The sequence below is a fragment of the Streptomyces sp. NPDC028907 genome, assembly GCF_055564995.1.
This window is the reverse complement of record NZ_JBVHVE010000011.1, coordinates 56,399-114,069: the sequence shown is the minus strand read 5'-3', so window position 1 is coordinate 114,069 and position 57,671 is coordinate 56,399. Positions and strand designations below refer to the sequence as shown.

At 71.7% G+C, this 57,671-nt stretch carries 46 protein-coding genes and 1 pseudogene (2 of these 47 running past the window's edge); 31 read left to right on the top strand and 16 right to left on the bottom strand.

Translation table 11 applies throughout. From position 1 onward, the window contains the following. Positions 1 to 5,100, bottom strand: the 5' portion of a protein-coding gene (locus ACZ4UU_RS30550; protein ID WP_471906609.1) for a scabin-related ADP-ribosyltransferase. The gene continues 4,758 nt to the left of window position 1, outside the view; the window shows 5,100 of its 9,858 coding nt (coding positions 1–5,100); its start codon is at positions 5,098 to 5,100; its stop codon lies off the left edge, out of view. A gap of 262 nt (positions 5,101 to 5,362) precedes the next feature. On the opposite strand from ACZ4UU_RS30550, the gene ACZ4UU_RS30545 reads away from it, so the two are divergent. The 5 genes from ACZ4UU_RS30545 to ACZ4UU_RS30525 all read left to right on the top strand — a co-directional run bounded on the left by ACZ4UU_RS30545 (position 5,363) and on the right by ACZ4UU_RS30525 (position 14,852). Beyond that, positions 5,363 to 7,621, top strand: coding sequence for a hypothetical protein (locus tag ACZ4UU_RS30545; RefSeq protein ID WP_471906608.1), 2,259 nt, complete (start codon positions 5,363 to 5,365; stop codon positions 7,619 to 7,621). A gap of 175 nt (positions 7,622 to 7,796) precedes the next feature. Continuing rightward, positions 7,797 to 8,096 carry a hypothetical protein gene (locus tag ACZ4UU_RS30540; protein ID WP_471906607.1) on the top strand — a complete coding sequence of 100 codons (300 nt, stop codon included), beginning with the start codon at positions 7,797 to 7,799 and terminating at the stop codon, positions 8,094 to 8,096. 270 nt (positions 8,097 to 8,366) lie between these two features. After that, positions 8,367 to 8,936 carry a sigma-70 family RNA polymerase sigma factor gene (locus ACZ4UU_RS30535; RefSeq protein ID WP_471906606.1) on the top strand — a complete coding sequence of 190 codons (570 nt, stop codon included), beginning with the start codon at positions 8,367 to 8,369 and terminating at the stop codon, positions 8,934 to 8,936. After that, positions 8,933 to 10,201, top strand: coding sequence for a hypothetical protein (locus ACZ4UU_RS30530; protein WP_471906605.1), 1,269 nt, complete (start codon positions 8,933 to 8,935; stop codon positions 10,199 to 10,201). The genes ACZ4UU_RS30535 and ACZ4UU_RS30530 overlap by 4 nt, the downstream gene beginning before the upstream one ends. A 64-nt stretch (positions 10,202 to 10,265) precedes the next feature. Next, positions 10,266 to 14,852 (top strand): FtsK/SpoIIIE domain-containing protein, encoded by a 4,587-nt coding sequence (locus ACZ4UU_RS30525; RefSeq protein ID WP_471906604.1) that lies wholly within the window; start codon positions 10,266 to 10,268, stop codon positions 14,850 to 14,852. Here ACZ4UU_RS30525 and ACZ4UU_RS30520 read toward each other — a convergent pair. Beyond that, positions 14,818 to 16,770, bottom strand: coding sequence for a collagenase (locus ACZ4UU_RS30520; RefSeq protein ID WP_471906603.1), 1,953 nt, complete (start codon positions 16,768 to 16,770; stop codon positions 14,818 to 14,820). The genes ACZ4UU_RS30525 and ACZ4UU_RS30520 overlap by 35 nt on opposite strands. Positions 16,771 to 16,932: 162 nt before the next feature. After that, complete coding sequence (locus ACZ4UU_RS30515; protein ID WP_471906602.1) at positions 16,933 to 17,892, bottom strand: LysR family transcriptional regulator; 960 nt, start codon at positions 17,890 to 17,892, stop codon at positions 16,933 to 16,935. A 135-nt stretch (positions 17,893 to 18,027) separates the two neighbouring features. Here ACZ4UU_RS30515 and ACZ4UU_RS30510 point away from each other — a divergent pair, with 135 nt between their 5' ends. After that, entirely contained in the window at positions 18,028 to 19,473 is a 1,446-nt protein-coding gene (locus ACZ4UU_RS30510; protein WP_471906601.1) for a glyceraldehyde-3-phosphate dehydrogenase, read from the top strand. 75 nt (positions 19,474 to 19,548) lie between these two features. Here ACZ4UU_RS30510 and ACZ4UU_RS30505 read toward each other — a convergent pair whose 3' ends face one another. Both ACZ4UU_RS30505 and ACZ4UU_RS30500 read right to left on the bottom strand, forming a co-directional pair. Further along, positions 19,549 to 21,189 (bottom strand): thiamine pyrophosphate-binding protein, encoded by a 1,641-nt coding sequence (locus ACZ4UU_RS30505; RefSeq protein WP_471906600.1) that lies wholly within the window; start codon positions 21,187 to 21,189, stop codon positions 19,549 to 19,551. Next, positions 21,186 to 21,977: a cyclase family protein gene (locus ACZ4UU_RS30500; protein WP_471906599.1), complete on the bottom strand. Its 792-nt coding sequence runs from the start codon at positions 21,975 to 21,977 to the stop codon at positions 21,186 to 21,188. The genes ACZ4UU_RS30505 and ACZ4UU_RS30500 overlap by 4 nt, the downstream gene beginning before the upstream one ends. A gap of 168 nt (positions 21,978 to 22,145) precedes the next feature. Between ACZ4UU_RS30500 and ACZ4UU_RS30495 the strand changes: the two genes are divergently transcribed. The 18 genes and pseudogenes from ACZ4UU_RS30495 (at position 22,146) to hypE (ending at position 41,337) form a co-directional block, all read left to right on the top strand. Then, complete coding sequence (locus ACZ4UU_RS30495) at positions 22,146 to 23,282, top strand: GDSL-type esterase/lipase family protein (RefSeq protein ID WP_471906814.1); 1,137 nt, start codon at positions 22,146 to 22,148, stop codon at positions 23,280 to 23,282. Between the two features lie 35 nt (positions 23,283 to 23,317). Next, entirely contained in the window at positions 23,318 to 24,973 is a 1,656-nt protein-coding gene (locus ACZ4UU_RS30490) for a cellulase family glycosylhydrolase (RefSeq protein WP_471906598.1), read from the top strand. Between the two features lie 187 nt (positions 24,974 to 25,160). Beyond that, positions 25,161 to 26,204, top strand: a complete 1,044-nt coding sequence (locus tag ACZ4UU_RS30485; protein ID WP_471906597.1) for an ABC transporter substrate-binding protein — start codon at positions 25,161 to 25,163, stop codon at positions 26,202 to 26,204. Positions 26,205 to 26,263: 59 nt separating this feature from the next. Further along, positions 26,264 to 27,268: a FecCD family ABC transporter permease gene (locus ACZ4UU_RS30480; protein ID WP_471906596.1), complete on the top strand. Its 1,005-nt coding sequence runs from the start codon at positions 26,264 to 26,266 to the stop codon at positions 27,266 to 27,268. After that, positions 27,265 to 28,338: a FecCD family ABC transporter permease gene (locus tag ACZ4UU_RS30475; RefSeq protein ID WP_471906595.1), complete on the top strand. Its 1,074-nt coding sequence runs from the start codon at positions 27,265 to 27,267 to the stop codon at positions 28,336 to 28,338. Before ACZ4UU_RS30480 ends, ACZ4UU_RS30475 begins: the two co-directional genes overlap by 4 nt. A 75-nt stretch (positions 28,339 to 28,413) precedes the next feature. Continuing rightward, a complete protein-coding gene (locus ACZ4UU_RS30470; protein ID WP_471906594.1) occupies positions 28,414 to 28,713 on the top strand; it encodes a hypothetical protein in 300 nt (99 codons plus the stop codon). 50 nt (positions 28,714 to 28,763) lie between these two features. Next, positions 28,764 to 29,018 carry an EF-hand domain-containing protein gene (locus ACZ4UU_RS30465; protein WP_471906593.1) on the top strand — a complete coding sequence of 85 codons (255 nt, stop codon included), beginning with the start codon at positions 28,764 to 28,766 and terminating at the stop codon, positions 29,016 to 29,018. 191 nt (positions 29,019 to 29,209) lie between these two features. Further along, positions 29,210 to 30,568 (top strand): MFS transporter, encoded by a 1,359-nt coding sequence (locus ACZ4UU_RS30460; RefSeq protein ID WP_471906592.1) that lies wholly within the window; start codon positions 29,210 to 29,212, stop codon positions 30,566 to 30,568. Next, a complete protein-coding gene (locus ACZ4UU_RS30455) occupies positions 30,565 to 31,944 on the top strand; it encodes a hypothetical protein (protein WP_471906591.1) in 1,380 nt (459 codons plus the stop codon). Before ACZ4UU_RS30460 ends, ACZ4UU_RS30455 begins: the two co-directional genes overlap by 4 nt. A gap of 52 nt (positions 31,945 to 31,996) precedes the next feature. After that, complete coding sequence (locus tag ACZ4UU_RS30450) at positions 31,997 to 32,848, top strand: PaaX family transcriptional regulator (protein WP_471906813.1); 852 nt, start codon at positions 31,997 to 31,999, stop codon at positions 32,846 to 32,848. Positions 32,849 to 32,882: 34 nt separating this feature from the next. Beyond that, positions 32,883 to 33,125: pseudogene (locus ACZ4UU_RS30445) on the top strand (FAD-dependent monooxygenase); the annotation flags it as partial. Between the two features lie 297 nt (positions 33,126 to 33,422). Next, positions 33,423 to 35,165, top strand: a complete 1,743-nt coding sequence (locus ACZ4UU_RS30440) for an enoyl-CoA hydratase-related protein (RefSeq protein ID WP_471906812.1) — start codon at positions 33,423 to 33,425, stop codon at positions 35,163 to 35,165. Beyond that, positions 35,162 to 35,770: a hydrogenase maturation protease gene (locus tag ACZ4UU_RS30435; protein ID WP_471906811.1), complete on the top strand. Its 609-nt coding sequence runs from the start codon at positions 35,162 to 35,164 to the stop codon at positions 35,768 to 35,770. The genes ACZ4UU_RS30440 and ACZ4UU_RS30435 overlap by 4 nt, the downstream gene beginning before the upstream one ends. Positions 35,771 to 35,806: 36 nt before the next feature. Beyond that, complete coding sequence (gene hypB / locus ACZ4UU_RS30430; protein WP_471906590.1) at positions 35,807 to 36,520, top strand: hydrogenase nickel incorporation protein HypB; 714 nt, start codon at positions 35,807 to 35,809, stop codon at positions 36,518 to 36,520. After that, on the top strand, positions 36,517 to 38,850 hold the full coding sequence (gene hypF, locus ACZ4UU_RS30425) for a carbamoyltransferase HypF (RefSeq protein ID WP_471906589.1): 2,334 nt from the start codon (positions 36,517 to 36,519) through the stop codon (positions 38,848 to 38,850). The genes hypB and hypF overlap by 4 nt, the downstream gene beginning before the upstream one ends. 3 nt (positions 38,851 to 38,853) lie before the next feature. Continuing rightward, positions 38,854 to 39,135, top strand: coding sequence for a HypC/HybG/HupF family hydrogenase formation chaperone (locus ACZ4UU_RS30420; RefSeq protein ID WP_471906588.1), 282 nt, complete (start codon positions 38,854 to 38,856; stop codon positions 39,133 to 39,135). After that, complete coding sequence (gene hypD, locus ACZ4UU_RS30415) at positions 39,132 to 40,274, top strand: hydrogenase formation protein HypD (RefSeq protein ID WP_471906587.1); 1,143 nt, start codon at positions 39,132 to 39,134, stop codon at positions 40,272 to 40,274. The genes ACZ4UU_RS30420 and hypD overlap by 4 nt, the downstream gene beginning before the upstream one ends. Positions 40,275 to 40,287: 13 nt before the next feature. Beyond that, positions 40,288 to 41,337, top strand: a complete 1,050-nt coding sequence (gene hypE / locus ACZ4UU_RS30410; RefSeq protein ID WP_471906810.1) for a hydrogenase expression/formation protein HypE — start codon at positions 40,288 to 40,290, stop codon at positions 41,335 to 41,337. A gap of 88 nt (positions 41,338 to 41,425) precedes the next feature. On the opposite strand, the gene hypA is transcribed toward hypE, so the two are convergent. The 9 genes from hypA to ACZ4UU_RS30365 form a co-directional block, all read right to left on the bottom strand. Beyond that, positions 41,426 to 41,782, bottom strand: a complete 357-nt coding sequence (gene hypA / locus ACZ4UU_RS30405) for a hydrogenase maturation nickel metallochaperone HypA (RefSeq protein WP_471906586.1) — start codon at positions 41,780 to 41,782, stop codon at positions 41,426 to 41,428. Positions 41,783 to 41,789: 7 nt separating this feature from the next. Continuing rightward, entirely contained in the window at positions 41,790 to 41,987 is a 198-nt protein-coding gene (locus tag ACZ4UU_RS30400; protein WP_471906585.1) for a hypothetical protein, read from the bottom strand. 22 nt (positions 41,988 to 42,009) lie between these two features. Next, positions 42,010 to 42,216, bottom strand: coding sequence for a hypothetical protein (locus ACZ4UU_RS30395; RefSeq protein ID WP_471906584.1), 207 nt, complete (start codon positions 42,214 to 42,216; stop codon positions 42,010 to 42,012). A gap of 42 nt (positions 42,217 to 42,258) precedes the next feature. Beyond that, the gene (locus tag ACZ4UU_RS30390) at positions 42,259 to 42,849 is read right to left on the bottom strand and encodes a DUF5947 family protein (protein ID WP_471906583.1); all 591 of its coding nucleotides are present in this window, start codon (positions 42,847 to 42,849) and stop codon (positions 42,259 to 42,261) included. Next, positions 42,846 to 43,412 carry a NifU family protein gene (locus ACZ4UU_RS30385; RefSeq protein ID WP_471906582.1) on the bottom strand — a complete coding sequence of 189 codons (567 nt, stop codon included), beginning with the start codon at positions 43,410 to 43,412 and terminating at the stop codon, positions 42,846 to 42,848. Before ACZ4UU_RS30385 ends, ACZ4UU_RS30390 begins: the two co-directional genes overlap by 4 nt. Next, positions 43,405 to 45,198, bottom strand: a complete 1,794-nt coding sequence (locus ACZ4UU_RS30380; protein ID WP_471906581.1) for a nickel-dependent hydrogenase large subunit — start codon at positions 45,196 to 45,198, stop codon at positions 43,405 to 43,407. Before ACZ4UU_RS30380 ends, ACZ4UU_RS30385 begins: the two co-directional genes overlap by 8 nt. 49 nt (positions 45,199 to 45,247) lie before the next feature. Continuing rightward, complete coding sequence (locus ACZ4UU_RS30375) at positions 45,248 to 46,336, bottom strand: NADH-quinone oxidoreductase subunit B family protein (protein ID WP_471906580.1); 1,089 nt, start codon at positions 46,334 to 46,336, stop codon at positions 45,248 to 45,250. Continuing rightward, positions 46,333 to 47,793, bottom strand: coding sequence for a hypothetical protein (locus ACZ4UU_RS30370; protein ID WP_471906579.1), 1,461 nt, complete (start codon positions 47,791 to 47,793; stop codon positions 46,333 to 46,335). The genes ACZ4UU_RS30375 and ACZ4UU_RS30370 overlap by 4 nt, the downstream gene beginning before the upstream one ends. A gap of 185 nt (positions 47,794 to 47,978) precedes the next feature. Further along, on the bottom strand, positions 47,979 to 48,137 hold the full coding sequence (locus ACZ4UU_RS30365; protein ID WP_471906578.1) for a hypothetical protein: 159 nt from the start codon (positions 48,135 to 48,137) through the stop codon (positions 47,979 to 47,981). A gap of 10 nt (positions 48,138 to 48,147) precedes the next feature. Between ACZ4UU_RS30365 and ACZ4UU_RS30360 the strand changes: the two genes are divergently transcribed. Together ACZ4UU_RS30360 and ACZ4UU_RS30355 are read left to right on the top strand one after the other, a co-directional pair. Further along, positions 48,148 to 48,345, top strand: coding sequence for an aldehyde dehydrogenase family protein (locus ACZ4UU_RS30360; RefSeq protein ID WP_471906577.1), 198 nt, complete (start codon positions 48,148 to 48,150; stop codon positions 48,343 to 48,345). Further along, positions 48,299 to 48,829 carry an aldehyde dehydrogenase family protein gene (locus tag ACZ4UU_RS30355; RefSeq protein ID WP_471906576.1) on the top strand — a complete coding sequence of 177 codons (531 nt, stop codon included), beginning with the start codon at positions 48,299 to 48,301 and terminating at the stop codon, positions 48,827 to 48,829. The genes ACZ4UU_RS30360 and ACZ4UU_RS30355 overlap by 47 nt, the downstream gene beginning before the upstream one ends. On the opposite strand, the gene ACZ4UU_RS30350 is transcribed toward ACZ4UU_RS30355, so the two are convergent. Further along, entirely contained in the window at positions 48,753 to 50,396 is a 1,644-nt protein-coding gene (locus ACZ4UU_RS30350; protein WP_471906575.1) for a sigma-70 family RNA polymerase sigma factor, read from the bottom strand. The two genes, ACZ4UU_RS30355 and ACZ4UU_RS30350, sit on opposite strands and share 77 nt — an antisense overlap. A gap of 300 nt (positions 50,397 to 50,696) precedes the next feature. Then, entirely contained in the window at positions 50,697 to 53,822 is a 3,126-nt protein-coding gene (locus ACZ4UU_RS30345; protein ID WP_471906574.1) for a glycoside hydrolase, read from the bottom strand. A gap of 577 nt (positions 53,823 to 54,399) precedes the next feature. Between ACZ4UU_RS30345 and ACZ4UU_RS30340 the strand changes: the two genes are divergently transcribed. The 5 genes from ACZ4UU_RS30340 to ACZ4UU_RS30320 form a co-directional block, all read left to right on the top strand. Continuing rightward, entirely contained in the window at positions 54,400 to 55,053 is a 654-nt protein-coding gene (locus tag ACZ4UU_RS30340; protein WP_471906573.1) for a hypothetical protein, read from the top strand. Between the two features lie 128 nt (positions 55,054 to 55,181). Continuing rightward, complete coding sequence (locus ACZ4UU_RS30335) at positions 55,182 to 56,129, top strand: SMI1/KNR4 family protein (RefSeq protein WP_471906572.1); 948 nt, start codon at positions 55,182 to 55,184, stop codon at positions 56,127 to 56,129. Positions 56,130 to 56,166: 37 nt separating this feature from the next. Beyond that, positions 56,167 to 56,745, top strand: a complete 579-nt coding sequence (locus tag ACZ4UU_RS30330) for a DUF6333 family protein (RefSeq protein ID WP_471906571.1) — start codon at positions 56,167 to 56,169, stop codon at positions 56,743 to 56,745. Further along, positions 56,742 to 57,251 carry an NUDIX hydrolase gene (locus ACZ4UU_RS30325; protein WP_471906570.1) on the top strand — a complete coding sequence of 170 codons (510 nt, stop codon included), beginning with the start codon at positions 56,742 to 56,744 and terminating at the stop codon, positions 57,249 to 57,251. The genes ACZ4UU_RS30330 and ACZ4UU_RS30325 overlap by 4 nt, the downstream gene beginning before the upstream one ends. A gap of 68 nt (positions 57,252 to 57,319) precedes the next feature. Further along, positions 57,320 to 57,671, top strand: partial view of an NAD(P)/FAD-dependent oxidoreductase gene (locus ACZ4UU_RS30320; RefSeq protein ID WP_471906569.1) — the 5' end (the start) only. The gene runs 824 nt beyond the window's last position; 352 of the gene's 1,176 nt are visible here — the first part of the coding sequence; the start codon lies at positions 57,320 to 57,322; the stop codon falls past the right edge of the window.

Below are 57,671 nucleotides of genomic sequence, written 5' to 3'. Positions count from 1 at the left end.
GTCCGTGCCGAGGTTCAGGTCGGACAAGGAATGCGTGCCGCCCGACGCCTCGTCCAACGTGCGCTCGAAGATCCGGGCGAGGTCGTCGAGGTCGGACGCGCCGCCGAGGTCGTCCAGCCGGACGGGCGGCACGTCGGGCGCGCCCTCGGTGAAGCGCAGGAAGCCCGAGCCGTCCGGGTCGGGCACGTCGCGGAACACGAGGTCGAGGTCGGCGTCGTAGTGGAAGCGGCTGCCCGTTACGCCGTCGGTCAGGGTGAAGCCGCCGGGCAGCCGGTCCTGCAGGGTGCGGTCGATCGCGCTGAGCGAGAACGAGTCGGTGACGCCCCGGGGGCCGACCAACCCGACGACCCTGGCGGCCATGCCGTCCGTCATCGTCGTGGCCGTGGTCCTGAACCACAGTCCGGACGGCAGCCCCAGGCCGTTGTCGACGAGCGCCGTCTCACGGGCCAGGAACTCGCCCGCCGCGCTGAACTCCCAGCGGGTCGTCCCGGCCGGGTCCGTGACGCGGAACGCTCCACTGTCCAGCCGCTCCACGGTGAACCTCGGCTGCGGCCCGGCACCGTGGGGCGTCTGGGTGGCCTCGGTGATGTCCAGCCGGAAACCGCCGGGCGCGCCGTCGGCGAACCTGAACTCCAGCCCCGCCAGGTCGCCCACACCGGACAGCCGGACGTCGTGGAACGGGGTCAGGCGGGTGAGCGACAGATCGGTGGGCAGCGCGGTGTCCGCCGGCCGCGCCACGGCCGGGGCGTCGGCACCGCGCAGCTCGATCCGCTCGACCCCCTCGATGCGCGGCAGGTGGGTCGAGGCGCCGTTCAGGACGCTGTTCTCGGGGATGGAGTGGAGCGGGAACCGCTCGGACAGGGGGCCGCCGAGGTCGTCCAGAGCCGTCAGCGGGACCGTGTCCGTGCCGGGCACGGTCGTCCCGGCCGTGTCCAGCCGGATCGGCGGGGCGTCCGCGGGCAGGTCCACGAACGTGCCGGCCCGGTCGAAGACGAACCGGTTGCCGGTGGCCAGGTCGGTCACCGCGAAGCCGCCGGACGGCAGCCGCCCGCCCGCGTCGACCGGCAGCCGTACGACGGAGAAGGCGCCGTCGCCCAGCCCGGGCGCGGCCACCCGGAACGCGGGAACCACGTCGCCGCCCGGCCCCCGGGTGAACGTCGTGATGAGCCGTGCGTCGGTCAGCGCACCGCCGACGTGGCCGGAGAGCACCAGCTCCTCGGACAGCCGGGTGCCGTCCAGGTCGAACCGTGCGGTCCAGGCCCCGTCCGGCGTCCCCGCCCTCACCCCGGTGACCACGCCGAAGGCGCCCTTGACCGGGTCGACCACCACACCCGTACCGGCCGACGGCAGGCCGTCCGGGCCGACCACCCGGGGCAGCGCGCCCATCTCGGGCGTCGCGTCGAACCGCAGGAACGCGTCCCGGCCCGGGATGCGCATGTCGGCGAGGTCCAGGGCACGGTCGACGGTGTAGTGCAGGCGTACGTCCCCCAGCGCATCGGTGAGCGTGACTCCGCCTCCGGCACGCGGCGTGCTCTGCCACTCCACTCGTAGGCCGGTCCGGCCCGGGTCCGTCAGGCGCAGTTCGCTCAGGGGAGGCGGCGCGTCGAAGCGGCTCAGCTGGGAGGCGTCCGACAGATGGGCGAGGTCCAGGTCGTCGCCCAGGTCGCTCAGTCGGCCGGGGCTGTGTGCTCCGATGCTGCCCAGATCGTCCAGTTGACCGAGGTCGTCCAGCCGGGAGGTGCCGCCCAGGTCCAGCCGGTCCAGCAGCCGCAGCTGGTCGTCGAGGGACAGGCCCCGGAAGTCGTCGGCGCCGATGCTCGACGGTGCCTCGGCGTGCAGGCGCAGGTCGCCGGCGAGGTCGGGCAGGGGGTTGCGGCCCGCGAAGTTGGGGTTCGGGATCCACTCGACGATGTTGTGCTGGGCGTCCAGCCGGTACGCGCCGCGGATGAACTCGGGAGCGATGCCGCCGGGGAAGGCGATCTCGTGCTCGGACTCCCAGCCCGACGCCTTCCACGCCTCCGTGCCCTCGACCCGCTCGAAGGTCCGGCCGACGTCGATGCCGCCGGGGGCCTCGATCTCGTACTTGAAGATCCCGTCCCAGATCAGGTTCCGGTCGCTCGTGGTGCTGACGAACGCCGACGGCTGACCGGTCCTGACCATGACGTCCAGATTGGTCTCCAGGGGATCGCGCGGGACGATCCCCTCGCTGAAGATCTGGTCCAGGCTCCGCTTGCCGCCGATGCGCCACAGCGTCTCGTCGGTCGTGCGCCAGACCGGCGCCGGAGTGATCGCCGAGATGGCGACGGAGCGGTCGGCGGCGGCCGCGAGCCGGTCCGGCCCGGCGAGTTCGGCGGGGCGGCCGTCGGGGTCGAACCGGGTGACGACGCCGTCGAGGGTGGTGACGGTGAAGTGGCCGTCGACGAGTTGTACCTTGACGTCGGGAACGATCCCGGCGTCCGTCCTGAGCACCCACTCGACCGTCGGGCCGGGCTGCATCGTGATCCACTGGCCGGAGGGCCGCCCCAGGTCGTCGAGCAGACGCAGTTCGCCGGTGGGAAGGTGCGCTCCCGGGCCGTCCAGGCGGGCCATCATGACCGTGATGTCCTGGCGGACGGTGTTGAGGTTCATGCCGAGCCGGTCGAAGTCGAACCGCGCCTGGTTGAACTTCAACTCGGCGGCACTCAGGTCCAGTTCGGCTTCCGCGCGGCCCAGCGGCGACACCTCCGGGACGTCGGCGACGTGGGTGAGCTTCTGGCCGGCCGTGTCCAGGTCGAAGGCGGCGTTCTGTGCGCGGACCCACGCCTGGAAGCGGTCGGTCGCGGTCTTGCCGACGGCGCCGCCCGTGATGATCTCCCGCAGGGTGAGCGGCGGGAAGCCGGTCTGCGCGGCGACCGGCTTGGTGACGAGGTCGGTCTTCAGCGGCCCCATGCCCAGCAGTTCCCGTGCGCGGCCCATGTCGCCGGGTGCCTCGGGGAGCAACCGGGCCAGGTCGTCGAGCTTGAAGCCGAGGCGCGTCGGCGAGGCCGGTCCGGTGAACTTCCCCACCAGCGGGCCGGTGCCCAGTTCCTCGGGGTCCAGGACGCGGATGGTCACCTCGTCCTTCAGCCCGACGTGGACGTTCACCGGGTCGGTCTTGCCGATGCGTACGATCACGCCGTCCGGTGCGATGTCCACGAGGTCGATCTCACCGTCGAGGATCTTGCGCAGCTGTACCGTGGTCAGGCCGCCGAACCTGCCGTCGATGCTGAGGGGCGCCAGCTCCGCCAGTTCGTCGACGGGCTTCAGCAGACCGGCCTGGGTGCGGTCCAGGCCCACGAAGGCGTCCAGGTCCCGCAGCCGGGTGACCGCGTTCTGCGGCTGCTCCAGCAGGACGGAACGGCCGGGGACGGACCGCTGCCCCAACTCGTCCAGGTCGTCGAGGGTGTTGAGGACACTGCGGAACCGCGGGGGCAGCAGCCCGTCGGCGCCCAGGTCCGCCACATCGATGCCGCCGTTGCGGAGCAGGGGTCCGAAGCGGGAGCCGAGGCCGTCCAGGTCGTTCATGGCGACCGGTTCCACTAGGTCGTCGAGGGTGTTCGAAAAGCGGCTGGAGGGCAGGCCCGGAACGCGTGGCAGGGACGCGGCGCTCGTCGGGCCGGGCAGCGTGGCCGTCGGGGGCGTGAACTCGGTAAGTTCGTCGAGCGCGTCGTCCCAGGCCCTGGTGCCGGGGACGACCAGTTTGCCGGGTTCTCCGAGCGGCCTGGTGGCTTCGGGGGTGAACAGCCCTCTGCCGGTCCTCGCGGCCAGGTCGCCGGCGAGCGAGCCCGCGCCCCTGCCGAGCGTGCGGCCGACCGGGGGCGTCTTGAGCATGCCGCGCTCCAGGATGCCCATGCGCCAGGCGCCCCGGAAACCGAATCTGGCGAGCTCGGAGTAGCGCAGCGGCAGGATCGCGGACACCACGAAGTCGAAGGCCCGGCCGACGTTGGTGATCGCGTAGACACCCAGCCGGCGCGCCATGCCGCCGCCGACGAACCCGGTGGTCATGAAGAGGTCGCGGCGCAGCGCGAACCGCCCCCACCGCACGGCGCCCCGGACGAAACGGCCGGCGGACCGCGCCCCGTTCGCGAGCGCCCGGGGCATGCCGGCGAGGAAGCCGGGCAGCCGGGACATCCCGGTGAAGAGCATGCGGCCGCCCGCCTGCGACAGCCTGAGCAGCCCCTGACCGGTCAGGGTGGCCAGCGTCCGGGGCGCCATCAGCAGCCGGCCACCCTGGAGCAGCATGCGGCCGCCCGCGCCGAGGGCCCGGCCGGCACCCCGCAGCCCCAGGGTGAGACCGGACTTCATCAGCCGCATCAGTCCGCCGACCGTGGTGAGGCCCTTGGTCGAGGGGAACAGGATGCCGAGGAAGGCCAGGCCCAGCCCGAGGGCGTTCGTCTTTCCCTGGGCGTAGTCCACCAGCGCCTTGACGAAGAGGACGGCGCCGAGGCCGAACGCCAGCAGCCCCAGCGGGCCGCCCACGATGACCGCCACGACCGTGAGCACGATCGTGAGGATCTCCAGTGCCTTCCAGAACCCCTCGACGAACCTCTTCCAGAAGCTCTTCTTCGGCGGCTTGATGGGCCTCGACACCATCGAGGCCGCCTCCCGCAGGGCGTCCTCAAGGACCTTGGCCTCGCCGGTGATGAAGTCGACCTCGGCCTCGACGTCGTTCTTCGCGGCGGTGAGTTCCGCCGGGGGCGGGGCGTCCTTGCCGACGAGGCCGGCCGGGGGGATCGCCACGGCGCCGCCTCGTTCCGCGGCGCTGTCGGCCCGGCCCCTGGCCTCCCGCAGGGCGTTCGCGTACCGCGCGGTGGCCGAGGACGCGAGGTCGAAGGAGCGGACGACGTTCTCCGTGAACGTCTTGAGTTCCTGCTTCACATAGCGGCGCAGTGCGTCCGCGGTCTGTCCCTCGAAGCCGCCGCCCGACGCGGTGCCCAGCATGTTGTCGAGTCCCCCGTCGACATCTGCGGCCAGATCCCGCAGCTGGCGGAACTCACGGGTGACGCCGTCGATGACATCGGGGTTCCCGGCGACCGGATTTCCGTCGTACCCAACTTGATTCCAGTCTTCGGGGCTGGCCACGGGGTCCTCCAAGGTGTCCAGGACGCGAGTTCGGCCGCTCTGCATGCGGATGACGTCGTGGTGACGTATTCCGCGGGATCAGTAGTTCAACGAAGTGACGGAAACCACATACCTCCTGGTCAGTAGGGTGCCGGGCGAAATTGCTTTGAACCTTTCGGGGTCATGTCTGCGTCTACAGGGCGGACTCGATGCCACCGCTTGTTCGGTATCGCGAACCGCCGTACTTCCCAGGCCCGAACTCCGGAAGAAAGGACGGAAAGACGTGGCTCGTATTTCGGTCGACTACGATCTGATGTACGTCCTCGCCCGCCAGATCTGGCATCTCCGCGATGAATTGGACGTCTCCTCGCACACCCAGCACGATTTCGCCGCCGGTGACATCGGGCCCCGCCGGGACACGGCCGAGGAACTGACGAACTTCTACGGCGCCTGGCAGAAGTCGTTCCGTGAGGCCTGGCAGGTGATGACCGACCTCGGGAACCTCCTCGACGAGATCGGCAAGGCGTTCTACGACCAGGACGCGGGCACCGCCGTCAACGCCGCCGCGATGGCGGCGTCCTACCAGCGGCAGAACGTCAAGGCGGACAACGACGCCTACAAGCAGCGGCAGGACGCCATGTACAAACGGGCCGAGGCCGCGAACCTGGAGCGGCGGTACAAGCCCGGTCGGGCCTTCCTGGAGAGACAGCAGCAGGCACTCGAGAAGCGCCGGGCGGCGCTCCGGAAGGAGCAGGAGGCCCAGGCCGAGCGCCAGCGGGAGCTCAACCGGCGGCAGGACGACCTCCAGAAGCAGCAGGAGCCCCTGCGCCGACGACAGGAGGAGCTCGAACGGCGCCAACAGGAGCTGTGGCAGCGGCAGGAGGCCGAACGCGAGGAGCAGCAGGCGGCCTTCGCGGCGAAGCAGGACTTGCTGACCAAGGAGTCCGAAGCGCTCCAGAAGGAGCAGGAGCCGCTGCGCCATCGGCAGGACGAGGTCCAGCGCAAGCAGCAGGAGCTGTGGAAGGAGGAGGCGGACCTGCGGCATGCGCAGGAGGCCGTCTACCTGGCGCAGCAGGCCGCTCTTCAACAGCAGCAGGATGCCTACGACGCCAAGAGCGACGCCCTGACGAAAAGGCAGGAGGCGCTCTGGAAGGAGCGTGACGCCCTGCTGCGCAAGAAGGGCGTCACCCAGCCGGAACTCGACGCCTGGCAGAAGAAGCAGGACGCCCTGTGGGCAGAACAGGACACCCTCTGGAAGAAGGAGGGGGAGCCCCTCCAGAAGAAGTGGGACGGCCTGGACAGGCTCCAGGCCGAGCAGGAGAAGGCGTTCGCACCGTTCCAGGCCCGACAGGCGGCCCTGGACAAGGAGCGGGCGGCGCTCGGCACGGCGCAGGAACCTTTCGGCGAGAAGGCGGAGGAGCTGCAGCGCAGGCAGCAGGACCTCTGGAAGGGACAGGAAGCCGAACGCAGGGCCCTGGAAGGCAAGCAGGAGAAGGAACAGGACGCCCTGGACCGGGAGCAGGACGCCCTGCAGAAGGAACAGGACGCCTTCGCCCCGAAATGGGACGACCTGGACCGGCAGCAGAAGGCCCTGTGGAAGGACCAGGCCGCGAACGAAGAGGCGCAGGCGCAGGTCGACAAGGACGAGGAACCCCTGCGCCGGCAGGCCGAGGACATGCAGAAGGGCTACGCGGCCGAGCAGGAAGCGCTGCAAAAGAAGCCCGCCTGGACCCCGGAGAGCGGCGAACCCGACCCCCTGAACCGGAACCGCTCACTCGGCGGGGACGGGCCGTCGCAGACGCCGCCGCCGCCGGTGCCCAACGGTTATGAGCGGGACGACGAGAACGGTCACACCAAGGTCGAGTACAAGCTCGACGCCAACGGCGGGATCGAGGTCGACAAGAACGGCAATCCGGTGGAGACCACGGTCACGATCACCAACAAGAACGGGCTGACGTACTCCGAGACGCACCGCTCGCTCTCCGAGGACGGCGACTCCGTGACGACCACCCGCCGCTCCGACGGCACGGTCACCAAGGTCTACGTGGACGTCAATCCGGAGGGCTGGGACAAGGGGTTCATGAAGCGGTACGTCACCGACGAGCACGGTGACACCCAGCAGATCTGGACCAAGGCGCCGGACGGCGACTGGGTGCTGAACATGGACAAGGAGACGTACTACAACTCCGAGGCCGGCCAGGAGGACCCCCAGAAGTCCCTGGATCGGCCGCCCGCCTATCTCACCGTGGACAAACCCCTAATGGACGCGGGCGGGCACCTGGCCGACAACGCCTCGGCGCCGGGGACGACCACCACGCTGCCGGACGGCAACACCCGTACCGACTACTCGCGGCCGGACGGCTCCGTCCTGCGCGTCGTCACCACGGAGATGAACCGCTACGTCGCCGACGGCAGCGGCGAGATCCAGGAGATCTGGCAGAAGAACCCGGACGGGACCTGGTTCCTGAGGGACTCGGTCACCCAGCACGAGCGCTACGGCGACGAACCACCACTCGGGACGCTCGGCGAGAACTGGCGCTGATCTCCCGGCGCGGGCCGAACACCCCGGCCCGCCCCCCTGAAGCTCCCTGCGGGCGCCGAACTCCCCCCTCTGGCGCCCGCAGGGTCCACGGGCCCGCAACCGCGTGCCCAGCAGTTCCACCACCCAGGTGCACGGTCGGTCGCGACCGCGGGCACCGCAACGGAAAGAGGCCACGATGCCCCGTACCACGGTCGACGAAGAGGCGATCAACGCCACGGCCGCCAAGCTCAACAACGCCGTCAGCTCCACGCTGGTGCCCCAGCTGTCGGACCTCCAGCGCGAGGTCGAGGCGCTGCTCGGCGACGGCCTGGTGCTGGCGCAGACCAGCCCCAAGCTGCGTGAGTCCTACACGAACTTCAACACCTCGGTGACGCAGGCCGTGAACAACATCACTGAGTTCGCCAAGCAGTTCCAGCAGATCGGTCAGTCCGTGAAGGACCTCGACGGGCAGATCGCCGGCGGCATCCCCGCATGATGTCCGACAAGTGAGAGAAACCAGGGCGAACGGGACTCAATTCCCGTTCGCCCTGGTCCCGTTCCCGTGCCGAACCTCACGTTCACCTCAAAGACGCTTGAAACTTACGACAGCCCTCATAGAATCACCGCCGAACAGGAATCATCAGTTCCACTCATGGACGCGGTGGTCACCTGGCACTCACGTTCACTCTGCTCAGCACTCGCCGCGCTCGCGGCCACCGAGCTGACCGGCGCACCCACGGCTGCCGGTTTCCGCGGGAGGCAACACATGAGAACGTCCACCACCTGTCCCGCTGCCGGGAGCTCTCACAGACCCGGCGGGAGCGCTCCCGCGTGCGACGGCTCCTTCCGTGAGCTGTACGAACGGCACCACGGGCCGCTGTTGCGCTACGTCTCCGGGATGTTGCGCGGCGACCGGCAGCGCGCCGAGGACTTCGTCCAGGAGACCCTGCTGCGCGCCTGGCTGAGCAGCGCGGACCAGCCGCCGGACTGGACGCCTTCACGGGCCTGGCTGTTCCGGGTGGCCCACAACCTGGTGGTGGACTGGATGCGCCGCGAGCAGGCCTGCCCCGAATACCACCAGGAGCTGCTGGAGTCGCACGCCGAGTCCGTCGACCCGATCGGCCAGGCCGTACACCGCCGCTTCCTCGTGAACGCCCTCTCCCGGCTCTCCCTGCCGCACCGTGAGGTGCTGTTCTACGTCTACATGCTGGGCTGGACCGGCCCGGACGCCGCGAACGCCCTGTCCATACCGCCCGGCACGGTCAAGTCCCGCACCCATCACGCGATCCGGGAGCTGCGCCGACGCCACCCCGAGGACGCGCTGGTGGCCGCATGACCGGGACAAGCCCGGCGCAGGGCCGGCTGATCTCGCTGGCCAGGCCCGACTCGTCGCTGGTGACGGCGCTGCTGGTCGTCGTCGCCGTCCTTCTGTTGCTGTTCCTGCTGCTGCGCCACGTCGTGCGAAAGCGTGGCGGCTGGCGGCGGTTCCGGCGGGGTGTCGCCCGCGAGGTCACCCTGACCAGACGGGCCTTCGGGGAGCCGCTGCGCGCCTACCGGCGGCACCGTCGTGGCGTACGGGCACTGGCCCGCCACTTGTGCGACCCCCGGTCCGGCCTGCTCGTGCGCCGGCTGCTGGACGGGGCCGGAGCGGCGCTCGGCGACGTGCCCGGGGCCTTCGCCTACGGTCTGCGGACGGAGCCCGGCCGGGCCGCCGTCCAGATCGCCGCCCGTCGGCTGCCCGCCCCGCCGGCCCCTTGGGAGGCCGCCGACGACGTCGGCCCGCAGTCCTGGTGGCTGGGCCTGGACGACGAGGACGCGCTGCCGGACGCGGCGCCCCGCGCGGGCGCCCGGGTGCGGCCGCTGCCGGTCGTGGTCGGGACGGCGGACGACAGTTGCGTCCACCTCGACCTGGCCGCCGGGCCCCGGATGATCACCGTCGAGGGCGACACGGTCACCCGGACCCGGCTGCTCCAGGCGCTGGCCGCGCAGTTGGACCGGCCGGGCAGCGGAGCCTCGGTCACCGTGACCGAAGGCGTCCACCCGCACCACCCCGGCGACCCGCTCGACACCGTGCTGCGCCGCCTGGAGGACCCGGACACCGCGGCGACAGACGAAGAAGCCGTCGCCACCGCCACGGTCGTGGTCTGCGCCTCCCCCACCCGGGACCAGGCCCGGCGACTGGGCGAGCTCGCCGCGAACGGCACCGTCATCTGTCTCACCGACAGCCCCGCGGCCGGGCCCAGCTGGGCCCTTCGCGTCGACGGCCGCGGCCGGGTCACCGCACCGGAGCTCGACCTGTACGCCGACTCGGCCCCGCTCAACCGGGCCGTCGCCGCGGCGGTCCGGGCCGATCGGCGCCGTGCGCGCCGCGCACCTGAGCGGCAACAACGGCCCCTCGACCCGGCCGTCGAGCCGCGCACCGTGCCGGAGCGACGGGCACCCGCACCGGTCAGGCAGACCGAGCTGACCGAACCGTCGGAGCTCGTCGAGGAGACCCCGCCCCTGGCCCCGGTCCGGACCGTGGCGGGTGCCGACCTGCTGTCCGAACCGGCCACGGCGCGGTCCCGCCCCGCCGAGGCGTCGTCCACCGGCGGAGACTGACCGGCGCCGCGCACCGGAACCGCAGCCCTTTATTCACTCCACGAACCACCCCAAAAGGGGAGACATGAAACTCCTCATCACCACCGTCGCCGACGGCGATCCCGCGAGCCGTCAGGACGTCGTGCTGAGCGCCGACGCCGCCACCCCGGTCCAGGACGTCGCCGAGCATCTGGCCCGGCTGCGCGCTGGCGACGAGGCGTCCACCGCGGGCGCCGTGCCCGTCTGCTTCGTCGGCGGCGATCCGCTGTCCCCCGGCACTCCCTTGGCCGACACACCGGTCATGGACGGCAGCGTCGTGGGGCTCGGCGCGCCCGTTCCGCGGGGCGGCGCGCAGTACGGTCCCGAGCGCCCCGCCATGCCGCAGCCGCAGCGGGTGGACCACTCGCCGGTCGTGGAACTCCAGGTGGTGGGAGGGCCGGACGCGGGCCGGGTGTACGCGCTCGGCCTCGGCACCCACGGCATCGGGCCGGTGGACGGCTCCGCGGTGCCCCTCCAGGGGCGTGGGCTTCCCTCCGACGGCATCCGGATCTCCGTGCGCCCGGACGGTTCCGCCATCGTCGAGCTGCCGGGGGACGGCACGGCCCGCCTGTCCGTCCCGGAGCCGCCGGAGCACCGGGGCAAGCCCAACGTCCCGCTGCTCCCCCTCGCCGACCAGGACGAGGAGGAAGAGGAGGACGAGCCGGACGAGCGGGCCGCCGATGCGGCCGTACTGCCCGACGGCTGGGAACCCTGGCCGCTCGGTGGCGAACTCGCCCTCGGCGAGTATCTGCTGCGGCTGTCCGAACCGACCCAGCGGGACGCCGCCGTGGTGCCGTCCGAGGGCGGCGGCGGGCTGGACTACAACCGGCCGCCGCGCATCCTGCCGCACCTGGAGCCCGAGCGCTTCCGCCTGCCCGGACCGCCCGAGCCGCCCGGCCGCCGGCCCATTCCGTTCCTGGTCGCCTTCGCCCCCATGATCATGGGCATCGGCATGGTGCTCATCTGGCACTCCTACTACTACCTGCTCTTCATGTTCCTGTCGCCGCTGCTGATGGCGGCCAACCATGTGAGCGGGCGGCGCCAGGCCCGCAAGGACTACGAGGAGAAGTCCCGCGTCTACCGGCTGCGCCGCGCCTCGCTGGAGGAGGACGTCCGGCAGAAGGTCGTCACCGAGCAGCGGCTGCGCACCGAGAGCGCGCCCGATCCGGCGCTGGCCGGGCTGTGGGGCGTCGGACCGGGCCGCCGGCTCTGGGAGCGCCGTCGCGGCGACCCCGACCACCTGGCGCTGCGCCTGGGCACGGCCGGTCAGCCGTCACTGCTCGGCATCGACGATGCGGCGCGCGAGGACAACCACACGTCCGTGCACTGGACCATCCCGGACGCGCCCGTCTGCGTCGACCTCGAACACTGCGGGGTGGTGGGGCTGGCCGGTGAGACCGGTCCGGTGCAGGCGCTGGCCCGCTGGCTGACCGCACAGGCCGCCGTCCTGCACACGCCGCGCGACCTGCGGATCGTCGTCCTCACCGACAAGGCGTCCGAGGAGTCCTGGGACTGGGCGCGCTGGCTGCCGCACTCCCGGGACGGACTGCCCGGATCCCGCGGCGGCGCCGTCACCCTCGTCGGCAACGACCCGGAGACGGTGGCCAACCGCGTCGCCGAGCTCGTCTCCACCCTGCGCACCCGGCAGCGGGCCGCCGAGTCGACGATGAGCAAGGCGCTGCTCAGCGAACCGGACGTACTGGTCGTGATGGACGGTGCCCGCCGGCTGCGCGACGTCCCCGGAGTCGTCTCCATCCTCAAGGAAGGGCCGTCGGTACGGATCTTCCCGCTCTGTCTGGACCACGAGGAACGGCTGCTCCCGGAGGAGTGCACCGCGGTCGTCCGGTACGAGAACCACCGGCTGACGCTGCGCCGCACCGGACAGCCCGCCATCGGGGACATCCGCCCGGACCTGGTCGAACCCGCCTGGTGCGAGCGCCTGGCACGGGGCATCGCCCCCATCCACGACGTCACCCCGGACGCCTCGGAGGGCCTGCCCGACCGCGTCGGTTTGCTCGACCTGCTGGGGCTGCCGGAGCCGAGCGGTGCGGCCGTGTCGGCACGCTGGGAGCGGCGCCCGGCCTCCACCGAGGTGCTGCTCGGCGCGGGTTACGACGGCCCGGCCGCCTTCGACCTGGTGAAGGACGGACCGCACGGCCTCGTCGCGGGCACCACCGGATCCGGCAAGTCGGAACTGCTCCAGACCCTGGTGGCCTCCCTCGCCGCGGTCAACCGGCCCGACGAGCTCACCTTCGTGCTGGTCGACTACAAGGGCGGCAGCGCCTTCAAGGACTGTGTACGGCTGCCGCACACCCTCGGCATGGTCACCGACCTCGACAGCCATCTCGTCCAGCGGGCGCTGACCTCGCTGTCGGCCGAACTGGTGCGCCGCGAGCACATCCTGGCGGCCGCCGGGGCCAAGGACCTGCCCGAGTACCAGTCGATGCGCCGCCGTGACCAAGGGCTGGAGCCGGTGCCCCGGCTGGTCATCGTCATCGACGAGTTCGCCACGCTCTACCGGGAGATCCCGGACTTCATCCCGGGACTGGTGAGCATCGCCCAGCGCGGCCGCTCCCTGGGCATCCATCTGATCCTGGCGACGCAGCGTCCGGCCGGAGTCGTCAACGCCGACATCCGCGCCAACACCAATCTGCGGATCGCCCTGCGCGTCACCGACGCCACCGAGAGCCAGGACGTCATCGACACCAAGGACGCCGTCAGCATCTCCCCGAACACCCCGGGCCGGGCCCTGGCCCGCCTCGGCCACGGCACGGTCGTGCCGTTCCAGACCGCCTACTCCGGAGCCGCCCGGCCCGGAGCGACGCCGGTGCGGCAGCCGCAGCGCGCGACGGAGGCGCAGGCTCCCCGGATCTGGGGCGCGGCACTGCCGTGGCAGCGACTCGGGCGCGCTGTCGGAGTGCCGCTCGCCGAGGCCGAGCCCGGCGCTCCGGCGATGGACGACGACTCCCCCACCGACCTCAACGCACTCGTCGAAGCGGTGTGCGAGGCGGCTGAGCTCGCCGACTGCGTCCCGCAGCCCAGCCCCTGGCTGCCCCCGCTCGGTCAGTCCGTGCTGGTCGACGAACTGCCCGAGCCCGAGCAGACCGGCGACGCCCGCCCGGTCCCGGTGGCCTGGGCCCTGTCGGACCTGCCCGGCGCACAGGCACAGGAGCCGGTACTGCTGGACCTGGCGACCTTCGGCCATCTCTATGTCGTCGGCATACCGCGTTCCGGCCGGTCGCAGGTGCTGCGGACCATGGCCGGCGCGCTGGGCCGCGCCCACAGCGCCGCCGACGTGCATCTGTACGGCGTCGACTTCGCCGGCGGCGCGCTGGCCGCCCTGGGCGTGCTGCCGCACTGCGGCGCCGTCGTGCCGCGTGGCGACACCGAACGGCTGGAGCGGCTGTTCACCCGGCTCGACACCGAACTGGACCGCCGTCAGGAGCAGTTGACGCGCCATCACGCCGCGAATCTCACGGAGCTCCGCGAGATCGTCGCCCCGGGCGAGCGTCCGGCGCACATCCTGCTGCTGGTGGACGGGTGGGACGCGCTCGTGGACCTCATCGCCGAGCACAACGGCGGTCGGCAGATGGACCAGTTGAACCGTCTGCTCAGGGAAGGTGCCGCCGCGGGTCTGCATGTCGTCGCCACGTCCGAGCGGGCCCTGCTGGCCGGGCGGGCCACCGCGCTCAACGACAACAAGCTGCTGCTGAGGCTGAACGACCGGACCGACTACCACGTCGTCGGCAAGCGCTCCCGGGATCTGCCCGACGTGATCAGACCCGGGCAGGGCTGGACGTCCGACGGCACCGAGATCCAGGTGGCACTGCTCGCGGCCGGGGCGACCGGCCAGGAACAGGCGGAGGCGCTGCGGGCCATCGGTGCCGAGGCGACCCGCCGCGACGCCGGGCTGTCCGCCGCGCGGCGCCCCGTGCGGATCGGCACCCTGCCGGCGAAGGTGGAGTTCACGGCGGCGTACGAGAAGGTGCCCGAAGAGCTGCGTAGGCCGCTGTGGGGTCTGCTGGGGCTGGGGGGCGACGATGTCGCGCCCGTCGGGGTCGACTTCGCGGGTTCCTCGCCGACCTTCGTGGTGGCCGGGCCGCCCGGTTCCGGCCGCAGCACCACGCTGGCGAGCCTCGCGGTCTCGCTGCTCGCCTCCGGCACCCGACTCGTCGCTCTCACCCCCCGGGAGTCGCCGCTGCGCGCCCTGAACGGCCATCCGGGGGTACGGCTGCTCACCTCGCAGTCCCCCACGGCACAGGAGCTCGCCACCGCCCTGGGCAGCGGCGACGAGCCCCGGGTGGTCCTCGTCGACGACGCCGATCTGCTGATCCTGCCGGAGATCGACCAGGACCTGCGGGCCCTGGTCGAGTCCGGCCGGGACCGTGGCGTGGGCGTGGCCGCCGGTGTCACCGGGGAGACGATGGCGGGTGCCCTGGGCTGGCTCAGTGCCCTGAAGCGACACCGCCGGGGTGTGCTCCTCGCTCCCAAGAACGTGATGGACGGCGACATCCTGGGCGTCCGGCTCACCCAGGCTCATCTGCGGAACCACAAGCCGGGCCGGGGACTGACCGTCGACCGGCGCTCCGGGGAGCTGATCAACGTGCAGATCCCCGAGACGACTCTCGACTGACCGTGTGCGTCGCCGCGCAGGCGCCGGCGGCGCACTCCGTCAGCCACTGGTCGAAGTCGGCGTCGTAACGGGTGCCGATGTCGGAGGCGTACACGGCGTGCCCGCCCGCGTAGTCACCGACTCGGAAGCGGGCGAGCATGCGGTGGACGTCGGCCGGATGCCGCTCGAACATGTAGCGGACGGCGAGGTAGCCCCACGGGTAGGTGCGGGTCACGTCGCTGTTGGCGTACGTGTTCCGGAACAGCGTGCTCAGCCGGTACGTGTGCTTGCCCGCCTCCGTGACGGCCTGGTCGTAGGTGATTCCGCGGTAGCCGTAGGAGACGTACTCGGCCACGCCCTCGATCCACCAGACGTCCGGTACCGAGGTCTGCTGGGCGAAGTCGCCCTTCATGTCGAGGCGGGCGTCGAGGTAGTGCGTGTACTCGTGGTTGAGGTTCCAGATCCGCGCCGCGTGACTCTCGTCCCGGGGCTTCTGGTACATGACCGCGAAGGGTTTGTTGGCTGGGTCCTCCGGGTCTCCGATCACGGTCATGCCGCCGTTGTCCGTGCTGATGCCGAAGATCGCACCGGCGTAGACGCGGTAGTCGGCGCTGCCGGCGAAGACGACGAGGTCGATGGTCGACAGGTACTGGCCGGGTATGGGGCCGTCGTCCCTGACGAGGTCGTGGACGTACGCGTCCTGGCCGAGCACACTGGCGCAGGCCGCGTCGAGGTCGGCCGCGGTGAGCGACTGGGCCCGGATGGTGTGGGTGGCGTCGCAGGGGCGGGTGATCGGCAGGGCGGCCCTGGTCAGTCGGTCGGTCAGGTCGCAGACGCCGTAGTACGAGCAGTTGGCACGGTCGTAGTACTCGGCCTGTGTCGCCACCGCCACCCACAGTCCGGCCGTGGGCCCGGTGATCCGCGAGGCTGTCAGCAGCTCCCTGGTCGGGGGCCGGACGGTGTCCCGCAGCGCCGGGTGTTCGACGTAACGGGCCAGGTTCATCCCGGCGTTGGACGCCAGGTACGCCCGGTCGGTGGGGAGCAGGTCGAGGTGGTCGAGGGCGAACCGGCGCAGGGTGCGGACGATGTACGGGTCCGCGGCGACGGCGTTCACGTAGGCCGGGTTCCAGTTGCCGCGCCAGAGGGGGGTGTAGACCGCGTTGACGGCCGCGAGCATGCTGGGGATGGCGTCGTAGGAGCTGTCGTACGCGGTCAGCACCCGCCGGTAGACCTTGAGATAGCGGGCCTGCTGGTCGGCGCTGTCGGTGAGGACGACGACCTCGCCGAGCACGTCGCCGTTGGCCGCGGTGACGTCGCCGGAGGAGGAGCGGGCGAAGAAGGAGTCCAGGCCCCGGGTGGTGGCGCGGGCCAGGCGGGTGCCGTAGGGGCCGGTGTCGGTGGGGTTGTTGAACTGGACGTAGTAGCCGGCGCGCAGGAAGAGGACGAGTTGCAGGATGCGGGCCGCGTTGTCACCGCGGTACCGCCGTGCCGTGCGGGTGAACTCCTCGGCGACCGTGACCATTTGGGACTCGCGGAAGACGGCTCGGGCGTCGGTGCCGGTCACCGCGAAGAGGGTGTTGACGCAGTCCGTGGTCGCGGCCTTGACGAAGGCCACCAGCGCGGCGCCGGTCCGGCCGCCGAAGTCGGCCGGACTGCACGCGGCCGCCTTCGGGACGGCCAGGGCGTCGGGGCGGGTCGGCCGGGGCGTGGGCGCCAGGGGCGGGAGGTGGGCGGGGGTGCGTGCCCGGTCCCGCTCGGCCGTGTGCGCGGTGGAGCCGGTCGGGGGCGGGGGTGGGGTCGGCCGGCCTGTGGTGACGGAGGGCGGGGCGGTCTTGGCCGCGGGTGCCGCGAGCACGGGCGTCGACAGCAGGCCCGCGAGGGTGACGCACGCGGCGAACACGGCGGCCAGGTGTCCGGGCAGCACGGAGCGGTAGCGCATCTGGTCTCCTCCACGGATGGATGCGCCTCGATAGGGGTGCTGAGGCGTGTGTGGACTGTCTCAGCGCTCGAACGCCCCAACAATGCCGTGTGACATAGCACCTTGCGCTGCTCGGGCATAACGTTCCCGCCCGCCCGCGCCCGGGACGCGGCCAGGCTCCGACTACGCCCCGCTCACGTTCCAGGTACGGGCCGCCCATGTCCTCAAGTGCGGTGACTGGCCGACGAGTTCGCGGTACGCGGCGGTGGCGGACTGCGCCAGCGCGTCGGCCGTCGCTCCGGTGACGGCAGCACGCCGCCAGGCCAGCACGTAACGGCACCACAGCGGCGTACCGATCAGCGGTTTGACGACGACTTGCGGGATGGGTCGCGTCGTCGCCTGGACGACGGCCACGCCGAGGCCGTCGGCGATCATCCCCTGCAACTCCTGCCGGTCGCCCAGGAATTCGTGCACCGCGCAGGGGGTGAAGCCGGCCGCCGCGCAGGCCGTGTGGAAGACGCCGGGCCATCCGGCCCCGTCGTCCGGCGTCAGGAACCAGGCCTCCTCGGCCAGCTCCGCGAGGCCGATCTGGGCACGGTGCGCGAGGGGGTGGCGGGCGGGCAGCGCCACGAAGTTCGGCTCGGTGACGATCCCGCGATGGGCCACCGCGTCCGAGTGCTCCAGCTCCCTGCCGGGGTAGTCCGCGGCGATGGCCGCGTCCACCGAGCCCTCCTCCAGCAGTTCGACGATCCGCGAGGAGGCGTACACGCTGCTCACCGCGAGCGAGACGTCCGGCAGCCGGGCCCGCAGCCCCGTCATCATGCCCACGAGCATCGGCGAGTTCGTCGCCGCCACCCGGAGGGTCCGCCGCTCCGAGGTCGCGCCGGGGCCCGGGCGGCGTCCGATCGCGGCGGCACGGGCCAGGACGTCACGGGCCTGGGCGACCACCTCGACGCCGTACGACGTGGGCCGCACCCCGGTCGGCCCGCGCTCGAACAGCGGCTCGCCGAAGTGCCCCTCGATGCGCCGGAGTTGGGTGCTCACGGCGGGCTGCGAGTACCCGAGGTCCGCCGCGGCCCGGCCCACGCTCCCCGCGTCGGCGACCGCGCACAGCACCCGCAGATGGCGCAGCTCCAGCTCCACCGCTCACTCCCCCGTTCGATATGCCAGGCAAAAACCTCAATACCGTACATCTAGCCCCACGTGTGACCCCCCTGCGAAGGCCCGTCGCACCGCATGGTTAGCATATGAGCGCCACCTAGCTCGAAAGATAGGCCCGTGACTGTCAACGACGACTCGTTCACCAACTGGAAGATCCGCGAGGAGATCGCGGAGTCGATGATCCCGCTCATCGGGAAGCTGCACCGGGAGCGGGACGTCACCGTCCTCCTCCACAGCCGCTCCTTGGTGAACAAGTCGGTGGTCAGCATCCTGAAGACGCACCGGTTCGCCCGGCAGATCGCCGGTGAGGAGCTCTCGGTCACCGAGACGCTGCCGTTCCTGAAGGCGCTCACCGCGCTGGACCTCGGCCCCTCGCAGATCGACATCGGCATGCTGGCCGCGACGTACAAGAGCGACGACCGCGGTCTGTCCGTGGAGGCGTTCACCGCCGAGGCGGTCGCCGGGGCCACCGGCGCCAACAAGATCGAGGGCGGCGAGGGACGCGACGTCGTCCTGTACGGCTTCGGCCGCATCGGCCGCCTCGTGGCCCGCTTGCTGATCGAGAAGTCCGGCTCCGGCAACGGCCTGCGGCTGCGTGCCATCGTGGTCCGCGGCGGCGGCGACCAGGACATCGTCAAGCGCGCCTCGCTGCTGCGCCGTGACTCCATCCACGGCCAGTTCCAGGGCACGATCACGGTCGACGAGGCCAACAGCACGATCAACGCCAACGGCAATGCGATCAAGGTGATCTACGCGGGCGACCCGAGCGAGGTCGACTACACGGCGTACGGCATCAAGAACGCCATCCTGATCGACAACACCGGCAAGTGGCGCGACCGCGAGGGCCTGTCCACGCACCTGCGCCCCGGCATCGACAAGGTCGTCCTGACCGCGCCGGGCAAGGGCGACGTCCCGAACATCGTGCACGGCGTCAACCACGACACCGTCAAGCCGGACGAGCAGATCCTGTCCTGCGCGTCCTGCACCACGAACGCCATAGTCCCGCCGCTGAAGGCGATGGAGGACGAGTACGGCGTCCTGCGCGGTCACGTGGAGACCGTCCACTCGTTCACCAACGACCAGAACCTGCTGGACAACTACCACAAGTCCGAGCGCCGCGGCCGTAGCGCGCCGCTGAACATGGTCATCACCGAGACCGGCGCCGCCTCGGCCGTCGCCAAGGCCCTGCCCGACCTCAAGGCCCGGATCACCGGCAGCTCGATCCGCGTCCCGGTGCCGGACGTCTCGATCGCGATCCTCAACCTCCAGCTGGCCCGCGAGACCACCCGCGAGGAGGTCCTCGACTACCTGCGCGACGTGTCGCTGACCTCGCCGCTGCGCCGCCAGATCGACTTCATCACGGCGCCCGACGCGGTCTCCAGCGACTTCATCGGCTCGCGTCACGCCTCGATCGTGGACGCCGGCGCGCTGAAGGTGGAGGGCGACAACGCGATCCTCTACCTCTGGTACGACAACGAGTTCGGCTACTCCTGCCAGGTCATCCGCGTCGTCCAGCACGTCTCCGGGGTGGAGTACCCGACCTTCCCGGCACCGGCGGTCTGATCCCGCCCGGCCAACGCCGACCCGTCTGCCGGCAATGCGGTGCCGACAGCCGGGTCGGCGTTCGGCTCCCCCTCCTCAGTGGCCGCGGAACGCCTCCTCCAGCCACCAGGACCCGTGATCGGCGACCACCTTGGCGTCGATGAGCAACGGCGCGGACCGCGGACCGGCGACCCAGTCCGCCACGGCCTTCAGATCGGCCGTCGTCCGCACGGTCACCGCCTCGAAGCCATGGCCCCGCCCCACGGCGGCGATATCCGTCGGCGGGAAGCGCACCGTGTCGAGCGGATGCCCGTCGGGACCGAAGTGGTGCACCTCGGCGCCGTACGCCTCGTCGTCGTACACGACGACCACCATGGGCAGCCCGAGCCGCCGTACGGTGTCCAGCTCCACGGCGCCCATCAGCGCGCCGCCGTCCCCGAGCGCCGCGACGGGCAGCCGGTCCGGCTGGGCCAGTGCCGCGCCGATCGTGGTCGCGAGCCCCAGCCCGATCGACTGGAACGCCTGCGTGAAGCAGAAGCCCTGCTCGTCCGGCACCGACAGATACGCGCTCGGGTAGCCCATGAAGTTCCCGGAGTCCACGCCGACCACCCGCTCCGCGGGCAGTATGTCGTCGAGCGCGATGCTCAAGGTCCTCGGGTCGATCCGCTCCCGCGTGCTCGTGTCCTCGTACGGCACGTCCCGCATACGGACGCGAGCCGCGAGGGCGGCCCCGATCTGCGGTATCCGGTAGCCCTGCCGCGGTTGATCAGCCGCCTGGGACACCCGGCGCGCGGTGAGCCGGACGTCGCCGGTGACACCGAGGTGGACCGGTCGGTGGGCGCCGAGTGCCGACGGGTCGTCGTCGACCTGTACGACGGTGGCGTCGGCGCCGATCAGATGGCCGTGCCGCATGGTCCACATGTTGAGGGCGCAGCCCCAGCCGACGATCAGGTCGGCGCCCTGGATCAGTTCGCAGGCCAGGGGTGAGGCGAAGCCGCCGGAGATACCCAGGGACCACGGGTTGCCGTGGAAGAGGCCGTGGGCGACGGCCGACGTGGCCAGGAGCGCGCCGTGCAGCTCGGCGAGTGCCTCCAGCGCCTCACGGCAGTTAGCCCCGCGCGCTCCCCGGCCGGCCACGAAGACGGGCCGCCGGGCCTGCCCGAGCAACCGGGACAGCTCGGCCACCACGTCCGCGTCCGGCTCGACCGCGACCCGTTGCGGCAGCGGTGCGGCGTGCGCCAGGGCGCCGTCGGGCACCTCCAGCGCCTGCACCGGCAGGGGGAGATTGAGCAGCACGGTGCGCCGTTCCCGCACCGCCAGCCCGACCGCCACGCACGCCTGCTCGACCGCTTCCTCCGCCGATGTGACCCGCACCGGAACCGCGCCCACCGCATGGGCCAACGCCTCTTGGTCGACGTAGAAGTTGGAGCGCGGTTCGGTCACCTCGGCCGCGAGCACGACCAGCGGCGTACGGCTCTTGGCAGCCTCCGCGATCCCGGTCATGGCGTTCGTCAGACCCGGCCCCTGGTGCACGCTCACCGCCGCGACCGTGCCGCTGGTCCGGGCGTAGGCGTCGGCCATCGTCGCCGCACCGCCCTCGTGGCGTGCGGCGACGAACCGCGCCCCCGCGGCGACCATGGCGTTCGTGACGTGGAAGTTGCCCGATCCGACGACCCCGAAGACCTGGTCGATCCCGGCCGCGCACAGCGCCCGGCCGACCGCTTCCGCGACCTTCATGAGCGGCCCCGCTCCACCAGCGCCAGTACCCGGGCCGGAGCCCCGGAGCCGGTGACGATGGGCAGCGGTCCGGCGATGACGACGGAGCCGGTCGGCGGCAGCGCGCCCAGGTTCTGGAGCTGCGTCAGGCCGTACTTGTCACTGCCCATGAGGTAGGAGTGGCAGGGATAGACGGGCTCGAAGGAGTGCGCGCCCCCGGCGTCCGTGCCCACCGTCTCCACACCCAGGCCGACCACCGGCGACTCCTCGGCCACCCAGCGGGCGCACTCCGCGGACAGACCGGGGGTGTGCGGGCCGTTCTCGTCGGCGTTGAGGAAGGCCTGCTGATCGTGCGAGCGGGCGTCCCAGCCGGTGCGCAGCAGCAGCCAACCGCCCTCGGGCAAGGGGCCGTTGTCCGCTTCCCAGGCCTTGACGTGGTCGACCTCGACCAGGAAGTCGGGGTCCTTGGCGGCCTCGGCGCTGAAGTCCAGCACCGCCGCCGGTGCGATCAGTCTCCCGGCCGGCACCGAGGCCACGTCGGCGAGGTCCTTGCCGGTGACCCAGTGGTTCGGGGCGTCGAAGTGGGTGCCGGTGTGCTCGCCGCTGCGGAAGTTGTTCCAGTACCAGGCGGGTCCCCGGTCGTCGTAGCGGCTTATCTCTTCCAGTTCGAAGACGGCGCTCTGCCCGAACCGGGGCGGCAGTTGGATCACCGGTGTCGAGGACGACAGGGGCGAGGTCAGGTCGACGACTTCGATCGATCCACCTCGCAACGCGGACACCAGCGCGGCAAGGACGGACGGCTCGGACATGGACGCCTCCTCGGACGGACCGTGTTCGGACTGACAGCATCTCAGTCCTGCCTCCTGCCTCTTGACGCGTTAATGACAACAATGGCTTGATGTTTCATGGGAGCGCTCCCACCCCGCGCGGAGCGCGCTGACAGATGCGCCAGGGAAGGGAACATGGAAGGGAACACCATGCGCGGCACCCGCCACTTACCCTCGCGGATCATTCCGCTGCTCGCCCTGCTGGCCGCCTTGTCGATGCCCGTAGGCCTGTCGCTCGCGCCCCGGGCGGCAGCGGCTGCCGCTCCGACGGAAGCGGCCGCCCCCGTCCGCGTCATGCCGCTGGGCGACTCGATCACCGGCTCGCCCGGCTGCTGGCGGGCGCTGCTCTGGAACCGGCTGCAGAGCGCCGGACACACGGACGTCGACTTCGTCGGCACACTCAGCCACCAGGGCTGCGCGCAGGCGCACGACGGTGACAACGAGGGCCACGGCGGCGAGTTGGTGACCAATGTGGCCGACCAGAACCTGCTGCCGGGGCGGCTGGCCGCCACACTCCCGGACATCGTTGTCATGCACTTCGGCACGAACGACGTGTGGAGCTCCATCGCTCCCGATCGCATCCTCGCCGCCTACAGCAAGCTGGTGGAACAGATGCGGGCGAGCAATCCGGACATGAAGGTCCTGGTCGCGCGGCTCATCCCCATGAATCCGAGCCAGTGCGCGGCCTGCGCCCAGCGGGTCGTCTACTTCAACGCGCGGATCCCGGACTGGGCCAGGGCCACGAGCACCGCCCGTTCCCCGGTCACCGTGGTCGACCAGTGGACGGGCTTCGACACGGCCGTCGACACCTATGACGGAGTGCATCCGAGCGCCTCCGGCGACGAGAAGATCGCCGCTCGGTGGTATCCGGCGCTGGCCACTCTGCTCGACGCGGGTCCGGGGGATCCCGGAGACCCCGGCGATCCGGGCGACCCGGGCGACCCGGGCGACCCGGGCGACCCGCCCGCCTGCACCGCTTCCTTCCGTGCCGTCTCCTCCTGGCAGGGCGGTTACCAGGGCGAGGTGACGGTGACCAACACGTCCGCCTCCTCCGTCTCGGGCTGGACCGCGACGGTCGTCCCGGCGGACGGGGCCCGCCTCACCCAGGTATGGAACGGCACCCTCGGCACCGGCGCCGACGGCACCGCCACCATCGCCAACGCGGCGTGGAACGGCACGTTGGCACCCGGCGCGAGCGCGAGCTTCGGATTCGTCGCCAGTACCCCGGCAACGGGCGGCGCCCCGACGGCGACTGTCACCTGCACGGCGCGCGCCGCGTCCTCCTGACGCACCGTCATCCCCTCTCACCCCACGGAGCCGCCATGAGATCCCGCACCGGCATCACCCCACGAACCGCCACACGGACCGCCCGACGAATGGCCGCGGTCGTGGCCGCCGTCCTGGGCCTGCTCGTCCCCCTGCTCTCCTTCGCCCCGCCCGCCCAGGCCGCCGCCACCGGCCTGCACATCCAGAACGGCCGCCTGCTGGAGGCGTCCGGGAACGACTTCGTGATGCGGGGCGTCAACCACGCCCACACCTGGTACCCGGGCGAGACCCAGTCGCTGGCCGACGTCAAGGCGCTGGGCGCCAACACCGTCCGCGTGGTCCTCTCCGACGGCCACCGCTGGACCAGGAACAGTCCCGAGGACGTGGCCGCCGTCATCGCGCAGTGCAAGGCCAACCGGCTGATCTGCGTGCTGGAGGTGCACGACACCACCGGCTACGGAGAGGAGGCCGCGGCCGGGACGCTCGACCACGCGGCCGACTACTGGATCGGTCTGAAGGACGTGCTCGCCGGCGAAGAGGACTACGTCATCGTCAACATCGGCAACGAGCCCTGGGGCAACACCAACCCCGCCGGCTGGACCGAGCCCACGATCGCGGCGGTGAAGAAGCTGCGCGACGCCGGGTTCGCCCACACGATCATGGTGGACGCGCCCAACTGGGGCCAGGACTGGCAGGGCGTCATGCGCGCCAACGCCCAGTCCGTCTACGACGCCGACCCCACCGGCAACCTGATCTTCTCGATCCACATGTACAGCGTCTACGACACGGCACAGGAGATCACGGACTATCTGAACGCTTTCGTGAACGCCGGACTCCCGCTCCTCATCGGCGAGTTCGGAGGCCCGCCCGACCAGTACGGCGACCCGGACGAGGACACCATGATGGCCGCAGCCCAGCAGCTCCGGCTCGGTTATCTGGCCTGGTCCTGGAGCGGCAACACCGACCCGATCCTCGATCTGTCGATCGGCTTCGACCCGACGCGGCTCAGCTCCTGGGGCCAGCGCATCTTCCATGGCGCGAACGGCATCGCCGCAACGTCCGAGGAGGCCGACGTCTACTCCTCGTCAGGCGGTGACACCACTGCCCCGACCGCGCCCGGGACGCCGACGGCCTCCGCCGTGACGTCCTCGTCCGTCACCCTGAACTGGGCCGCGGCCACCGACGCGAACGGCGTCACCGGCTACGACGTCGTCCGCGTCGCCGACGGGACCGAGACCGCGGCCACCACGACGACCCGCACCTCGGCCACCGTGACCGGCCTCGCCCCGGAGACCTCCTACACCTTCGCCGTCTACGCCCGCGACGCCGCCGGCAACCGCTCCCAGCGCTCCGGCACGGTGGCGGTGACCACGTCGTCCGGTGGGTCGTCGGCCTCGTGCGCGGTGGCGTACCGGGTCTCGAACGAGTGGCCCGGCGGCTTCCAGGGCGAGGTCGTCATCCGCAACACCGGCAGCACGGCGATCAACGGCTGGACGCTGCGCTGGACCTTCCCGGACAGTCAGCGCGTCAGCAACCTGTGGGGCGGCACCGCGACCCAGAGCGGCGCCGACGTGATCGTCACCTCCGCGTCGTACACGGCGACGATCGCCCCGGCGGGCTCGGTCACCCTGGGCTTCACGGCCACGAAGGGCAGCACGAACCCGAGCCCCGCGGCCTTCACGCTGAACGAGTCGGCCTGCTCGCCGGCCTGACGCAGGCCCAGCACCTCCTTGCACCTCCTCGGCGTTCTGGCAGGTCAGGGCGCCGGGGAGGGCACACGTCCGCACACAGGACCGTGACAGGAACCACACAGCCACGGTGTACGAGACAGGGAGAAGTCCTGGATAAGGTGAGGCTGGCCTAACGGCTGACCACTGTGCACCACAAGGGAGCCCTGTCATGCTTCACCGGCGCCGCGGCACAGCCGCCGTCGCTCTTGCCGTCATCGCCGCACTGTCCCTCGCGGCCTGCGGCGGCTCCGACGACGGCGCGGACAGCTCCGGTTCCGCGGCCGGCGCGGGCAACAAGAAGGACGTGGCCAAGGGCGGCAAGGACTTCGCGTCCGCCGCGAAGAAGACCGCGGAGATGGGCACGGACGCGAAGCCGGGCCAGTGGCCGCGCACCATCGAGCACGCCATGGGCGAGACCGTCCTGAAGTCCCAGCCCAAGCGGGTCGTGGTCCTGGACGTCGGCGAGCTCGACAACGTCGTCTCGCTCGGCATCGAGCCGGTCGGCCTCGCCCCCACCGAGGGCTCGCCCGAACTGCCTTCCTATCTGAAGAAGGACGCCGGCACCCCGAAGAACGTCGGCACCATCAACAACCTCAACCTGGAGGCGATCGCCGGCCTCGAGCCGGACCTGATCCTCGGCAGCCAGCTGCGCGCCGCGGACAAGTACGACGAGCTGTCGCAGATCGCGCCCACCGTCTTCTCCATCCGCCCGGGCTTCACCTGGAAGGAGAACTACCTCCTCAACGCCGCGGCCCTGGACAAGACCGCCGAGGCCGAGGCGAAGCTCGCCGCGTACGACAAGAAGGTCGACGGACTCGACGCCAAGCTGGGCGCGAACAAGCCGACCGTGTCGATGGTGCGTTACCTGCCCGACGGGGTGATCCGCCTCTACGCGAACGCCTCGTTCATCGGCACCATCCTCAAGGACGCCGGCATCCCGCGCCCGAAGAACCAGGACATCGAGGACCTGGCCGCCGAGGTCAGCGCCGAGAACATCGACCAGGCCGACGCCGACTACATCTTCACCGGCGTGTACGGCGACGCGAAGGCCACCGACAAGTCCCGCGCGCAGGGCAACCCGCTGTGGAAGAACCTGAAGGCGGTCAAGGCCGGGCACGCGTACGACGTTCCGGACGAGACCTGGTACCTGGGTCTGGGTGTCACCGCTGCCGACGAGGTCCTCGGGGACCTGGAGCGGTACCTCACCAAGTAGGCGCGCGCCGGCGGGCGAGGAAGCAAGCGAAACACCGGCGAAACAGCAGAAGGAACCGCATGTCCCGTGCCACCCGGCGTCGTGTCGCCTGGACGCTCGCGGGCGTGCTCCTGCTGTTCCTCGCCGTCCTGCTGAGCCTCGCTCTCGGCAGTCGGCAGATCCCACCGGCCCAGGTGTTCGACGCCCTGCTGCACGGCGGCGGCAGTGACAACGCGCAGGTCGTACGCGCGCTGCGGGTCCCCCGCACGGTCATCGGCGTGCTGGTGGGGCTCGCTCTCGCGGTCGCCGGGGTGGTCATGCAGGGCATCACCCGCAACCCGATCGCCGAGCCCGGTGTCCTCGGCGTCAGCCAGGGCGCCTCGCTGGGCGTCGTCTGCGCCATCGCCTTCCTCGGGGTGCACTCGCCGGCCGGCTATGTCTGGTTCGCGTTCGCCGGGGCGGGGCTCGCAGCCGTCGCCGCCTACGCGGTGGCGGGCAGCGGACGCGGCGGGGCATCGCCGGTGAAACTGGCGCTGGCCGGGGCGGCGATGAACGCGTTCATCGCCTCCGTGGTCTCCGCGATCGTCACGACCGACGCCCGCGCCCTGGACGAGTTCCGGTTCTGGGACGTCGGTTCGATCGCCGGCCGAAGCGGCGAAGTCGTCGCACAGACCTGGCCGTTCGTCCTGGTGGGCCTGTTGCTGGTCGCCGTGGTGGCGCGAGGTCTGGACGCCCTGGCCCTCGGCGACGACGTGGCACGGGGGCTCGGACACCGGGTCGCGCTGCTGCGGGCCGTCGGCGCGCTCGCCGCGACCGTGCTGACCGGGGTCGCCGTCGCGGTGGCCGGTCCGATCGCGTTCACCGGGCTGGCCGTTCCGCACATCGCGCGGGCGCTGGTGGGTGCCGACCACCGGTGGGTGCTCGCCCTCTCCGCGCTGCTGGGTCCCGTGGTGATCCTGGTGTCGGACGTGCTCGGCCGGGTCGTCTTCCCGCCCTCGGAAGTGCCGGTGGCCGTGATGACCGCGTTGCTCGGCGTGCCGTTCCTGGTCGCGCTGGTACGGAGGAAGGCGACGGTGCCGGCATGACCCAGCCCCTGGAGCGAACCGTCCCGGCCCCACTGCGTCTTCGCCCGGCCGGCTACACCGTCGTCCGGGTGCGGAACGGGAGCTTCCTGCTGCACCGCCGGGCGGGTGCCGTGGCGGTCCTGCTGGCCGCCCTGCTCGCGGTGGCGGTCGTCGCCTCCCTGTGCGTCGGCGAGTCGTACGTCTCCCCCACGGAGGTCGTGCGCGTGCTGCTCGGGCAGCCGAGCCCCGACGAACTGGTCGTCGGCACGCTGCGTCTCCCCCGGCTGGTGACGGGGCTGCTGGTAGGCGCCGCGTTCGGTGTCTCCGGCGCGCTGGTGCAGACCGTCGCCCGCAACTCCCTGGCCAGTCCGGACGTCATCGGCGTCACGCACGGCGCGGGCGCGGCGACGGTGACCGCGATGACCTTCGGGATCACGTCGTACAGCCTCCTGCCGTACGTGTCGGTCGTGGGCGGGCTGGCGGCCGCCGCGCTCGTCTACGTCTTCGCCTGGCGGGGCGGGCTGCACGCCACGCGTTTCGTCCTCGTCGGGATCGGTGTCTCGATCGCGCTCGGCTCGCTGACCCGGTTGTTCCTCACCAAGGGCGACTATCTGGTGGCCCAGCAGGCCAAGGTGTGGCTGACGGGTTCGCTCAACGGCCGGGGGTACGACCAGGCCGCGCCGCTCGCGCTGGTCCTCGCGGTCCTGGTCCCGGCGTTGCTGTGGGCGGCGCACGCGCAGCGCATGGTGTCCCTGGACGACAGCACGGCGACCGCGCTGGGGGTACGGCTCGGTCCCGTGCGGCTGGGTCTCACCGCGCTCGGTGTGGTGCTGGCGTCGGTGGCGACGGGCGCCGCCGGCCCGGTCGACTTCGTGGCGCTGCTCGCCCCGCAGATCGCGCACCGGCTGACCCGCACCGCGCAGATCCCGCTGCTCTCCTCCGCCCTGACCGGCGCCGCGATCGTCGTCGTGGCCGACCTGCTGGCCCGCAGGCTGTTCTCCCCCGTCGAACTGCCGGTGGGCGTCCTCACGGCGGCGGTCGGCGCGCCGTATCTGATGTGGCTGATCGCCCGCACCCGTCTCCGTCGCTGATCCGGCGCCGGCCCGGCCGGGTTTCTCGGCCGGAGCGCCGGGCCAGGTCCTCCAGGGCCGCGACGGCCGATCGGCGTGCTCGTACGCCACGAAGAGGTGGTCGTGGTGGTGGCCGGCCACGACGTCGCGGCTCAGGCCGGCGTCGGCGAGTTCCCGCGCGAACGCCGCGGTCAGGCCGGCCTCGTGGAGCACGGATTCGACGCGCAGGGTGATCCAGCCGGCGACGTGGTCGTACGCGAGGCCGGCCGCTTCCGCCTCCTCCTGCCGTACCACCGGGGTCAGGCCCTCCGGTCCGGCGACCGTGACGGCGGGGGTGACGCCGAGGGACACATCCCCCTTGGGAACCCGAGGGCTCGTGCAGACGTCCTCCTCTGATGACGGGGTGCGTCGGCTCGTCCGCCGACGACAGGAACGAGGATGACACGATGAGTGACAAGGCCCGCAAGCTGTTCGAGGCGCTCGACCTCGACCGGAACGGGACCCTGACCCGCGCGGAGGTGATCATCGCGCTGCGGACGAAGGGGCCGTCGCTGGCCGCGTCCGGAGACCTGCCGTTCTGGGCCCTGGGGGACGAGGAAGCCTCCTCCGCGCTGTTCGACGCCGCCGACCAGAACGGCGACCAGGTGCTGACCCTGGAGGAGTTCGCGGCGGTGGTGGACCGCCGTTTCGGCTGGCGGTGACGTCGGCGGTGACACGGGCCTGACGCCTGCCGGGTGGACCGATGCGGTCCGCCCTTTCCGACTCCCTCAGCCTTTTCGATCGACCTCTCATGACAGTCGTCGAGTGCGATCTGATGTTGTGCACTTTGTTGACGGCAGTAAGCAGAGAGCCTACCTTCACGGTGTCCTTCCCCCGGTCAAGGGAGACCGCGATGCCCCCGTCCCCCGTCGCATCACCGTCACCGGCCAGCCCCGAAAGCACCCGGCAACTCCGCCGGGTCGCCCTCTCCGGGCTGCTCGGTACCGCCGTGGAGTTCTACGACTTCCTCGTCTACGGCACCGTCGCCGCCCTCGTCTTCGGCGAGCTGTTCTTCCCCGGCGCCGACCCGGCCGTCGGCACGATCGCCGCGTTCGGCACCTTCGCCGCCGGCTATGTCGCCCGCCCGCTCGGCGGCATCGTCTTCGGGCACTTCGGCGACCGGCTCGGCCGCAAGTCGATGCTGCTGCTCACCATGGGCCTGATGGGCGGCGCCAGCTTCCTGATCGGCCTGCTGCCCACCTACGACACGATCGGCGTCTGGGCACCGGTCCTGCTCATCACGCTGCGCGTCGTCCAGGGCCTCGCCATCGGCGGTGAGTGGGGCGGTGCCACCCTGATGGTCGTCGAGCACGCCGGGGAGCGTCGCCGCGGCCTGTGGTCGAGCTTCACGCAGATGGGAGCCCCGCTCGGCTCCCTGCTGTCCTCGCTCGTCGTCACGCTCGTGGTCGCCATGCCCCGCGACCAGTTCGCTGCCTGGGGCTGGCGGGTGCCGTTCCTGCTGAGCGTGCTGCTGCTCGGCGTCGGCCTCTTCGTCCGGCTGAAGGTCGTCGAGAGCCCGCTGTTCGCCGAGGTGAAGAAGGACCGCGCCGAGGCCCGGCTGCCCATCCTCGACGTACTGCGGCGTCCCCGTCCGCTGCTGCTGGCCTGCTGTGTCGGCATCGGCGCCTTCACCGCCCAGTCCCTGCTGACGAGTTACCTGATCGCGTACGCCACCGGCATCGGCTACGCCCGCCCGCAGGTGCTGACCGCGCTCACCGTCTCCGCCTGTGTCGCCCTGGTCGTGCTGCCCTGCGCCTCCGCGCTCTCCGACCGCGTCGGCCGCCGCCCGGTCGTCCTCGCCGGAGCCGTCGCCTCGGCCGCGCTCGCCTTCCCCGTTCTCGCCCTGGTCGACTCCAGGTCACCCGGACTGCTGATCCTCGCCGTGGTCCTCGGGCACGGCATCGCCCAGTCCGTGATGTACGGCCCGCTGGGCGCGCTGCTCACCGAGATGTTCGGCACCCGGGTCCGCTACACCGGCGCCTCCCTCGGCTACCAGGGCGCCACCCTCATCGGCGCCGGCTTCTCCCCCATGATCGCCGGAAGCCTGGTGGCCGGCAGCGGCAACGGCACCCCCGTCGCCCTGCTGATCTGCGGAGGCTCCCTCATCACCGCGCTGACCGTCTGGTTCGTGCGCGAGACCAGCCGTACGTCCCTGTCCGGCTCCGCGACCGAACGCTCCGACGCCCCCCACACGGAGGAGATCACCGCATGACGAACGGCACCCGCACCGCCCTCGCCGCAGCGCTGCTGCTCGCCGTCACCGCGCTCCCCACCTCGGCCGTCGCCGCCCCCGAGGCCGCCCACGTCGACGGCCGACTCCCCTCGGGCGCCACGTACTCGATGGATGTTCCCGCCGACTGGAACGGCACCGTTCTGCTCTTCAGCCACGGCTACCGCCCCAAGGGTGCCCCCAACCCCGCGCAGAACGCCCCGGACAACACGACCAAGGCACTCCTGCTCGACAGCGGCTACGCGCTCATCGGGTCCTCCTACGCCTCGTCCGGCTGGGCGGTGACGGACGCGGTGCCGGACCAGCTGGCCACCCTCTCCGTCTTCAAGGACCGCTTCGGGACGGCCCGGCGCACCATCGCGTGGGGACAGTCCTACGGCGGACTCGTCACCACCGCCATCGCCGAGCGCGCCGCGCGGCGCATCGACGGCTCCCTCGCGATGTGCGGGCTCGTGCACGGCGGAGTCGCCAACTGGAACAACACCCTCGACCCGGTCTTCGCCGTCAAGACGCTCCTCGCGCGCGACTCCGACGTCCCGCTGACCGGGTTCGAGGACCAGGCGGAGGCCACCGCGGCGGCAGGCACCCTGACCGCCGCGGCCGACGCGGCCCAGACGACGGCCGCGGGCCGGGCCCGGCTCGCCCTCGCCGCCGCCCTGCACAACATCCCGGTCTGGAACGACCCGAGCCAGACCCGCCCCGCCGCTACCGACTGGGACGCCCAGCAGGCCAACCAGTTCCCGGCCCTACGAGGCCTGATCCAAGTACCGGCGTTCAGCTGGCGGCAGGAGGCGGAGACCCGCGCGGGCGGCAACATGTCCTGGAACACCGGCGTCGACTACGCGAAGCTCCTCGGACAGTCCTCGGTCCGCAAGCAGGTCACCGAGCTCTACAAGAACGCGGGCCTCTCCCTGCGCGAGGACCTGGCGACCCTCAACAAGGCCCCGCGCATCGGCGCCGACGCGTCGGCGGTGGCCTGGATGAGCCGCACCAGCGCCTTCACCGGCAAGCTGACCAAGCCGCAACTGGACATCCACACCACCGGCGACGCCCTGGTCCCCGTCCAGACGGAGAGCGCCCTGCGCCGCGCGGTCACCGCCTCCGGTTCCGCCCCCCTCCTCCGCCAGGCGTACACCGACAACGCCGGACACTGCACCTTCAGCCCCGCCGAACAGCTCGCGGCCCTGCACGCCCTGGAGGACCGTCTCACCACCGGCAAGTGGGTCGGCTCCGATCCCCGGTCCCTCAACTCCCGTGCCATGAAGGCCGATCCGACGACACCCACCCGCTATGTCCCGTACCGCCCCGCCCCGTACCCACGTCCGTACGACCTTGCCCACCCCGCCGACGGCCGGTGAAGCCGTACGGCCGCCCGCCGCGCCGTCGGTGGGCGGCCGTACGCTGTGCTCCGTGGAGGACGACGACATCCTGGACGGTCAGGGCAGCTCAGAGGGGCCGCAGCAGCGCCCGCAGTCCCTCCTGCTGACCTTCTTCGGCAACCACGTCCTGGAGCAGGGCGACCTGTGCGTCTACTCGGGCAGCATCATCGACGTGCTCGGCCGGGTCGGGGTCGGTGAGCAGGCGGTGCGCTCGACCCTCACCCGGATGGTCAACCGCGGACTGCTGCGGCGCCAGCGCGAGGGCCGCAAGATGTTCTTCGGCCTGACCCCACAGGCGACCCGAGTCCTGGAGGACGGCCGCACCCGCATCTGGCGGCAGGGCGCGGTCAACGACGACTGGGACGGCTCCTGGACCCTGCTGGGTTTCTCCCTCCCCGACTCCTGGAAACGCCAGCGCCACGACCTGCGCTCCCGCCTCACCTGGTCCGGATTCGGGGCGCTGTACAGCGGGCTGTGGATCGCGCCCGGGAAGGTCGACGTCGCCGCGGTGGTCGCGGAGCTGGGTCTGGCCGACCACGTCAAGATCTTCCACGCCCAGGCGGACGAGGCCACCGACATCGCGCAGATGATCGACGGCGCCTGGGACCTGGAGAGCATCGCCGCGCGTTACGTCACCTTCGACAAGCGGTGGACGGCCCGTCTGGACGCGGGACCGGGCGACGACCCGATCGGCACCCGGCTGCGGCTGGTCAGCGAATGGCTCTGGACCATCCGCACCGACCCACGGCTGCCCGCCCGGCACCTTCCCCCCGACTGGCCGGCCCGCGCCGCCCAGGAGACGTTCCGCCGCGTCGCCGAACACACCGAACGGCCCGCACGGCTGATGGCGCGGGATCTGCTGGAGACGACACGGTTGAGGTAGCAAGCGGCGCCGTCCGACGCGGAGGAGTGGCTCCATGCCCGACCCTGTGCCGCCCGGCCTGGTGCACGGGCCACGGATCGCCGTCGTCGGGGGCGGCATCGGTGGCCTGGCCGCCGCCGCCTTCCTGCACCGCGCCGGGCTCACCGCCACCGTCCACGAGCAGGCGCCCGCCCTCACCGAGGTCGGCGCCGGGCTCGTCGCCGCCCCGAACGACGTACGGCTGCTGCGGCGGCTCGGCGTCATGGAGCGGTTTCTGCGGCGGGCCGTGCCGCTGGAGCGGGCGTGGGAGTTCCGTCGCTGGGCGGACGGGAGCGTGCTGTCGGTGGAGCGGTCACTCACGCCCGACGGGACGTCAACCACCTGCCGGACGGGCCCGAGCAGCGGGCCCGTGACGCGGCACTGGCCGGGGCCGACCCCTTGGTGGCCAACGGCTGGATCTACGGATACGACGCCGAGGACACGCCCGTTTCCTGATCAAGTGTCACCCGGTGGGCGCAAGGGGCACGACGACAGCCCGCGAAACGCCGCCCGTGGTCCTTCTCGGCCCTCCCCCGACCAGCGAACATGCGATGTCATGGACATCTTGCTCGTCGCCAGCGCGTTCAACAGCCTGTCCCAGCGTCTGTACGCCGAACTGTCGGACCTGGGGCACCGGGTGGACGTCGTCCTCGCCTCGCCCGGCCCCGACGCGATCCGGGCCGCCGTACGCGAGGTGCGTCCGGAACTGGTCGTCGCTCCGATGCTGAAGACTGCGTTGCCGGAGGACGTGTGGCGGGAGCGCCCCTGTCTGATCGTGCACCCCGGGCCACCCGGTGACCGCGGCCCGTCCTCCCTGGACTGGGCGATCACCGAGGAGGCGCCGGACTGGGGCGTGACGGTGCTTCAGGCCGAGGCCGCGATGGACGCGGGCGACGTGTGGGCCGAGGCGTCCTTCCCGGTGGCCCCGGTCGGCAAGAGCGACCTGTACCGGGGCGAGGTCTCCGACGCCGCCACGGCCGCCGTCCTGCTGGCCGTGCGGCGGTTCGCGGAGGGCTCGTTCAAGCCGAAGCCGCAGAGCGACCCGGCGGTCCAGGTGGTGTGGCGCGACGTCGTCCGCCAGGAACAGCGCCGGATCGACTGGGAGACCGACAGCACGGCCACGGTGCTGCGCAAGCTCCGCGGCGCCGACTCGCAGCCGGGCGTGCTGGACGAGGTCTGCGGCCGGGAGGTGTTCCTGCACGGCGGGCATCCCGAGGACATGCTGCGCGGGCAGCCGGGCGAGTTCCTCGCGACACGGTCCGGCGCGGTGTGCCGGGCCACCCGGGACGGCGCCGTGTGGATCCCGGAACTGCGCCCCCGGAAGAACTCCGGCGACCCGGCCCCGTTCCGCCGACCGGCCGCCTCCGTCCTCGCCGGCTTCCCTGCTCCGCCCGGCACCCGGGGCATTCCGAGTTCGAGCGACCGCCCGCACTGGCTGCCGGAGATCGCCGCCCCGCTGAGCCTGTCCCCGGGCCGTACCACCTGGACCGACATCCGTTACCGGCAGCACGGTGACGTCGGTTTCCTGACCTTCTCGTTCCCCGGCGGGGCGATGGGCACCAACCACTGCCGCAGGATGCTCGCCGCCTACCGGTACGCGCTCACCCGCCCCACCTCGGTGCTGGTGCTCGGCGGCGCCCGCGACTTCTTCTCCAACGGCATCCACCTCAACGTCATCGAGGCGTCGAGCGACCCGGCGGGTGAGTCCTGGTCCAACCTCAACGCCATGAACGACCTGGTCGAGGCGGTGCTGCGGACCACGGACCGGCTGGTGGTCGCGGCCCTCGGCGGCAACGCGGCGGCCGGCGGCGTCATGCTGGCCCTGGCCGCCGACGAGGTCTGGTGCCGCACGGGCGCCGTCCTCAACCCGCACTATCGGCGCATGGGCCTGTTCGGGTCCGAGTACTGGACCTACTCGCTGCCGCGCCGCGTGGGAGCCGAGACGGCCGAGCGGCTGACGACCGAGGCGCTGCCGATGAGCGCGGCTAGCGCCCAGCGGCTCGGACTGGTGGACCGTCTGGTGCCGGTTCCGGCCCAGAAGTTCGCCACCGAGGTCGAGCGACTGATCGCCGATGTGGCCAAGGATCCGCAGCTCACACGCCGTATCACGACCAAGGCCACGGCTCGGCACGCGGACGAGCTCCAGCGGCCCCTCGCCGAATACCGACGGGACGAACTCGCCCGGATGCGCGCCGTCTTCTTCGACCCGCGCGCCCCGTACCACGCCCTGCGCTCCGCCTTCGTCCGCAAGCAGCCGAGCGGTTCGTCGAACCCGCTGGCCACCGGGGGTTCGTGTTGAGTGCCCGGCTGCTGGTGGCCGGCGTCGGCAACATCTTCCTCGCGGACGACGCCTTCGGCCCCGAGGTGATCCGTGCCCTGGACCGCCGCCCGCTGCCGCCCGAGGTGCGGGTCCGGGATTTCGGCATCCGCGGGATGGACCTCGCGTACGAACTGCTGGACGGCTACGACACGGTCGTCCTGGTCGACGCGGCGGCGCGGGGCCGGCGTCCCGGCACCCTGTCGCTGATCGAGCCGGACCTCCCCGACGGCACCGCGGGCGCCGCCCCGCCGGAGGCGCACGGCATGGACCCGGCGAAGGTGCTGGCCCTCGCCACCCACCTGGGCGACGAGCCGCTCCCGCGTGTGCTGGTCCTGGCCTGCGAGCCCGAGCTGCGGCCCCGCGGCGACGAGGACATCGCCCCCGGAGTCAGCGCGACCGTGCGGGACGCGGTCGAGCGGGCCGTCGCGGCCCTGCACACGATGGTTGCCGTCCTGCTCGCCGACCCGACGGCCACGCCCCTGTTGAGCCGCCCGGAGGAATCGACGAACCCGTCCGAGGAGTCCCGGGACACTTCCGCGGCCGGTCTTCCGCACCTCGTGGCCGAGGGCGCCGAGGATCGGTAGCGGTCCGACACCCGATCCCCGCTGGGAGCAGCGCCCATGTGCGATTCCGTGGACGAGGTCACCCAGGCCGTCCTGGCGAAGAACGACGGTCTGGCCGCGAGCCTGCGGGACGAACTGTCCCGGCGCGGTGTGAGCGTGGTCAACCTGCTGTCCAGCCCGGGCAGCGGCAAGACGGAACTGCTGGGGCGCGTCCTGGCCCGTGCGATGGAGCGGGGCGTCCGCGTCGCCGCGCTCACCGCCGACCTGGCCACCGAGAACGACGCCGACCGGCTCGCCCGCTCCGGAGCGCCCGTCAAGCAGCTCCTGACCGACGGGTTGTGCCATCTGGAGGCCCGGCAGCTGGGCCGGCATGTGGAGAGCTGGCTGCCCGAGGACACCTCGCTGCTGTTCGTGGAGAACGTCGGCAATCTCGTCTGCCCGGCGTCCTACGACCTCGGTGAGAGTCTGCGGGTCGTGCTGATGGCGGTGACGGAGGGCGAGGACAAACCGCTGAAGTACCCCACCGCCTTCGGCTCCGCCCATCTGGTGGTGCTCACCAAGACCGACCTGGCCGGTCCGGCCTGCTTCGACGAGGCCGCCTTCGCCGCCCATGTGCGGCGGGTCAACCCCGGCGTGGAGATCCTCCACTCCTGTGCGCGGACCGGCGACGGTGTGGACACCCTGCTGCGGCGGGTGCTCGCCGTGCGGGACGGGGCCGCCGTCCACCGGCCGCCCCTGGCGCCCCGCCCCCACAGCCACAGCCACTCGTGACGGCGCCCGCCGCACAAGCCGTACGCCGCCGCGTCCTCGTGCGCGGCACGGTGCAGGGCGTGGGGTTCCGACCGTACGTGCACCGTCTGGCCACCGACCTCGCGCTGGCGGGGTTCGTCAGCAACACAGCCAGCGGCGTGCTCATCGAGGTGGAGGGCCCGCCGGTCGGTGTCGCCGACTTCTGCGACCGGCTGGCCACGCAGCCCCCGCCGCTGGCGTCCGTCACCGGCGTCGGCTTCGAGGACCTGCCCGTCACCGGCGCCGACGACGCCTTCACCATCCGCTCCACCGACCGCTCCCCCGGCCGCACTCAACTCCCGCCCGACACGGCGACCTGCGGCGACTGTCTGCGTGAGCTGGCCGACCCGGCCGACCGCCGGCACCGGCACCCGTTCGTCACCTGCACCCACTGCGGGCCCCGCTTCACCATCGCCACGGGAATGCCGTACGACCGCGCGGTCACGACCATGACCGGCTTCCCGATGTGTGCCGACTGCGCCCGGGAGTACGGCGATCCCGGCGACCGCCGCTTCCACGCCCAGCCCGTGGCCTGCCCGGACTGCGGGCCTCGGCTGCGCCTGGTGCCCGCCACCGGGAGCGGGGTGCGCCCCGCGCGGGACGGTGACGCCCTGGCGACGGCACGGGCTCTGCTGGCCGCCGGGCGGATCGTCGCCGTCAAGGGCCTCGGCGGCTACCACCTCGCCTGCGACGCCACCGACGCACCGGCCGTGGACACCCTGCGCGCCCGCAAGGCACGCGGCGGGAAACCGTTCGCCGTGATGTGCGCGGACCTCGACGCCGTACGGCGGATCGCCGAGCCGTCCGCATCCGAGCTCGCCGCCCTCACCGGCCCCCGGCGCCCCATCGTCCTGCTGCGCCGCCGCGCGGACCAGCGCATCCTCGCGCCCGGCGTCTGCCCCGGCAGCCCGCACCTGGGCGTGATGCTGCCGTACACGCCGGTACACACCCTGCTGTTCGGCCTGCCCGGCGACCCCCCGGGTCCGCGCGCCCTGGTCATGACGAGCGGCAATCGCTCCGGGGAGCCGATCGTCACGGACGACGACGAGGCGCTGACCCGGCTTGCCGGACTGGCCGACGCCTGGCTCGCGCACGACCGGCCGATCGCGTCGCCCTGCGACGACTCCCTGATGCGTGTGCGCCCAGACGGCACCGAGCAGGTGCTGCGCCGGTCGCGGGGGTATGTGCCCCGGCCGCTGCGACTGCCGGTCGCGGTGCGGCCCGCGCTCGCCGTGGGCGGGGACCTGAAGAACGCCCTGTGCGTCGGCGAGGGCGACCAGGTCTGGTTCGGCCCGCACATCGGTGACATGGGCGAGCTGACCACTCTGGAGGCGGCCGTGCGGGCGGAGGCGCAGCTGCGGCGCCTGACCGGCGTCAGCCCCGAACTGGTCGCCGCCGACCGGCACCCGGGGTACCACTCGGCCCGGTGGGCACGTCGGCGGGCCACCCAACTGCCGTGCAAGGCACCCGTGTTCGTCCAGCATCACCACGCGCACATCGCCTCGACCATGGCCGAGCACGGCCTCGACGGCACCACACCCGTGATCGGCGTCGCCTTCGACGGCACGGGCTACGGCGACGACGGCACCGTCTGGGGCGGCGAGATCCTGCTCGCCGACTACTCCGGCTACCGACGTTTCGCCCACCTCGCCCCCGCTCCGCTGCCCGGCGGCGACGCGGGCGTGGCCAACCCGTGCCGCCTGGCGCTGGCCCGGCTGTGGTCGGCGGGCCTGCACTGGGACCCGGACCTGCCCAGCGTGGCCGCCTGCGCCGCGGATGAACTCATCATGCTGGAACGGCAGTTGAACCGCGACCTGGCCTGCGTGGCGACCTCCAGCATGGGCCGTCTCTTCGACGCCGTGTCGTCCCTCGCCGGTGTGTGCCACCGCGCGCGGTACGAGGCGCAGGCGGCCCTGGAGCTGGAGGCCGCCGCCGCCACGGCCTGGCACGCCGACACCTCGGCGTACGCCTTCGGCTTCGCCGCCGGCGTCTACGATCCGGCGCCCGTGCTCGCCGCGCTCATCGCCGATCTGCGGCGCGGCACCCCGGTCCCGGTGCTGGCCGCCCGGTTCCACCGGGGCGTGGCGCGGGCCGTCGCTGAGGTCTGCCGCAGCGCGCGTCGGGGCACCGGTCTGACGATCGTCGCCCTGAGCGGCGGGGTCTTCGCCAACGCGCTGCTGGAGGAGGAGTGCGCGCGGCTGCTGACCGGGGACGGCTTCGCGGTGCTCCGGCATCGCGAAGTACCGCCGAACGACGGCGGGTTGGCCCTCGGCCAGCTGGTGGTCGCGGCGCACGAACGACAGGAGGAGTGACCCATGTGCTTGGCAGTGCCCGGCAAGGTCGTGGCCATCGACGACACCGCGGATCCGCTCACCGGGCTGATCGACTTCGGCGGAGTGCAGAAACAGGCGTGTCTGGAGTACGTGTCCGATGTGCGGGTCGGTGAGTACGTCATCGTGCACGTCGGGTTCGCGCTCCAGCGCCTGGACGAGGAATCGGCTCTGGCCTCCCTGAAGCTCTTCGAGGAACTGGGGCTGCTGGAGGAGGAGTTCGGCGACGCCTGGGAGCAGGCGGCGAAGGAGGCGGGAACCCCGTGAAGTACATCGACGAGTTCAACGACCCCGAGCTGGCCCGGCGGCTGCTGGACGAGATCCGGGCGACCGCCACCCGGCCCTGGGCGCTGATGGAGGTGTGCGGCGGCCAGACCCACTCCATCATCCGGCACGGCATCGACCAACTGCTGCCCGAGCAGGTCGAGTTGATCCACGGGCCCGGCTGCCCGGTCTGTGTCACGCCGCTGGAGGTCATCGACAAGGCGCTGGAGATCGCCGCACGGCCGGGCGTGATCTTCTGCTCCTTCGGCGACATGCTGCGGGTGCCGGGCACCGACCGCGACCTGTTCCGGGTCAAGGGCGAGGGCGGGGACGTACGCGTCGTCTACTCGCCGCTCGACGCTCTGCAGCTGGCCCGCCGCAACCCGGACCGGGAGGTGGTGTTCTTCGCGATCGGCTTCGAGACCACGGCCCCCGCCAACGCGATGGCCGTGCACCAGGCGCGGCGCCTGGGCCTGTCCAACTTCAGCCTGCTGGTGTCGCATGTGCGGGTCCCCCCGGCCGTCGAGGCGATCATGACGGCGCCCGAGTGCCGGGTGCAGGGCTTCCTGGCCGCCGGGCACGTGTGCAGCGTGATGGGCATGGCCGAGTACCCCGAACTCGCCGAGCGGTTCCGGGTGCCGATGGTGGTGACCGGCTTCGAGCCGCTGGACATCCTGGAGGGCATCCGCCGGGCGGTTCGCCAGCTGGAGCGCGGCGAGCATCGGGTGGAGAACGCCTACCCGCGCGCCGTACGGGCGGAGGGCAATCCGGCCGCGGTGCGCATGATCGAGGAGGTGTTCGAGGTCACCGACCGGTCCTGGCGCGGCATCGGGCGGATCCCGTCCAGTGGCTGGCGGCTGACCGACGCCTTCCGGGCGTACGACGCGGAGCACCGCTTCGACGTCACGGGCATCCGGACCGAGGAACCCGCCGAGTGTCGCAGTGGTGAAGTGCTCCAGGGGCTGATCAAGCCGACCGAGTGCGCCGCGTTCGGCACGACGTGCACTCCGCGTACGCCGCTGGGCGCCACGATGGTCTCCAGCGAGGGGGCCTGCGCGGCCTATTACCTGTACCGACGCATGAACGCCCCGACGCCGCGCGCGGGCGGGGCCCCTCAGCAGGAGGTGACTACCGTTGCCTGAGCAAGTCGCCGAGATGGTCGACCCGGCCGACTGGACCTGCCCGGCCCCGCTGCGCGACCAGGGCGTGGTGGTGATGGGGCACGGCGGAGGCGGTGTGCTGTCGGCGGAGCTGATGGAGCAGGTCTTCGCGCCTGCCTACGGCAACGCCGTCCTCGCCGGGCTCGCCGACTCCGCCGTTCTCGAGCTGGGCGGTGCGCGGCTGGCGTTCTCCACCGACTCCTACGTGGTCAGGCCGCTGTTCTTTCCGGGGGGTTGCCTGGGTGACCTCGCGGTCAACGGCACGGTCAACGACCTGGCGATGAGCGGTGCCAGGCCGGCGTATCTCTCCGCCGCCTTCGTGCTGGAGGAGGGTGTGGAGCTGACCGTGGTCGAGCGGGTCGCGCGTGCGATGGGCGCGGCGGCCGAGGCGGCCGGGGTCGCCGTCGCCACGGGTGACACCAAGGTGGTGGAGTCCGGGCACGGCGACGGTGTGTACGTCACCACGGCGGGCGTGGGGCTGGTGCCCGACGGGGTGGACATCCGGCCCCAGCGGGCGCGACCCGGGGACGCGGTCATCGTCAGCGGTCCGATCGGGCTGCACGGGGTGGCGGTCATGAGCGTGCGGGAGGGCCTCGAGTTCGGGGTGGAGGTGGCCAGCGACACCGCACCGCTGGCGGATCTCGTGGCGGCCATGCTGGCGGTGACCCCGGACCTCCATGTGCTGCGCGACCCCACCCGGGGCGGTCTGGCGGCGTCCCTCAACGAGATCGCCCGCGCGTCCGGAACCGGGGTCCGGCTGCGGGAGCGGGCCGTTCCGGTGCCGGACGCGGTCGCGAACGCCTGCGGTTTCCTGGGGCTCGACCCCCTCTACGTCGCCAACGAGGGCCGGCTGGTCGCCTTCGTGCCTCCGTCGGCGGCGGAGGAGGTCCTCGCGGCGATGCGCGCCCATCCGCAGGGCGCCGGGGCCACGCTGATCGGCGAGTGCGTCGCCGACCATCCCGGCATGGTCGTGGTCACCACCGGGCTGGGCGGGACGCGGGTGGTGGATCTGCCGCTGGGCGAGCAGTTGCCGCGTATCTGCTGATCGGGTCCGCACGTGTGATCCGGTCCGGACGTGCCGTGGGCCCCGCCGACGTGTTCGGCGGGGCCCACGGCACGTGATGCGCCGCGCGCTATGCCGGGGCCGGTGACGGCTCGATCCCGGTGATCTCCAGTTCCCGGCCGCTGCGCAGGTCGGTGGAGGGCTGGTCGCAGCGCGGGCACCAGAAGAACGGGGGCGTGCCCACCGCGAACTCCTCGGCGCACGGGCCGCACCAGGCCTGGGCGGGGATCTGCTCGACGACGAGCCGGGCGGCGGCGAGGGCGGTGCCGTCGCGGGCCACCTCGAAGGCGAAGTCGAGGGCGTCGGGGACGACGCCCGCCAGTTCGCCGACCCGGACGGTCACCGCCGAGACCGCTTCCGCCCCGTCGGCCCGGGCCAGCTCGCCGGCTCGTTCGATGATCGCGGTCGCGATCGACAACTCGTGCACGGCCGGCTCACGGGTAGCGGCGACCGGCGCGGAACCCGCCGGCCATCCGCCAGATCCGCGCCTCGCGCCGCAGACTCGGCCATTCCCGGAGCAGCAGGGCCAGGCCCAGGGCGCCCACCAGGGCGGCCTCGGCCATCAGCACCCGCTGCCCGCTCGTCCCGGCTCGCCGGCGCGCGGCCGGCCGTCGTGCTCGTAGGACATTCATTGCGGTGACTCCCTGCTGTCTGTCATCCCGGCGGGATGTTCGGCATGGTCTCCGCGAGCGCGTCATGCCGTTTCCAATGGATCCCGGTGGAGCGGCGCGCGTCGGCGGTGCCGTCCTCGTGGTGGCCCTTCTGGTCCTTGTACCGCCCCTGGTTGCCCTGGTGCAGACCGGCCACGTGTGCCGGCGTATCGGGCTTCGCCTGGGCCCGGCCCACTCTGATGTTGCCCATGGGGTGATCTCCTTCCTCGGCTCCGACCTGCGGAGTACATGCTCAGGACCGCTCGGTGAGGTCCTCGAAGAACCGCTCGACGGCCGGCCAGACCCGGCCGCCCCCGGACAGGCCGCGCCATTCCCGGCGTACGACGGCGACCATCCGGTAGCAGTCGTCGATCGGCACGATCCAGTGGTGGTCGAGGCCGTGGACGGTGTTCACCATCAAAGCCTCCACCTCGGGTTCCATGGCCGCGAGCGGTGGACACGTCCGGGCCAGCCGCTGCCAGGCCGCCGCGTCCACCTCCCACCGCATGGCCCCGGCCGGGCTCGGGCCCTCCGCGGTGACGGTGCCGTCCGACCGGGGCACGAAGAAGACCAGGCCGACGGGTACGCCGAGGGCCGCCGTGTCCACCTCGGGCAGCCGGATCCGGCGCCGGGGCACGAGGCGGTAGTGCCCGTCGCCCGCTCCGGCCTCCGCGAACAGCACCGAGCAGGGGCCGCAGACGCACCGCACCTCCTGCTGCCCGGTGTCGTACAGGTGGGCGTGCCCGTCGGGCACCGGCGCGGCGCACAGGTCGCACTTCTCGGCCGCCGCGGCACGGTCGGCCGAGGAGCGGATGAGGCGGGCCAGCGCTCCGTCGGTGGTCACCGTGCTGCGCCTCGGTGGGTGAGCGTGGTCAGGGGTACGAACGCGGGGGCGGGGGCCGGGGCCGCGGCGGCCAGCGGTTCCACCGCCGTCAGTTCGGGTGCCGCGGCGAGCACCGCCGCACGGACCGCTTCGGTCACGTCCGTCGCCTTGGAGCCGCATCCCGATCCGCATCCGCCGCCGCCCGACGTCAGCCGCACCCGGGCCACCTGCCCCTCCACTCCGGCCCACTCCACGTCGCCGCCGCGTTCCCGTACGGCCGGTCGCAGCCGCTCGACCGCCCGGGCCGCCCGGAGTTCGGCGGGCTCGGGGTGGATGTCGTGCAGGACCAGCAGGTGGCCCAGCAGCTCGTCGTCGGCGAGCAGCTCGGCCAGCCGGCCGTCGGCGTGGTCCATGACGCGGGCCAGCGCCTCGCCGTAGACCTCGGTGAGCAGTCCGACGGCCTCGGTGGCGGAGCGCGTGGTGGGGCCGGGCGCGGACTCCATGCCTTCCAGGAGGTCGTCGAGGCGGGCGAGCCGGGCCTCGACGTCCGGGTCGGCCAGCCGCGTGGTGGCGGCCTCAGCCATGGTTCGCCCCGTACGTCGGCGAGTGCAGGGTGGTGAGCGTCTTGCCCTTGCCCATGTACATGTGGACTCCGCACGGCAGGCAGGGGTCGAAGCTGCGGACCGTGCGCATGATGTCGACGCCCTTGAAGTCGTCCGGGCCGTTCTCCTCGAAGATGGGCTGGCCCTGGACGGCGTCCTCGTACGGGCCCGGGGTGCCGTACATGTCACGGGGGCTGGCGTTCCACGGGGTGGGCGGGTAGGGGTGATAGTTGGCGATCTTCTTGTCCTTGATCACCAGGTGGTGGGAGAGGACGCCGCGCACCGCCTCGTGGAAGCCGCAGCCGATCGCCTCGTCGGGCACCTCGTAGTTCTCGAAGACCTTGGTCTCGCCCGCGCGCACCATCCCCATGGCCTCTTCCAGGAACTGCAGGGCCATGGCGGCGGCGTAGGCGACGAAGTACGGCCGGGCGCGGTCGCGTTCGATGGTGTTGCTCCACTGCGGGATGCGCCACTCCAGGGTGGTCTCCGGCAGGGTCTCGCCCTTGGGCAGGGAGATACGCACGCTGTGGCCGGTGGACTTGATGTACGGGGTGTCGACGATGCCGCTCAGCGCGGTCGACCACAGACGCGCGAGCGGGCCGCCGCCGGTGTCGAGGGCGAGGTGCTGATCGGTGCGCTTGTCGTACCAGCGCGGGCTCATCACCCAGCTGTACTTGTCGTCGAAGTCGCGCTTCTGCGGCACCGGGACGGTGGTCTGGTTCCAGGGGTGGCGCATGTCGACGGGGTTGCCGAGCGGGTCATGGGTGACGAAGGGCTGTTCGCCCACCCAGTCCTCGTAGTAGGAACTGCCGAGCATGATGCGCAGGCCGAGGTTGATGTCGACGAGGTTGTTGGTGACGAGCTCACCGTCGACGATGATGCCGGGGGTGACGTACATCGCCTTGCCCCAGGTGTTCATCGTCTCGTAGCGGTAGTCGACGACCTTGGGGTCCTGGAAGGCGCCCCAGCAGCCCAGCAGCACGCGGCGGCGGCCGACCTCCTCGTAGCCGGGCAGCGCCTCGTAGAAGAAGTCGAAGACGTCGTCGTTCATGGCGACGGCCTTCTTCACGAAGTCGATGACCCGCATCAGACGGGCGAGGTAGTCGGTGAAGGCGGTCGGCTGGGGCATCGTGCCGACGCCGCCCGGGTACAGCGTGGACGGGTGGACGTGCCGCCCCTCCATCAGGCAGAACATCTCGCGGGTGACCCGGCTGACCTTCAGGGCCTCCTTGTAGACCTCGCCCTCGAAGGGGTTGAAGGCCCTCATGATGTCGGCGATCGTCCGGTAGCCGTGGATCTCGCCGCGGGGCGCCTCGGTGCGTTCGGCGCGGGCCAGCAGGCCGGGGTTGGTGGCCTTGACCATCGCCTCGCAGAAGTCCACGAACACCAGGTTGTCCTGGAAGATCGTGTGGTCGAACATGTACTCGGCGGCTTCGCCGAGGTTGACGATGTGCTCGGCCAGCGGGGGCGGTTTGACGCCGTACGCCATCTGCTGGGCGTAGTCGGAGCAGGTGGTGTGGTTGTCGCCGCAGATGCCGCAGATCCGGGACGTGATGAAGCCCGCGTCGCGCGGGTCCTTGCCCTTCATGAACACCGAGTAGCCGCGGAAGAGCGACGAGGTGCTGTGGCATTCCACGACTTCCCGGTTGGCGAAGTCGATCTTCGTGTAGATGCCCAGGTTCCCGATGATCCGGGTGATCGGATCCCAGGACATGTCCACGAGCTGTGGCGGTTTGCGCTCGGTGGGCCGGGCCTCGGTGGTGGTCATCTGCGGTACTGCCCCTCGTGGTCGGTGGTGTGTGGGGTGGCGGTCTTCATCAGGGACGCCAGCGCGGGTCGTAACCGCTGGTCAGCTTGCGCTTGTTGTGGCGCCACCTGGGCTCGTGGTTGACGAGTTCGTTCGTCATGCCGCGCAGTCGGCGGATGACGGCGCCGTACGGCTTGATGGCCAGGGACGACAGGGTGCCGCCCGGGGGCTCGTCCATGAACGGCATGAACGCGTCGGGGAAGCCGGGCATCGTGCAGCCGATGCAGATGCCGCCGACGTTCGGGCAGCCGCCGATGGCGGCCATCCAGCCCCGCTTGGGCACGTTGCAGTTGACGACCGGCCCCCAACAGCCCGTCTTCACCAGGCACTTGGGCGAGTTGTAGTCCTTGGCGAAGCTGGCCTGCTCGTAGTACGAGCCGCGGTCGCAGCCCTCGTGGACCGTCTTCCCGAACAGCCACTGCGGGCGCAGCATGTGGTCCAGCGGGGGCGGCGGCGCGGAGCCGGCCGCGTGGTAGAGGACCCAGACCAGGGTCTCCATGAAGTTCTCGGGCTGGATCGGGCAACCGGGCACGTTGACGACGGGCAGTTCGCCCTGGGAGCGGTAGTCCCAGCCGAGGTAGTCGGCGAGGCCCATGCAGCCGGTCGGGTTGCCGGACATGGCATGGATGCCGCCGAAGGTGGCGCAGGTGCCGGCGGCGACCACCGCCCAGGCCTTGGGGGCCAGTTGGTCGATCCACCAGTTCAGGGTCTGTGGCTCACCGGTCTCCGGGTCGTTGCCGAAGGACGTCCAGTAGCCGTCGCCCTCGATGATGTTCTGGTTCGGGATCGAACCCTCGATCACGAGGATGAACGGGGCCAGTTCGCCGCGTACGGCCGCCCGGTAGGGGGCGAGGAAGTCCTCCCCGCCCAGGCTGGGCGAGAGCACCTTGTTGACCAGGTTCACCTTCGGCAGGCCCGGGATGAGTCCGAGCACCAGGTCCTCGATGGAGGGCTGGTCGGCGGCGGTGAGGGAGACGGTGTCGCCGTCGCAGCTCATGCCCTCGGAGATCCAGAGGATGGTGATCTCGTCGAAGCCCTCCCGTTCCTCGGCGCGAGCGGGCTCTTCGCTGACCTCGGCGGTGCTGCTGTGCGTTGTCATGTCGTCGGCCTCCGCTGCGGTGGGTCGAGTGGCTCGAGTTCGTCGGGCCGGAAGTAGTGGAAGCGGCCGTACCAGGAGTGCAGTTCGGCCGCGGGATCGTCGTCGAGGGTGACGGCGAGGTGCACGCTGCCGTCCACGTCGTGGAAGACGGCCGCCACCTCGGCGGTCCGTCCGGCCAGGAACATGTCCTGGGCGTCGGCGCCGCGCCCCCGCGGCCGGAGCCGTACGCGGCTACCGCCGCCGAGGGGAACGCCGTCGACGAGCACCGTGTCGGTGGACGGGGAGAGCCCGTCGTCGGCGCCCTCCTGCCACCAGGCCGGGCGTTCGACGGGAGCCGATGTCGCCGGGGCGGTGACCGGGGCCAGGGAGCGGACGGCGCCGTGCAGCCGTTCGAGGACCTCCTGGGGCATGGTGTCGACCCGGTCGAGGATCGCGGCGGCGCGCGGATCGGTGGCCCGGGCCTCCCGCTTCTCCTCGTCGGTCAGCAGCATCGTGCGCAGCGTGAGGATCTCGTCGATCTCCGCCGCGTCGTGGAGGTCGCCGGGGCTCTCCGGCGCCACCTGAGGGTGGTCGGGGAGGATGATCGGGGCGGACAGCAGGATGTGTCCGGTCGAGTCCTCGTGCTCCCCGGGTTCGCCCGGCTCGCCGCCGAGGACGGGAAAGGTGAACTCGTTGCGGCAGGCGGCCGCATGGGCCCGTAGCTCCGACGGCGGGTCGGTCAGCGACACGAACCGCACGCCGTCGCCGCCGACGAGGGTGTGCGTGGCGATGAGCGCACGGCGCAGCGCCTCGTCGCGTGCGGTGCGGGGATCCGGTGCCGGGCCGGTGTTCGTGGTGCGCACCCGGAGGCGGCAGAGGTCCGGCGCGAGCGGCTCGGCGACGACGGTGACGCTCGCGCGCACCGCCTCACGGCTCCGCACCACCCGGCCGGCGCCGGCCGGCAAGGGCTCGACGTCCACACCGGCCGGCGCTCGCACCGCCACGGTCCGCTCGCCCTGAAGCAGGTCCTCCAGCGCGAACTCGGCGTCGAACTCGCGCGGTACCGCCTCGTCGAAGGTCAGATGCGTCGTGCCGTCGTCGGTCCGCAGCGACGCGGCGGGCCGCAGCTCGCCGTCCGGGGCGGCTTCCTCCACCTGCTTGCGCTGCATCTGCAGACAGCGCACCCGCAGTCGTACGGTCGCCCCGGGCCGCCGCACCCGCACCAGGCACTCGGTGCGCTGGTACCAGGAGTCGGCGGAGCCGGACACACCGGGGACGACGGGGCCGTCCGCCTCGACCCAGCCCCGGGGGAAGAGCACCCCGAACTGCCATCGGACGCGGTTCTTGGCCGAGGAGCGGCGGTAGGGATAGAGGAGGTAGCCCTCGTAGAGGACGGCGTCGGCGACGGCGCTCACCTGCTCGAATCCGCCCCCGGGGTCAGCGCATGCGGTGCCGCCCTCTGCCCGTCCCACCGACATTCGTACCTCCTCGTCGCCCTGTGCACGCGCATCCCTTCCACCACGCTCACATCACTCACCCACGCTCGCCTCCTCCGGCGCAGCGTCACTGGGCCATTCGGGCAAGGGAGCGTGGGTGGGGGGGCCGGTGGATGTGCGGGTGGGAGCCGGGAGCGGGCTCGGGTTCGGGCGGCGAGGTCGTGGAATCAGTCCGTCGGCAGCGTCTCCGACAGGCCGAGGGCGGCGGACACATGGCGCCGGATGGAGGTGAGCGCCTTGTCGAGGGTGACCGTCGGGTCGCGCCGCATGAGGCGGATGCCGTAGCCGTCGCTCAGGGACAGGACGAGGGTGGCGAGGTCGTCCACGTCGGTCGGCGTGAACTCGCCGGCGGCGCAGCGGCAGGCCGCGCTGCTGCGCATCGCCGGCGCCCTGGAGCGTGAGGCCGACGCGATGGCGGACGCCGAGGTGGGCGACACGGGGAAGCCGCGTGCCCTGTTCCTGGGCGACGGACTACCCGTGATCGCGTATGTGCTGCGGTACTTCGCGGGGGCCGCCCGGAACCCGGATCCCTGAAACCGACGATCGCACCGATTGCGACCCGCTCGCCAACGCCGGTCAACTCGCCGACGTACGTGGGCTGTTGGAGCGGCTTCCGGATGACGCCGAGGTCGTCGCCGGTGGTGCGGCCCTGGACCGCGCCGGATACGTCCACCAGGCCACGGTGCTCACCGGGCTGCGGCAGGAGGACGAGATCGTACGGAGCGAGGTGTTCGGTCCGGTCGTCACCGTCCAGCCGTTCGGCGACGAGTCCGAGGCCTTCCGGCCGGCCGACGGGGTCACCCACGAATCTCGCCGCGAGCGTGTCGGCGTACGCCACTCCGGCTACGGCGGCGACCTCTCCCTCACCGGACTGCTCGACTACACGCAGGTCACGCACGTCATGCCGTGGCGTTCGAGGCCACCGAGGCGCGCGCCGGGTTTCACTGCTTGGCACCGAAGTTCTGGGTCCACCACGGGCCGCCGGTGCCCTTGTGGATGCCGACGCCGATGTCCTTGAACGCGCAGTTGAGGATATTGGCGCGGTGGCCGGGGCTGTTCATCCAGGAGTCCATCACGGCCTCCGGGGTCTGCTGGCCCTGGGCGATGTTCTCCCCGTACGTGGACCAGGTGTAGCCCGCGGCGGTGATGCGCTGCCCGGGGTCGGCGCCGTCCGGGTTGGTGTGGTCGAAGAAGTCGCGGGCGTCCATGTCCTCGGAGTGACCCAGCGCGGCCTTGTTGAGCAGCGGGTCCTCCGAGAGCGGACCGCAGCCGGCAGCCGACCGCTCCTTGTTCACCAGGGCGACGACCTGCGCGACCTCACTCACGGGGGCCGCCTGTGTCTGGGGCGTACTGGCCGGGGGCCGGGTGGGGCGGGGTGACGGCCGGGGCGTCGTCACGCTCTTCTTGGTCGGGCTTGGGGACTTGGAGGGCTTGGCTTTCTTCGAGGGCGACGCGGACGGCGACGGGGACTTCGAGGTGGACGCAGAGGTCTCGATGGGCTGCGGTTCCGACATGTCCACGGCAGGGGCGCCGGCGGTCCGCGAGGCGGCGGCCTCCTCGGTGCCGCCGGTCCCGGGCTCCGTGTCGAAGTACCAGAGGCCACCGCCCGCCACACAGGCCGCGACCACGGCACCGCCGACTACGCGCCGGCGGACGCGCCGACGTCGGCGGGCCTCGGTGCGGGAGGTCGCACGCCCGCGCCCGCCGCGGTGTCCGGACCCGGGGGCCGATCCGCCGGGGCCCGCGGCCGAGGGCAGCCGGGACGCGGAGCCGGCCAGGGCCATCCCGCCGGAGGCGGACAGCACGTTGTCCAGCAGGGCGGGCGTCGCGGCGACCAGCGCCAGACCGGCCAGCAGCCCTTCGGCAGGCACCAACCCGCTCCACAAACCGGAGCAATGTCCGCAACCACGTGCATGCCGGGCTATTCGCTTGCGCCACAGCGCCGACGGCCGACCGTCCCAGGAGGCCAGCGCACCCTGCAATTCCTGGCAGCGCGGCCGCGCGTCGAGCGCACGCACCACCACGCGGGCCGCCTCCAGCTGTGCCTTCATCCGCTGCACCCGGACCGCCGTGTGCTGCGGCGACAGCTCCATGGCCGCGGCCACCTCGGACCTCGTCAGCTCACCGGCGCACTCCAGCCACCAGAGCGACAGCAGACCCCGGTCGTCCGGCTCCAGCCAGCGCGTCGCGCGTGCGGTCTCCTGTCGCTGACCGGACAGCTGGAGCTGCACCAGGGTCAGGTCCACGAAGTCGGCGCCCGGGTCGGCGAGGTCCCCGGCCTCCTCGACCGCGCCCGGCGCGGACTGCCGGTCGCGCCAGTGCGCCCGGACCTGGTTCATCGCGATGGCGACGAGCCAGGAGCGGAAGTTCTCGGGGGAACGCAGCTTGGCCAGCGCGTCGAGGGCCCGGAGCATGGTGTCCTGCACGACGTCGTCGACGTCGACCGAGCCGTTCAGCGCCCGACCCACGATGTTGTAGACCAGCGGGAGATAGGCGCTGACCAGGGCGTCCTGAGCCTCCGGATCGCCGCTGCGGGCAGCGGTCACCAGTGCCGCCGACTCCCTCGTGCGCTCTGTGCCACTCATCAAAACTTCCCTGTCCTCGACGCCGAACGATGCTGTCCGATACCTGGGAGATCGATCGGTGGGCTCGGGATAACAGTTCTTCGGACGCATGTTCCACGAGAGACTCATGGGGCCCGTCGAGCGGCGCAATGGGGAAAGTCACATTGAGGGGGCCGGACCGCCGTCGAGCGGCGGTTCGCGGCCCCAGCAACGGATCCGTACGTCCTCCTCGTCCTGTTTATCCGCCTTATGTCAGGGGTGTTGTGTCCAGTCGCCGCAGCAGAGCAGTGTCGCGGTCGCTTCCGCAGCGTGACGACGGGGTCAGCGTCGCACGAGCCGGACCCGGTACGTCCGAGACTCCGACCCGTCCTCACTGGTCACGGTGACGACGGACACCGCCCCGCCCGGCTCGTCGAGACGGTCGACGGCAACGGTCGCGTAGGGATCGCGTGCCGTCGCCGTGACCCGGCTGCGGCTCGGGGTGTCGGTGACGACGCGGTAGGTGGTCGTGTCCGGATCGAACGACGCGATGGGCTTCCCGGACACCTCGATGGACCGGGCGGCGGCGTCGGAAGAGACTCCGGGGGCCTTGGCGTAGACCTCGATCTCGCTCATGGTGAGATAGCCGCCCTGACGCGCGGTCATGACGACACGCACCTCGGACGCCGGTCCCGCCTTCAACGGGACGTCGACCACCGGGGTGCCGTCGGTGCCGACCGGTACGGGGTCGCTCGCGTCGACCCAGGCTCCGGTGCCGACCTCGCGCACCTGCACCTTCAGGCTCTCCGGGAAGGAGGCGCTGCTCCCGTCCCGGTAGAAGTGCGCGACGACGCGGCTCAGGTCTCGGGCCTTCGGCAGGGTGAAGGTGACCGTGTCGGAGGGGTTCTTGGTGTTCCCCGGCTTCCAGTTGGACCAGGCCTTCTCGGTCAGGTCGCCGTTGCGCAGGCGTTCGGCGGAGTACCCGCTCTCGGTGAAGGTGGCGGCGACCGAGACGCCCGGGTCCGCCGCGATGTTGGTCTGCGCGGGTTCCGTCACCTGCACGCGGACGGCCGCGTCGACGGTGTCGCCGCCGACGATCCGGGCGACGCCGCGCACCGTCACGACACCGGTCTCGTCGTACGCGCCCTCGGGGGCCGGGGCCCAGGTCACCGGGAGGTCGGCCCGGCCGCCGTTCCGGCCGACGCCGACGACCGAAGCCGGAAGGTCGGGCGTGCCGCCCCGGTAGGTCTTGGCGCGGCCCGGGAGGGTCGAGGCGATGGTGTCGACGGTGACGACCGCCTGCGCGGTGACCCTCCGCCCGAGCGGATCGGTCGCCTCGCCCCTGACCCGTACCGTCCCCGGGTCGCGCCACCTCCGGTCCGACGGGAGGTTCCACACGACGGGGAGGGCCCCTCGCGCGCCGTCCCGGAACACCGGCGTCACCGTCGTCGGCAGCTCGGGCCGCAGCCCGGGGACGGTGAACACCTCGGCCGGTTCGGTCCGCAGCACGGTCTCGTCGGTCACGGTCCAGCGCTGGTTCGCGGCCGAGGTCGGGGTGTACGTGGAGACCTTGGCGCCGTCCGCCGTCGACTGTCCGGTGACGTCGACCAGGCGGCCGGTGGCGGCGTTGACGAACGTCCACGTGCCGTCACCGGTCGTCGACATCACCCACTGCGCGGCTTCGGCGACCTGCCCGCCGTAGCCGGCCGGTTCCTCCAGTACGGCCTGGTTGTCCCGTACGGCGAGCTGCTTGCCGGTCTCGGCGTGGGTGAGGGCGTAGCGCTCGCGGTTGTCGGTGCCGTGCGTCAGCTTGCGCACCGACCAGAGCTGTTGGGCACTGGCCGGGTCGGTCGTACGGATGACGACGCCGCTGCCGTCGTCCGCCGGCGTCAACGACTTGCCGCTCTGCGCGCCCTGGAGCCGGTAGACATGCCCGGGCTGCACGAGCGCGGCGTCCCGTGCCACGCCGCCGACGCCGTCGACCAGGAAGGTGGTGACCGACTTGGCGGGGACGGTGAGGGTGGCGGACCGGTCGGCCACTCGGACCGGTGTGCCGCGCACCAGGGCGCCGTCGCCGCTGGTGACCACGGGAGTGACGGTGGCTCGCGGAGCGACGTTGCCGAAGCGGGAGAGGTCGAGGGTCACCGTGCGTGCGGCGGTGCCGCCGTTGACGTGCACCACAGTCGCCGCACGGCCGTTCCGCCGCACCGCGGCCACGCTGGACGGGTCGTCGACCTTCACGAAGTGGTCGCCGGGGCGGATGTAGTGGGTGAAGTTCCGGATGGTGTGGAACTTGGAGTTCGCCCGGATCGGGCAGGTCTCCAGGGTGTCCTCGGCCGTGCAGTTGAACGGCACATGGATGCTGCCCCAGTTCTTGCCGGCCGCGGCCTGCGGGATGGCGTCCTCGATCGGCTGCCAGAACACCCAGGCCGAGGGCTCCAGTTCCCGCATGTCGTCGACCATCCGGGTGGCGATGCCCAGCCCCGGTTCCATGCTGGTGAAGTCGGTGCCGGTGCCCCAGGTGCCCTCGACCTCGCTCATCCACAGCTTCTTGTCGGCGCCCTTGGCGATGTCCCGGGCGCTGGTGCGCTGGCCGGTGCCGTAGGTGTGCACGTTGAGCTGGTCCACGGCGGCTCGCGCGGGGGCGGCGTAGGCGTTCCAGTTCTGGGTGAAGATGCCGGGGTTGGTCTCGTCCATCGCGGAGATCTCGGCGTCGGTGTGCGCTCCCTTGAGCGCCTTCTCGAGGGCGAGGATCACCTTCTGCTGGAGTTCGGGGCCCGCGTGCGCGCCCTCCTGCCGCCCGCCCGTGGGCTGTCCGTCCGGGCCGATCTGGGTGCCCCAGTAGGGCGTGTTGGGTTCGTTGAGCGGATCGATGGTGTCGAACTCGATGCCGTGCGCCTGCTCGATGCGCTCGGTGACCCGGGTGAGGTAGGTGGCGAAGTCGTCGACGCGGTCCGCGCGGATCTGGTCGGTGCTCGCGTCGAAGCCGCCGGAGACATAGCCGCTGACGGTCTGGAACCAGGGCGGCGAGTTGCTGAACGCCTCCCACCTGCTGACCTTGTCCTTGACCTGGTCCACCCACCAGCGCTGCCCCGCGTCGGCGTCCCAGTCCCAGTGGTCCGGGTCGTTCGGGTCCCACCAGTCCATGTCCTTCTGGGTGGTGCCCTCGGGGGCCTTCCAGAAGCCCTCCATGGTGGCGCCGGGCTTCATGTAGTCCTTGCGGACATCGGGTGCGTTGCCGCCGCCGATGTTGTAGCGGGCGATGTTCAGGCGAAGGCCGTCCGCGCCGAACAGCATGTCGACGAGGCGTCTTCGGATCGGGTCCGGATAGCCGCCGGTGGCGTTGGCGAACCAGACGAGGCTCGTGCCCCACCCCTCGAACTGCTGCTGCTGGTACGAGGGGTCGATCCGGACGGTGACCGCGCTCCGCGGAGCCGGGTCCGCCGCGCTCGCCACGGGCGGGGCCATGAGACTCGCGCCGAGCGCGAGGGGAACCGTCGGCGCCAGGGCCCGGATTATGCGATGCCGATGAGGCACGGCACTCCCTTCCACAACACAGAGATGAACAGAACCAAACAGAAGGAATCGCGCTCAGGGAATGCTGGGGGACGGTAACGAACTCGTCAAGGTGGCGGACGCGTTGGGTCCTCGCATGAGGGTTCGCCGTGTTCATTGACATGCCCGAGGCGGGTCATTAATCTCCGGAGGCCCGGGAAAGCGCTTTCCCCGAGCCCGGTTCAACTGCCTTGCCGGTCCCCGCTTTTCGCGCGACTTTCGCACGATCGAACAAGATCCGCCCCTCGTCCTCGCCCCGCCGCCCCGCCGCCCCGGGAGGAACCGCATGAGGTCGTCGTCACACGTGGAGGCGTCCCCCACCGGCTTCGCCGCCGTCGACGCGCTCGGGCAGGACGGCACCACCGGCGGAGGGGCCGGGGCCGGTATGCGAAAGATCGGCGCCTGAACTTCCGTCGCCCCCCCCAGAAGAAGCAGAACCGACTGCGCGACGGGACACCCCACCCCCACCCCCCCACAGGAGGACCCCTCCATGAGTTCACGCCAATTCCCGGTGCCCTCGCGGCGCACGCCCATACCCTGGCGCACCAAGGCGGTCGTCGGCGCGCTGGCAGCCGCCCTGCTGACCGGCCCGGGCATCGCGCAGGCCACCCCCCAGGCCGCCCCGCAGTCCGCAGCGGCAGCCCGGCAGCAGGTGTCGGCGGCGGCGACCATCACCTGGACCCTCGAACGTGCCGGCAACCCCACCGAGGACCAGCGCACGGCCTACGACCTCATCACCAGGGCCATGAACGCGGCGGTGGCCCGCTACAACAACCTCAGCGACCTGGGCAAGACCATCACCGTGCGGTACGACCCGGGCGTGCCCACCGCCGACGGCAACATCAACGGCACCATCCGCTTCGGCAACCGCAGCTATATGAACGAGCGGACCGCGCTGCACGAGATCGCCCACACGATCGGCGTGGGGACGAGCTCGGGCTGGTCTCGCCTCGGCGGCAGCGGCACCTGGACCGGTGCGCAGGCCACGGCACTGGTCAGGCAGTTCGACGGTGCGAGCGCCAAGATCTCCACCGGTGGTGGCCACTTCTGGCCGTACGGCCTGAACTACGACAACGAGTTCTCGAACACGGCGGCCGACCGCCACGTGCGGATCGTCGCCGCGATGGTGCGCGACGGTCTGTGATCCGACGGGCTGACGCCCGGGAGCCGTTCGGGCTCCCGGGCTTCACCATAAGGGGTTTGCGGGCGTCCTACTGTGTAGCGGGGGCGACAGGCACTGCCCTCCGTCCGAACGTCAAGGAGCAGCAGGCCGTGAACGTCGAGATCCCTCCCTTCCTGCGCGAGACCGCCCTCGGGCTCGGGACCGGCGTTCCGTACGCCCTGAAGGTGCTGGCCGGCCGGCTGGCGGACGACCCGGACATGGGCAGCCCCTCCCAACTGCCCGGCATCCTCACCGTGATGGTCGACGGCGACCTGTTCGAGGACTGCCCCGACCTGGCCGTCGGCTACATCCGGGAGCCCGACCGGATCCAGATCCGCTATGTGAGCCCGGCCTCCGTCGCCGAGCCTGCCTGCGACGAGGAGGACACACAGGCGCAGGGGCGGGGGCAGGGGCGGGCTGCCGACCCTGCCGCCGGGGCGGTGGCCGTACGGCAGGTCGCCGACGCCTGGCAGCGCATCACCAGCTGGCTCTGGCGGAACGCGCCCGACTCCTGCGCCGCACTGCGCGCCGGTGCCGGCCCTGTCGCCATCGCCGCCGTGGAAGAGGAACTCGGTGTCCGGATACCCGTCGAGCTGTGTGTCCTGTGGCTGTTGACGGCGGGTGACGACGGAGTCGACGGCGGCGGGTGTCTGCCGGGCAACAACGCCCTCATGCCACTCGACGCCGTGGTCGCCGAGCACCGGCGGAGGATGGACGCCCAAACCCGCCAGGACACTCTCGACGCCCGCCGCCCCGACGACGAGCGGACCACCTTCTGGAGGCCCACCTGGATCCCGGTCGTCTCCCACAGCGTGAACGACAGCACCTCGGGGCTGTACCTGGACACCGAGACGGGCTTCCTGGGCCGCTGGTCCCGATACAACGACAGCTCCGGCGACCAACTCGACACGCTGGTCACCTACTTGGAAGAGACCGCCGACATGCTCGAGGCCCCGGCTCTGGCCACGCGGGACGAGCCCGGCCTGGTCGGCGGGGCACTGGTGTGGCGCAGGGGGCTCGATGCGGCCCGTGCGGACCGATGGCGGCCGCCGGCCTGACCTCACCCTCGCGCATCCGTGCCACTACGGTGATCCCATGGCCGACGACACCTTCTGGACCGTCCCGCCCGACCGCATGGTGCACGGCTCCATCGGCCACCGCAACCTCACCGGCCTGCTTCCGCCGTTCGACGTGGACGCGCGCGCACTCCCGGCCAACGCCCCTGTCCGGGCCGCGCAGTTCGCGTCGTCGTTCGCAACGGTGGACGAGGTCGTCGAGGAGATCGGGCCCCGGTCGGTCCTCGACGTACCCTGCCCGGAGACAAGGGCCGACCAGGACGTCGTCCAGGCCGCCGCGTGGAGACACGTCCTCGGGATGAGCGACCCGGCGCCGGCCGACGACGGCAACGACCTCGCCCTCCTGTCCGAGGCCCGCGGGCTGCGCGAGCGCTACCCGGACGCCCCTATCGTCGGCCACGCCGCCGGCCGGCCCGGGCACGAGCCGTTCGAGGTGACCGGCGACCCACACGCCGTCGCCTCCGCCCTCGGCATCGCCACCGGGACGCTGACGGACCTCCGCCTGGACGAGGAGGATCCGGCCGACGTCGAATGGGCCGACTTCGCCGCACTGGCCCTGGGCGAGTCCGCCCCCTGGGGCCGGGAGCGGATCTCATGAGCGCCTCCGGCGAAAGGGAGCTTGTCGAACGGGTCGACGAGCACGACGAGATCATGGGCGTCGTCAGCAGGAGCGAGGCGATTCGCCACGGGTGGCTGCATCGGATCGCGACGGTCGTGTGCCGCGACCCCGCCGGACGGACTCTGGTGCACCGCCGCCCCGACCACGCCTCACGCTTCCCGGGCGGGTTCAACTGGATGCTCGGCGGGGCCGTGGAGGTCGGAGAGTCCTACGAGGAGGCCGCAGCACGGGAGTTGGCGGAGGAACTGGGTGTCCGGGTGTTTCCGAAACTCGTGCTCAAGTTCCCGTGCGCGGGGGCGATCAGCCCGTACTGGCTCGGCCTGCACGAGGTCGTCGTCACCGGACCCGTCGAACCCGACCCCGAAGAGATCGCCTGGCACGACTGGGTGACGGACCCCGAACTCGCCGAACTGGTTCGCCATGAGGCGTTCGTCCCCGACGCCCGCGAGGCCTTCGACCGCTACCTCGCCGAACGGCGAACCTGAAACACCAGGTGAGACCGCTTCACCGCAAGAGCGGGGCCGACACCAGTGCTATATGACATGATGCCGACATGACTCATCCATACCCTCGCCCCGATGTCCTGGTCATCGGGGCAGGCATCGTGGGTGCAGCGTGCGCGTACTACTGCACGGCCGCCGGGCTGCGGGTCGTCGTGGTCGAACGGGGTGCGGTCGGCGGTGGCACCACCAGCGCCTGCGAAGGCAACATCCTGGTCTCCGACAAGGAGCCCGGACCCGAACTCGACCTGGCCCTGCTGTCCTCCCGGCTGTGGCAGGAGATCGCCGAGGACCTGGGCCGGACCGCGATCGAGTACGAGGCCAAGGGCGGCGTGGTCGTCGCGGGATCGCGGGAGACGGCCGAAGGCCTGCGTCATCTGACGGCGGGCCAGCGGACGACAGGGG

Coding starts and splice junctions, on each gene's coding strand:
- ACZ4UU_RS30540 (WP_471906607.1), top strand. CDS start 7,797: ATGCCCCGTACCACGGTCGACGAAGAGGCGATCAACGCCACGGCCGCC.
- ACZ4UU_RS30535 (WP_471906606.1), top strand. CDS start 8,367: ATGAGAACGTCCACCACCTGTCCCGCTGCCGGGAGCTCTCACAGACCC.
- ACZ4UU_RS30530 (WP_471906605.1), top strand. CDS start 8,933: ATGACCGGGACAAGCCCGGCGCAGGGCCGGCTGATCTCGCTGGCCAGG.
- ACZ4UU_RS30525 (WP_471906604.1), top strand. CDS start 10,266: ATGAAACTCCTCATCACCACCGTCGCCGACGGCGATCCCGCGAGCCGT.
- ACZ4UU_RS30520 (WP_471906603.1), bottom strand. CDS start 16,770: ATGCGCTACCGCTCCGTGCTGCCCGGACACCTGGCCGCCGTGTTCGCC.
- ACZ4UU_RS30505 (WP_471906600.1), bottom strand. CDS start 21,189: ATGAAGGTCGCGGAAGCGGTCGGCCGGGCGCTGTGCGCGGCCGGGATC.
- ACZ4UU_RS30500 (WP_471906599.1), bottom strand. CDS start 21,977: ATGTCCGAGCCGTCCGTCCTTGCCGCGCTGGTGTCCGCGTTGCGAGGT.
- ACZ4UU_RS30495 (WP_471906814.1), top strand. CDS start 22,146: ATGCGCGGCACCCGCCACTTACCCTCGCGGATCATTCCGCTGCTCGCC.
- ACZ4UU_RS30490 (WP_471906598.1), top strand. CDS start 23,318: ATGAGATCCCGCACCGGCATCACCCCACGAACCGCCACACGGACCGCC.
- ACZ4UU_RS30485 (WP_471906597.1), top strand. CDS start 25,161: ATGCTTCACCGGCGCCGCGGCACAGCCGCCGTCGCTCTTGCCGTCATC.
- ACZ4UU_RS30480 (WP_471906596.1), top strand. CDS start 26,264: ATGTCCCGTGCCACCCGGCGTCGTGTCGCCTGGACGCTCGCGGGCGTG.
- ACZ4UU_RS30475 (WP_471906595.1), top strand. CDS start 27,265: ATGACCCAGCCCCTGGAGCGAACCGTCCCGGCCCCACTGCGTCTTCGC.
- ACZ4UU_RS30465 (WP_471906593.1), top strand. CDS start 28,764: ATGAGTGACAAGGCCCGCAAGCTGTTCGAGGCGCTCGACCTCGACCGG.
- ACZ4UU_RS30460 (WP_471906592.1), top strand. CDS start 29,210: ATGCCCCCGTCCCCCGTCGCATCACCGTCACCGGCCAGCCCCGAAAGC.
- ACZ4UU_RS30455 (WP_471906591.1), top strand. CDS start 30,565: ATGACGAACGGCACCCGCACCGCCCTCGCCGCAGCGCTGCTGCTCGCC.
- ACZ4UU_RS30440 (WP_471906812.1), top strand. CDS start 33,423: ATGGACATCTTGCTCGTCGCCAGCGCGTTCAACAGCCTGTCCCAGCGT.
- hypB (WP_471906590.1), top strand. CDS start 35,807: ATGTGCGATTCCGTGGACGAGGTCACCCAGGCCGTCCTGGCGAAGAAC.
- ACZ4UU_RS30420 (WP_471906588.1), top strand. CDS start 38,854: ATGTGCTTGGCAGTGCCCGGCAAGGTCGTGGCCATCGACGACACCGCG.
- hypE (WP_471906810.1), top strand. CDS start 40,288: ATGGTCGACCCGGCCGACTGGACCTGCCCGGCCCCGCTGCGCGACCAG.
- ACZ4UU_RS30400 (WP_471906585.1), bottom strand. CDS start 41,987: ATGAATGTCCTACGAGCACGACGGCCGGCCGCGCGCCGGCGAGCCGGG.
- ACZ4UU_RS30395 (WP_471906584.1), bottom strand. CDS start 42,216: ATGGGCAACATCAGAGTGGGCCGGGCCCAGGCGAAGCCCGATACGCCG.
- ACZ4UU_RS30385 (WP_471906582.1), bottom strand. CDS start 43,412: ATGGCTGAGGCCGCCACCACGCGGCTGGCCGACCCGGACGTCGAGGCC.
- ACZ4UU_RS30380 (WP_471906581.1), bottom strand. CDS start 45,198: ATGACCACCACCGAGGCCCGGCCCACCGAGCGCAAACCGCCACAGCTC.
- ACZ4UU_RS30375 (WP_471906580.1), bottom strand. CDS start 46,336: ATGACAACGCACAGCAGCACCGCCGAGGTCAGCGAAGAGCCCGCTCGC.
- ACZ4UU_RS30370 (WP_471906579.1), bottom strand. CDS start 47,793: ATGTCGGTGGGACGGGCAGAGGGCGGCACCGCATGCGCTGACCCCGGG.
- ACZ4UU_RS30355 (WP_471906576.1), top strand. CDS start 48,299: ATGTGCTGCGGTACTTCGCGGGGGCCGCCCGGAACCCGGATCCCTGAA.
- ACZ4UU_RS30350 (WP_471906575.1), bottom strand. CDS start 50,396: ATGAGTGGCACAGAGCGCACGAGGGAGTCGGCGGCACTGGTGACCGCT.
- ACZ4UU_RS30345 (WP_471906574.1), bottom strand. CDS start 53,822: ATGGCCCCGCCCGTGGCGAGCGCGGCGGACCCGGCTCCGCGGAGCGCG.
- ACZ4UU_RS30340 (WP_471906573.1), top strand. CDS start 54,400: ATGAGTTCACGCCAATTCCCGGTGCCCTCGCGGCGCACGCCCATACCC.
- ACZ4UU_RS30330 (WP_471906571.1), top strand. CDS start 56,167: ATGGCCGACGACACCTTCTGGACCGTCCCGCCCGACCGCATGGTGCAC.
- ACZ4UU_RS30325 (WP_471906570.1), top strand. CDS start 56,742: ATGAGCGCCTCCGGCGAAAGGGAGCTTGTCGAACGGGTCGACGAGCAC.